Genomic DNA, 53,118 nt, shown 5'->3' with positions numbered 1-53,118 from the left:
CGAACGCAGCCTCGCAGGCTCGGCAGCTGCTACGCCCCCTCATTCATTGCAAGGAAGTCCGCCATGAAAGCGCTCATCGAAGGTTTATTGAAGTTCCAGAAAGAAGCGTTCCCGCAACGTACCGACCTGTTCAAACACCTGGCGACCACCCAGCATCCCGGCACCTTGTTCATCACCTGTTCCGACAGCCGCGTAGTGCCGGAACTGCTGACCCAGCAGGAGCCCGGCGAACTGTTCGTGGTGCGCAATGCCGGCAATATCGTGCCCTCTTACAGCCCGCACCCAGGCGGTGTCTCGGCCACGGTGGAATATGCAGTCGCGGTACTGGGCGTGACGGACGTCGTGATCTGCGGGCATTCTGACTGTGGCGCCATGACCGCCATTGCCCAGTGCAAATGCATGGATCACCTGCCCGCCGTCAGCGGCTGGCTGCAGCACGCCGAGTCGGCCAAGGTGATCAACGAATCCCGCCCTCATGCCAGCGACGCGGCCAAGGTCAGTTCGATGGTGCGGGAAAACGTCATCGCCCAACTGGCGAATATCCAGACCCACCCGAGCGTGCGCCTGGCCCAGGAAAAAGGCCTGTTGAACCTGCATGGCTGGGTCTATGACATCGAAACCGGCTCGGTTGATGCCCTGGATGCCGGCAGTCACAGTTTCGTGTCGCTGGCCGAATACCCGGGCACTTGCGCCGTGCACGGCAAAACCGTCGAAGCCGCCTGAAGGTGTCGACCGCACAAGCTGCGCCAGGTTTGGCGCAGCGTTATAACCGCCAATGCGATACTCACAAGGCTGTCATTTGTCGTCCGACCGACGCTCTGGCGTGTCTTCAGCATTGGGCGCTTCTGGAAGATGCCCTGGCGTGAACACGTGAGTGAGCAATTCGCTGGCATCGATGTTCACGACACCAGGAACCGTACGGGCCAGTGCAACAGCCTGTTCGCACTGTTTATGGGTGTTGACGCGACCGCTCAATGCCACCGTGCCCGCATGGGTTTTGACATGGACATTCAGGCCAAGAGTGGTTTCGGCCAATGCCAGGGCCGACTTCACCCGGGTGGTAATCCACGTGTCGTGAACAACCGTTTCCAGGCCATGGGAGTAATGTTGGAAAGAATGAAGTTTCATGGCGCAATCCTCTCACACGTAATCAGATGCGCTGTCCGTCCCCGTGCAGACACGGACACACAATAAGTATAGTGCGTACCGTTGCCTGCGGCCGGGGGCTGCTCCTAATGAGAGACGAAAACCCTGTGGGAGCGTGCGGTGCGGCGATCCTACAGGTTTTGCGCGTCTCAGCGTTTGACCGACAGATCCGTCTGGGTCATGCGGCTGCGGATCGTGAACACGCCATCTCCCGAGAGAATCGCACTGCGCGCAAACAAGCGACCGCTCTCCCAGTTCGAAAGCCCCAACTCCGGCTTGTTCAGCGCGTACTGTCCGTCGACCCAGCGGGTAATCCCGTTGCCGACAAAAGGCGCGTTGACCGCGTTGTAGAAACGCGCCTGCGCCTGCGCATCTTCACTGATCAGCGACACGGTGAATTGCGGGCTGTAGCGGTTGAACAAGGCAATGGCCTGATCCAGATCGTCGACGATCTTCAGGCTGACTTCCGGGGTTTCTTCCCACTCCCACTCACGACCCAATTGGTCCTCGGGCAGCAGTTCGGCCTGTGCTTCGGTCTGATAGCCTTCGGCGCGGTACACCTCGACGCTCGCGGTGCGCCAATCGCTCGGCAAATGCTGCTCGCTACCCTCGACGATATGCAACTTGCAGCCCTGACCCCGCGCGGTGCCGGCCTGTTGCAGTGCATCGAGAAACAGCGGCACCAGTTCGGCGGCGCGGTCGCGGTGGATCAGGCAAACGTTCAGGGTGTTGCAGACTTTGCGGTCCAGCGAGTTGCGCACCACGGCGGCTAAGCGCTGGGCATCGGCATCTTTGTTCGCGATCAGCCAGGCGCCGCCGGTGCCGTGCAGGCTGACGGCGGTGCCAGCCTGTTGCGCGATGCTGCCCAACTGGCTGACCGCACGCCCCGAACCACGGGCCACGGCCAGCGACAGGCGCCGGTCGGCGAACATCGCCCAGCCAGCCGCGTGGTTGACGCTTTCGACCAGCGACACCGCACCGCTCGGCAACCCGGCATCGACCAGTGCCGGATTCAAGGCATGGGTGACGATGGCCTGGGCGGTGCCCAACGCGTCGCTGCCAATACGCAGCACCGCAGTGTTACCGGTACGCAATACACCAGCGGCGTCGGCGAAGACATTCGGCCGGCCTTCGAACACAAAAGCGACGATGCCCAACGGCGAAACCACCTGCTCGACTTTCCAGCCGTCGTGCTCGACGCAACTCACGACCTGGCCGCGGGTGGCTGGTGCATCGCGCCAGGCCCGCAGGCCAGCAATCATGTCGCCACGCATGCGCTCATCGGCCAGCAACCGCGTGGTGGAACGCCCGCGCGCCTTGGCCCGCTCGATGTCGGCCAGGTTGGCGGCCGCAATCAAGGCCCAGCATTCCGGGGTTTCCAGGCGTTGTGCAAAGCGATCGAAGAACTCGCTGATAGCGTGATCCGAAACACTCGACATCGCGGTGAACGCTGCTTCGGCGCGTTCGATGGCGACCGCTGCCGCCTGTTGATCCGCCACCGGGATCAGCAACAACTCGCCGCTGACCTGCTCCACCAGCAGATGGTCGCCGGGCTGAAAGCGCGCCGCCAGTTCGGGGCTGACGACAGTGACACGATTACCGGCAAAAGGGATCGGCGTGCCAGCGACTAGACGTTCGAGCGCAAGAGACATGAAGCGGTTTCACCATGCAGGGGGCGGTCGGAAAATGTATAGCAAATTTTCCGCAGCGTCATTATCGACGCCCGCCCACACTGCTCTAGAACACCGACCAGCCAATCCGCTGACTCAATAACTCCAGCGCCGCCATGCCAGCGAGCGAGTTGCCCGCGGCGTTCAATTCCGGGGACCAGACGCACACCGTGAATTGCCCCGGCACCACCGCGACGATGCCCCCGCCCACGCCACTCTTGCCCGGCAGACCGACGCGATAGGCAAAGTTGCCCGCTTCGTCGTACAGCCCGCTGGTGGCCATGATCGAGTTGACTTGTTGGGTCTGGCGGGCGCTGAGGATCTGTGCGCCGCTGTGTTTGCAGTAACCGTCGTTGGCCAGGAAACAGAACGCCCGGGCCAGGTCCACGCAACTCATGCGCAGCGCGCAATGGCTGAAGTAGCTACGCAGCACCGCTTCGACATCGTTATGAAAGTTGCCGAACGACTGCATCAGGTAAGCCATGGCCGCGTTGCGCGCGCGGTGCTGGTATTCGGACTCGGCGACCTTGCCGTCCACCATGATGTTCGGGTTGCCGGACAAGCGCCGGACAAAATCACGCATCGACAACGCCGGCGCGGCAAAGCGCGATTGATTGATGTCGCAGATCACCAGCGCACCGGCGTTGATGAAGGGATTGCGCGGGCGCCCGCGCTCGAACTCCAGCTGCACCAGCGAGTTGAACGGCTGGCCTGACGGCTCGTGGCCCAGGCGTTCCCAAATCGCTTCGCCGGAGTGTTCGATGGCCTGCACCAGGCTGAACACCTTGGAAATACTCTGCACCGAGAACGGCGTGTCGGCGTCCCCCGCGCAAAACAACTCGCCGTCATTGCCATACACGGCAATGCCCAATTGATTGGCCGGTACCGTGCCGAGGGCGGGAATGTAGTCAGCCACTTTGCCCTGACCGATCAACGGTCGGACTGCCTCAAGGATCTCGTTCAACAGCGCTTGCATGCCGGGTTCCGAAGTCTCGCCCCATGGGATTGCGGGGACACTGTCGCTAGACGCCGCTGATCGGCGCTGAATCACAGTTTTGTACGCGAATGTATCTGTCGCGACCCGGGATACAGCAACTTGCACCGGGCGACCTTTCAGACATATCGCCAATACAGCTGATTGCAACACTTCTGCCGTCCGCTGACCACCGGTAAACCGGGTCGGCCCTTGCTCAGGAGTGTTGTCAATGAATGCCCGGAGACCAACCCCATGAACACCTCTCTCTCATCAGCCGTCAAAGGCCTGCACCTGAACCTCGACCGCGTCGGCAACTGGATCACGCCCCTCAGCCTGCGGCTGTTTCTGGCCTGGGAGTTTTTCGAATCAGGGCTGGAAAAATGGAACGGCCAGAACTGGTTCGCCGACATCCAGGACCGCTTCCCGTTTCCCTTCAACCACGTTCCCGCCACGCTGAACTGGGAACTGGCGATGTGGGCCGAGCTGATCTGTGCCCTCACCCTGCTGGCAGGCCTCGGGACACGGCTCTCGGCGATTATTCTGGTGGTGGTCACGGTCGTTGCGACCGCTGCCGTCCACTGGCCGGCCGATTGGTCTACATTGAGTGAACTTGCCCAGGGTTATGCCATCAGCAACAAGGGCCACGGCAACTTCAAACTGCCGTTGATCTACCTCGTAGCCCTCATGCCGTTGTTGTTCTCGGGGGCCGGCAAACTCAGCATGGACGCGTTGTTGGTTCGACTCTTCTGGCGGCGCAGTCACCGCTGATACGCCAGCGTCTCGATACCCCCATCCAACTTGTGTAAAGGAGCCATCATGAGCGTAACCAGCCAATGGATCGAAATCAGCAGCCCCGAAGGCACCTTCGGCGCTTACCTGGCCATCCCCCACACCCGTAAAGGGCCGGGGATCGTGCTGATTCAGGAAATCTTCGGGGTCAACGAACACATCCGCTCGGTTGCCGAACAATACGCCGCCGACGGCTATCTGGTGCTGGCACCGGATCTGTTCTGGCGCCACGGCCACCGTATCGAACTGGGCTACGACGAAGCCGGCTGGAAACGCGCCGTCGAGTTAATGATTGCCACCGACACCGCCAAAGCCCAGGCCGACATCAAACTGGCCATCGACACCCTGAAGACGCATACGGGACTGGACGGCAGGATCGCGTCCATCGGTTTCTGCTTCGGTGGCATGCTGTCGTACAACACCGCGGCCAACGGTTTCGTGGATGTGGCGATCGCCTATTACGGCGGCGGCATTCAGAACCAACTGGATCGGGCTGGTGAGATCAAGGTGCCGCTGCTGATGCACTTCGGCGAACAGGACAGCCACATCCCCATCGACGCCGTGAAGCAAATCGCCGAGCGTTTCGAGTTCAACGACGACGTGGATATCGAGGTGTATCCGGGGGCCGAACATGGCTTCAACTGCTCACACCGTGACAGCTACAACCAGCGGGCGGCAGTCGAGGCGCATGGCAATACGTTGCTCTTTCTCAGCCAGAACCTCTAAACCAAGCGACCCGGCGGCCGAATCGCATTCGTGCCGCCGGGAGCGCTGAGCGCTATTTCACGGCTTCAATCGATGTGATCGTAGCGGTCGCGCCCTCAAGCTGAAATTCGAAGTTCACCTGGTCCCCGACCTTCACCGAGGCCAGTTGCTCCGCTGTGGCCCGAAACCCCATGGTCATCGGCGGCCATTGCACTGCTGGTACAGCACCGTGAGCAATGGTCAGCGTATGTTTCGCATTGTCGATGGCTTTGACCGTTCCCGTCGCTTTAGCCGCTGGCGCCTGCGCTGCCTGCTGCTTCGTCGCTGTACCGTCCATGTTCATATCGTCCATCTTCATATCCGGCATCTGCGCTGCGTGGGCAGAAAAAGAAAGCGCGACCAAGGTGCTTGCCGTTGTGATCAGAGTCAGTTTCATTGGATTTTTCCTTGAGTGTGATGGGGTTCAAGCTGGAGCTGACGGCGGCGCATCAAGCGATATGCCGCCGGGATGACAAACAGAGAAAGCAGGGGCGCGGTGATCATTCCGCCGACCATCGGCGCGGCGATGCGGCTCATGACTTCACTGCCGGTGCCGCCGCCCAGCAGGATCGGTAACAGACCGGCAATGATCACCGCCACCGTCATGGCCTTGGGTCGGACGCGCTGTACCGCCCCCTCGCGAATCGCGGCGACCAGCCCGCGCTCCGTGCAATCGCCAGCGTCTTCACGCTCGGCCCAGGCGTTCTTCAGATAGAGCAGCATGATCACGCCAAACTCGGCAGACACGCCGGCCAGCGCAATGAAGCCGACACCCGTGGCCACCGACAGATTGAAGCCGAGCCCATAGAGAAACCACGCCCCACCCGCAAGGGCAAAAGGCAGTGTTGCCATAATCAGCAAGGCTTCGTCGAAGCGCGCGAACGTCAGGTAAAGCAGCACAAAAATGATCAGCAGCGTGGCAGGCACTACCAGCTTGAGTCGCGCGTTGGCCCGTTCGAGGAACTCGAACTGCCCGGAATAGCTGAGGCTCATGCCGGGTTGCAATTTGACCTGCTCATTGACCACCCGACGCAGGTCGGCGACCACTGAGGCAATGTCCCGTCCACGTACGTCGATGTACACCCAGCCGGAGGGTCGGGCGTTCTCGCTCTTGAGCATTGGCGGGCCATCCGTCACCTTGACCTTGGCCACCGTGCCGAGAGTGATCTGGCTTCCCAGCGGCGTGTAGATCGGCAGTTGCTCCAGAGCGCCGAGAGAATCGCGCCACTCGCGGGGATAACGCACATTGATCGGAAAACGCGCGCGCCCCTCGATGGTTTCGCCAACGTTTTCGCCGCCAATGGCACCGGCCACGATCGATTGCACATCGGCAATATTGAGTCCGTAACGAGCGGCAGCCTTACGGTCAATGTCCACATCGATATAACGCCCGCCAGTCAAACGTTCGGCCAGCGCGGAACTGACGCCTGGTACGCCCTTGGCAGCGCGCTCGACACCCTGCGTGGCCATGTCGATTTGTGCCAGATCACTACCGGAAACCTTGATCCCGATCGGGCTTTTGATACCGGTGGCGAGCATATCGATACGGTTGCGGATCGGCGGAATCCAGATATTGGTCAGCCCCGGGACACGGACCACTCGATCCAGTTCTTCCACCAGTTTTTCCTGGGTCATTCCTGGGCGCCATTGTTCATGTGGCTTGAACGCAATGGTGGTTTCGAACATCTCCAACGGTGCCGGGTCGGTGGCGGTTTCGGCACGGCCGGCCTTGCCGAAAACGTGTTCGACTTCCGGCACGGTTTTGATCAGCCGGTCCGTCTGTTGCAGCAACTGCGCCGCTTTCTGTGCAGACAATCCCGGCAGTGCCGAGGGCATGTAAAGCAGATCACCTTCATCCAGCGGCGGCAGGAACTCGCCCCCTAAGCGAGACATTGGCCACAACGCGCTGACAAAGATCAGCAACGCGGCCAACAGGGTGATTTTCGGCCGACGCAGCACTGCGTCCAGCAACGGTTGATAGAGCCTGATCAACCAGCGATTCAGCGGGTTCTGTCGTTCGTCAGGGATCCGCCCGCGAATCCAGTAGCCCATCAACACCGGCACCAGCGTCACCGACAGCCCTGCCGCGGCGGCCATGGCGTAGGTTTTGGTGAACGCCAGTGGCCCGAACAAACGCCCTTCCTGAGCCTCCAGAGTAAACACCGGAATAAACGACAACGTGATGATCAACAGGCAAAAGAACAGCGCCGGCCCCACCTCCACCGCCGCATCGATCATCACTTGCCAGTGACGTTCACCTTTAAGCACCTCCGACGGATGAGCGACGTGCCAGGCCTCGATCTTCTTGTGGGCGTTCTCGATCATCACCACCGCGGCATCGACCATGGCGCCGATGGCAATCGCGATCCCGCCCAGGGACATGATGTTGGCGTTGATCCCTTGATGACGCATGACGATAAACGCAATCAACACCCCAATCGGCAAAGAGATGATTGCCACCAGCGCCGAGCGTAGATGCCAGAGGAAAATCCCGCAGACCAGCGAGACGACGATGAACTCCTCGATCAACTTGTGGGTGAGGTTCTCCACGGCTCGATCGATCAACTTGCTACGGTCATAGGTGGTGACAATCTCCACACCGGGCGGCAAGCTGCGTTTCAATTCATCGAGCTTCGTTTTGACCGCCGCAATGGTTTCGCGGGCATTCTTGCCGCTGCGCAAAATCACCACGCCGCCCACGGTCTCGCCTTCGCCGTCGAGTTCAGTGATACCACGACGCATCTCCGGCCCCAGTTGAATCGTCGCCACATCGCCGAGGGTGACGGGCACGCTGCCCACGCCGAGCTTGAGGGGGATGGCACGGAAGTCATCGAGTGTCTTCAGATAGCCCGAAGCGCGCACGATAAATTCGGTTTCCGCCATCTCCAGCACAGCACCGCCGGTTTCCTGATTGGCCTTGCCGATTGCCTCGGTAACCTGGGCCTGCGTGATCCCCAGGCTGGCCATTCTCAGCGGATCGAGCTGAACCTGATATTGCTTGACCATCCCGCCCACGCTGGCCACTTCGGCAACGTTGGGCAGGGTCTTGAGTTCGAACTTGAGGAACCAGTCCTGCAGGGCCCGCAGTTGCGCGAGGTCATGCCCGCCGCTGCGATCCACCAGGGCGTACTGATAGATCCAGCCAACCCCGGTGGCATCCGGCCCCAAGGCCGGTTTGGCGCTGGCCGGCAGGCGACTCTGGACCTGGCTCAGGTACTCCAGCACCCGCGAGCGCGCCCAATACAAATCGGTTCCATCCTCGAACAACACGTAGACAAAGCTGTCGCCGAAAAAGGAATAGCCGCGAACCGTCTTCGCACCGGGTACCGACAACATGGTGGTTGCCAGCGGATAGGTCACCTGGTTCTCGACAATCTGCGGTGCCTGGCCTGCATAGGGCGTACGGATGATCACTTGAACATCAGAGAGATCCGGCAGTGCATCGATGGCGGTACTTTGAACTGACCAGACGCCCCAGGCCGTGACAAACACGGTCGCCAGCAGCACCAGGAAACGATTGGCCACGGACCAGCGAATCAGCGCGGCAATCATGGCTGGACTCCGGTTTGCTCCAGGGGCTGAACAGTCAGCCCTTTGAGGCTGGCTTCCGAGTCGAGCAAGAACTGGCCCGAACTCACCACCTGCTGCCCCTCCTCCAGACCGTTCAGAATTGCCGTTTGTCCATCGTTTTCCTGGCCTGCCCGCACCTCTACCGGGCGATAGCGCCCGCCGTCTTCGGCAAGCATCACCAACACGCGCCGACCAGTGCGAATCAACGCCTCGCTCGGCACCCACAACACGCTTTGCTCAGTCGACCGGTTCAATCGCACCTGCACCGTGAGGCCGGGGCGCAAGCGGCCGTCAGGATTGGGCAATTCAACCCGCACGCTGACGGTTCGGCTGTCCGCGCTGGTTTGCGGCAGGATCGCACTGACCGTACCGTGAAGGATTGCGTCCGGGAACGTAGCCAGCCTGGCCTCTACCGTCTGACCGACCTGAACTGCCCCGGCTGCCGACTCCGGCACGGCCACCGCCAGCCACACACGATCAAGGCCGTTGACCCTGGCCAGCGTCTCGCCGACGGCCAGGGTCATGCCGGCACGTACGTTCAACTCCTGCAACACGCCGGCAATAGGGGTGCTGATGGTCTGGTTTGCCTGCACCTTGCCGCTGCGCTCAACCTGAGCGATCAACGCCGCCGGCATTCCGGTCAGACGCAGGCGTTGACGGGCCGCCGCCAACAGGCCGGCATCGCCCGTGTGTTTGAGTGCCAGGAACTCTTCCTGGGCCGCGGCCCATTCAGGCAGCAGAATGTCCGCCAATGGCGCGCCGGCCTTGAGTACATCGCCCGGCGCACGGGCATAGACCCGTTCGACAAAACCCGGCGTGCGTGCCTGGATCACCGCGACATCCCGTTCGTTGTAGGTCAGCACGCCTGCCGCTTCGAGGCTGGAAGCCTGAACGCCACGGGTTACGCTAGCCAGACGAACGCCCAGGTTCTGCGTCACGCTCGCGTCGACCTGCACAGCGGCGGTGTCCTGGGCACCGTCGGCGTAGCGTGGCACCAGTTCCATGTCCATGAAAGGCGACTTGCCGGGCTTGTCGAACTTTTGCTGCGGGTACATCGGGTCGTACCAATACAAGGCCTTGCGCTCGTCCTGGGTCATGGCGCCTTGAACGACGGGCTCCGCTTTATGGGCAAGCCAGTAACCGCAGACACCGCCCAGCGCCAGTGCGCCAGCGACCCACAGAACACCTTTGAAACGCTGAATGCTCATTGACCTGCCTCCCCATAAGCGAAATACAGCCGAGCACTGGTCAGCGCTTTCTGTTCGTTGACATCGATCTGTTTCAGGCGGGCGTCGATCAATTCACGCCGGGCGGCGACGACGGCCGACAAGTCAGCTTTACCCGCCCGGTAACTGGCCATGAGCAACTCGACCTTTTCTTTGGCCAGCGGCAACAGGCTCTCCTGATAACGCCGCACAGCGCGGTCGAGCCGTTGATAGTCGGCCAGTTGTTCTTCCAGTTGCTGGGTGTGCTCACGGGTCAGGGCTTCGCGCTCGGCCTCCAGCTGATTCAATTCAGCACGCTTTGCCGCGATCTTCGGGTTCTGCCGGGTGTCGGGGAACAGCGGCAGATCAAAGGTGAATTGCACGCTGACCATGTCGCCAAACTCCCGACCGCGCCGCTGATAATCGACTTCCCAACTCCAGTCGGACCGTTTGTCAGCCTCAGCTTCACGGACTTTGGCCTGCGCCTCACGGGTCGTTGGCGCAAACGCCGCCAATGAGGGGTGATGTTCAAGCTTGTGGACGTAGCCCGACGTGTCGATGGGCCATTGCGGCCAGTTTCCGACCGGTTGTTCATTGGCGGCATGGCCAATCCAGCGCTTGAGTGCCGCGCGGGCTTGCGCGCGCTGAAGCAGTAATTGGTCTTGTTGCTCTTCCAGTTGCGCCGCTTCCTGCTTCGGAGTCACCGCATCGGCAGGCTGAGCCCGACCGCTGGCGATCTGCGCACGAACGGTGTCAGCCAACAACCGATTCTCACGGTAAAACGCCTGGAACAGAGTCTGTTTCAGCTCCACCGAATAACTGCCGATCCAGGCCAGCGCCGTGGCCTGCCGTACATTCAGGCGTTCGACACGCCCTTGCGCAGCGGCCAGTTCAACCGCGGCCTCGGCAACTTCAGTGCGCGCCCGACGCTTGTCACCATTGGGCATTTCCTGCATCACACCGACCGTTTGCATGGTCATGAAATCGTGATCCAGCGTCCCGCGATCGGGACCGCCCACCGGAAAGTTCTGTACCCCCAGCACCAGCTTGGGGTCGGGCAACTCGCCGGCAGGAATGGCAGCACTTCTGGCCGCCTGGAGTTTTTCGGCCTGGGCTGTGAGGGACGGCGCGTTGTCGTCAGCCAGCCGCAGGGCTTCGTCTAGCGTCAATGGGGCAGCAACGCACGGCAAGGCCAGCACGCTTGCCGCCAGGGCAGCCGCTAGCGGCCACCCTGTGCGAAAGCACATGGAGTTCATGTTCACAATTCCTGTGATGATCCACTGCGCGCGTTCAAAGGCGCACAGCAACGCCATCCCGCGACGGCGGAATGGGGCTCAGCGTGGAACAGGAATCAGAAGCGAGGGGGTCGCCATACCCCGGACGGGGTCTGGACAGGCAGTGCGTCTACAAAAACCGTGGCTACGACGGGGTTGAACAAGGTGACTGGAGGTTTGGCGATGCTGACTTGCAGCATGCCACCGGTCTTGCACTCCTGACCGGGCTTACAGGCTTTGCCGTGCTCGGAGGGGGTGCTCATGTCCTGGCAGCAGTCTTTGTCCATGTCGCCCATCATCGCCATGCCCGTGGTTTTCATCGGGCAAGGTTCCGTGGGTGCCTGAATGCCCGCCATTCCACTCAGCGGAAGCGCGAAGCACATCAGGAAAATGAGACAACACCGCAAATAACGTTTCATGGGCCGAAGTCTAGCCAGAGGAATCGTTGCTTACAATGACAGCTGGGTGAAAAACATATCGCACGGTGCAAGCACAGCCTCGCGATACATCGGTAGACTTTTGGCACACAATCAAACACACGCAGGCTGCGACAGCCCACCAGCGCCCGGTGTTCAGATGAGGACTTGATGTGAATAAAAACCTCGCAAGCGCCCAATCCACGCCACTGCGCATCCCACGAACAGTCTGGGCCCTGGGTTTTGTCAGCCTGTTCATGGACCTGTCCTCCGAGCTGGTACACAGCCTGCTGCCGGTGTTTCTGGTCACCACCCTGGGTGCCAGCGCCTTGACCGTCGGGGTGATCGAAGGCATCGCCGAGGCGACTGCGATGCTGGTCAAGATATTCTCCGGCGCCATCAGCGACTTTATCGGCCGGCGTAAAGGCCTGCTGTTGATGGGCTACGGTCTGGCGGCGTTGTCGAAACCGCTCTTCCCTCTCGCGCAGTCGGTAGACCTGGTGTTTACCGCGCGTTTTCTGGATCGCATCGGCAAAGGCATTCGTGGCGCACCGCGCGATGCGCTGGTCGCCGATGTCGCCCCCGCCGAAATCCGTGGCGCCTGCTTTGGCCTGCGCCAGTCGATGGACACCGTGGGAGCGATTCTGGGTCCGGTTCTGGCGATCATGCTGATGCTCTGGCTCGGGCAAATCCATCTGGTGCTGTGGTTTGCGGTGATCCCGGCGGTGATATCGGTGGCGCTGATTGTCGGTGGCGTGAAAGAGCCGACCGCTGTCACCGGCGAACACGCCTTTCGCTCGCCCATCCACTGGAAGGTGCTGCGGGAGTTCTCCCGCGGCTATTGGTGGGTGGTAATCGTCGGCGGGCTCTTCACGCTGGCCCGTTTCAGCGAGGCCTTTCTGGTCTTGAAAGCGCAACAAACAGGCCTGACGGCCACTTGGGTGCCGATGGTGATGGTGGTCATGGCGCTGCTGTATGCGGTGTCCGCCTACCCGGCGGGCTGGTTGTCCGACCGGATCAGCCGCACCAAGTTGCTGTGTGTCGGCATGGGGTTGCTGATCCTGGCGGACCTGCTGTTGGCGCAAGCGGATTCAATCATGACCATGCTGGCGGGCGTGGCCCTGTGGGGCCTGCACATGGGTTTCAGCCAGGGCATTCTCGCGACGCTGATCGCCGACACCGCACCCGAACATCTCAGGGGCACGGCGTTCGGCCTGTTCAATCTGATCAGCGGCGTGTGCCTGTTGATCGCCAGCGTACTGGCCGGCGCACTGTGGGAAACCTCGGGTTCCGCCAGCACCTTCATTGCTGGTGCGGTGCTGGCGGCTGCGGCGCTGGCGTTGCTCCTGTTGCGCAAGTCCTAATGCCGGCAAATTAAGCCGCAGCGCACTCTTTGTAGCAGCTGTCGAGCTTGCGAGGCTGCGTTCGGCTGCGCAGCAGTCGTGAATCCGGCTAACGCGATTCGCCTGACACACCGCAAGCTCTGGTTTGACGACTGCTTCGCAGCCGAACGCAGCCTCGCAAGCTCGACAGCTGCTACAGGTCGCGTTGCGACTTACCGGCATTAGCGCAATCCCTAGTCCGCGATAGCGGCGAACCCGCGTTGCAAATCCTCGGTCAATGCATCGACATCTTCCAGGCCAATGTGCAACCGCAGCACCGGGTTCAATGCGCGATCTGTCGCACTGTTGCGATCCTGGGTGTCGGCGACGGTGATCAGGCTTTCATAGCCGCCCCAGGACGCGCCCAGACCAAACACCTGCAACGCATCGATGAAACGCTCTACGTACGTGGCGTCGGCATCGCGCAGTTCGAACGACAGCAAACCGTTGCTGCCCGTGAAGTCCCGCCGCCACAGTGCATGATGGGGGTGATCGGGCAACGCCGGATGGAACACCCGTTTCACCTGCGGTTGCGCTTGTAGCCAATGAGCGATGTCCAGGGCCTGGCGTTCGTGCACCTCCAGGCGCGGCGCCAGGGTTCGGGCGCCGCGCAGCACCAGCCAGGCGTCGTCGGGGCTGACGGCGATGCCAAAGGTGTCGCTCATGGACGCCAGCGGCTGCCAGACCTCTTGTCGGGTGCATACGCTGCCCATGACCACATCGCTGTGGCCGCACAGGTACTTGGTCAACGCCATGATCGAGATGTCCGCGCCCAGGGTCAGCGGCCGGTACAGGTAGCCCGAGCCCCAGGTGTTATCGACGGCCAACAGGATGCCCCGCGGTTTGCACAGTGCGGCGATGGCCGGCAGGTCACAGAGTTCATACAGCAGCGAGCCGGGCACTTCGGTGTAGACCATTTTGGTGTTGGCTTGCAGTTGCGCTTGCAGCCCGCTGCCGTCAGGCGCGAAGTAATTGACCTGGATGCCGAACGGCTCAAGCAGCTCCCGGGCCAGACGCCGCACGGGCGCATACACCGCGTCAGTGATCAGCACATGATCGCCGGGCCGCAGGTAGGCCAGGAATGTCTGCGCCACCGCCGCCAGTCCGGTGCCGAACAGGCGGGTGCGATAACCGCCTTCCAGTTCCGTCACCAGATCTTCCAGGGCAAAAGCCGTCGGATTACCCCGGGCGCCATAGCTCAGCACCCGTTCGCGATCACGGCGAGCGCGGGCGTCGCGCATTTGCGCCAGGTTGTCGAACAGCACCGTGCTCAAACGAGTGACCGGCACGTTGACACCCCGACTGCCACTGCCCTTTTCGGTACGCGCCGCATGAATCAGACGGGTACGCACCCGCGCTTCACGAGTCGCTTGAGACGGCGCGCGCAGCGGTTTGAGGCTGGCGATTTCGTCTGCGCTCATTTGCGCCAACAGGCCGATTTCCCACGCCAGGTACTGACGCGCCGCGTCTTTGTTGCCGGCGTGGCGATCATGGGTAAAGAACAGAAAATCGATGCATCGGTGATCGGGCGGTGTGTTGGCATCCTCTTGCAGCGCAAACCCCGCCGCGCGCCAAGCGTCGACACCGCCGCTCAACAACCGGGTTTGCGCACGCTGAACATCGGGCAATTCCAGCGCCGCGAAAGCGGCCAGCAGCGGGTCATCGGCCAGCAACACCAGCGGCCGCTGTTCACCGGCCACTTCACTTGCCAGCAACGAACGAATCGACCAGCGCGAGCCGGCGATATGACCTTTGCGGTAGGTCATGCTCGGGCGCAGATCAATCAATGCCACCGCGTCATCCTTCAACGCATCGTCCAGGGCCTGCGCAGTGATCACGGGCAACGCTTCGTGTGCGGATACCTCAAGCGCGGGCAATGCCAGACCGCTGCTCGCCCCACCCTCCAGCACATAAGCCTCATGCCCCAACTGCCGAAGCCAACTGGCAACGATCGGTGCCCGTATGCCATCGCTGTCGATCAGCACCAACCGCGCCTGGCGTACGCCGATATACAGGTCGGTAGACTGAATCAACTGCCCACCCGGCGTGTGTTGAGCACCCGACAGACTGCCGGCGACAAACTCCTCGATAGTGCGCACATCGCACAGAAACAAACTGCGTGCGGCCTCCCCGGCCCACTGCTCGACCTGCGCCGCCGCAACGGTTTTCACCCCGGCCCGTTCGGCCAGTTGTGCCGCGGCGAGTCGCTGTTGCGGCAACGTCTTCGATGACACCTCATCGGCATAGCGGCGGGTACTGCCATGCTCCAGCTGAAGGTCTTCCAGGTACCAGCCCTGCGTACCGTTCTCCAGGGCGTAGACCGGGTTCTTCAACCCCAGATTGATCAGGGTCTGGGCGCCGATGATGCTGCGGGTTCGACCGGCGCAATTGACCACGATCGGCGTGCTGTCGTCCGGCACCAGATCCTGTACGCGATAGCCCAGTTCGCCATTCGGGCAGCAGACAGAACCGGGGATGGTCATCTTGCGGTATTCGTCGAACGGCCGACCGTCCAGCACCACCAGCGGCTCGCCCCGGGCTTGCCATTCGGCTAACTGCCTGGCGGTGACATGCGGCGTATCACTGGCCTCTTCCACCAACTCGCCAAAGGCCTTGGACGGCACATGTACACCCGCGAACAGTTGCAGACCTGCCGCCTGCCAGGCATCGGCACCGCCGTCGAGAATATGCACGCGGCTGTACCCCAGCGCCTGCAAACGCCGAGCAGAACGCAACGCGACGTCCCCGCCGTTCTGGTCATAGATCACCAGCCGCACCTGAGGATTCGGCGCCAGGCGTCGGACCTCCAGCTCCAGGCGACTGTAGGGCAGGTTCACCCCGTGAAACAGGTGAGCCTCGCCATATTGGCCATGCTCACGCACATCAAACAGGGCAATTTCCTGCCCATCGAACAGCCATTGCTGCAGTTGCCCTGGAGTTACGGTCTGGCTCATGAGAGTCCCGTTTGCATAATCGGATTATTGAAGCGCCAGCGAGCGCTCGTTGGCCGCGACTTCCCGGCCTTTGGCATAAGCGCGCCGGACGGCCGGGCGTGCCTTGAGACGTTCACGCCAGCTATTAATGTGCGGATAGTTCGTCAGGTCCTGGCCCTGTCGCAGCGGCTGGATCCACGGAAAGATCGCCATGTCGGCGATGGAATACTCGCCTGCGACAAACGGCACCTCAGACAAGCGTGTTTCCAGCACGCCGTACAAGCGCGTCGCCTCGGCATGGAGCAGGTCCAAAGCAAACGGAATCGGCTCCGGCGCTTTCTCCTTGAACACCTGCAACTGGCTCAGGTACGGGGTGATATGCCCCACTTGCCAGAACAACCATTCCTGAACCTTTTGCCGCTCGGCACTGCCGGTGGGTGGCAAAAAGCGCCCGGTCTTGTCGGCCAGGTAATTGAGAATGGCACCGGACTCGAACAGGCTCAGCGGCTCGCCCAACCCCTGCGGGGCATGGTCGACAATCGCCGGAATCCGGCCATTGGCGCTGATGCGCTGGAACGCCGCCTGCTTCTGCTGCCCCTCGCGAATGTTGATCGGCAGCACGCGGTACTCAAGCTCCAGTTCTTCGAGCAAGATGCCGATCTTCAAGCCATTGCCAGTGGGCCAGTAGTACAGATCGATCATGCATAGGCCTTGATCGACGGCGCCATTTGCGAGGCGTTGTAATTGAGAATGCGCCCGTCGGCCTCGACCCCGTAACGGCCGTTGAGCGATTCCAGCGGCAAGCCATACAGGTGGAAATGCAGGGTCGGCTGCTCGCCTTCGACACGGATGCCATGCAGGTCTTCTCCGAGAAACGAGATCGACGTGCCGGGTTGCACGATCACTTCCTTTGCCAGGTGCAACGTGGTGAACCCAGGCTCGCGGCCCTCGTCATCACGGGTGTAGACGTAGTTGATTTCCTGGCCTTCGATGGCGCTGATGATTGCCCAGGTTTCGTGGTTGTGCGGGATCGTACTTTTACCCGGCAGCAATGAGTTGAGGTACAGCGTCGGTGTGTCGCCATCGTCGTTGAGGCGGTAGCGGAACGCGGTGCTGCCCTGCCCCGGCACGGGTGCCGGGAACGCGTCGAAATTGAACAGATCACGGCGCTCGGCCAGGGTTTCGAGCAAGGCGACGATCTCCGTCAACGCGGCACGGTCGACGCCACGCTGATGGATAACGCGGATTTTCTTGAGGAAATCCTCGATGACGGCGGCACGGTTATCGGTACTCATGAACAGACTCCTCGGTATTAGACAGACAGGCTGTAGCGGCTCAGGTTACTCAACAGATACGGATCGTTGGCGACACGGGGACGGCGTCCCGGATCGCCCAAGGCGTGGCGCAAAAATGCTTGAGTGCGCTCGCTGGTGGGATGCTGGAAAATCTGCGCGGCACTGCCGTGCTCGACGATCACGCCGTTTTCGGTGAAGTAGACGATGTCGCTGATCTCTTCGGCGAAGCGCATTTCGTGGGTCACCAGCACGCAGGTCATGCCCTCTTCGGTCAGCTCGCGAATCACCGTCAGCACCTCGCCAACGGTTTCCGGGTCGAGGGCCGAGGTCACCTCATCGAACAGAATCAATTCCGGACGCATCGCCAACGCACGGGCAATCGCCACCCGCTGTTGCTGACCGCCGGAGAGTTGCCCCGGATAAGCATCGGCCTTGTGCTCCATGCGCACCTTGGCCAGCAAGGTGCGGGCGTCTTTCTCGGCCTCGGCGCGATTGCGCCCCAGGACTTTGCGCGGGGCGATCACCAGGTTCTCCAGCACCGACAAATGCGGGAACAGGTTGTACTGCTGGAACACAAACCCCACACGCTTGCGCAACTCGATGCGCTGGGCTTCCTGGGCCAGGGTGTGAACCTCGGTGGAACCGACGCGAATGCTCCCGCGCTGGGGCTGCAACAGCCCGGTGATACAACGCAGGATGGTCGATTTGCCGGATCCGGACGGGCCGATGATCGACACGGCCTGGCCGCGATGCACCTCGAGGTCGATGCCCTTGAGCACCGGGTTGCTGCCAAATGACAGGTGCAGATCGCGCAGGCTGACCAGGGGCTCGGCGACGGTTTCAGTAGAAGGCATAACGTCGCTCCAGGCGTTGGGTGAGTCGGGAAATCGGGTAGCAGTAAGCAAAGAACAGCACCAGCAGGCTCAGGTAAATCACCACGGTGAAGCCGGTGAGGTTCACCGTGTTGCTGGCGATTTGCGCGGTGTCGATCACGTCATGCACGCCCACCAAAGACGCCAGTGCGGTGCCCATGGTGATCACCGCGTAGAGGTTCATCCACGGCGGCAACATGCGCTTGAAGCACTGCGGCAGGATGATCGAACGGAAAATCTGCCCGCGAGTGAAGGCCAGGGACCGCGCCGCTTCCCATTGGGTGCTGGGAATCGAGCCGACCGCGCCACGGAAGATTTCGGCGACGTTGGCGCTCGCCGGCAACGCCAGGCCGAGGGTGACCTTGACCCAGTCCGGGAACGAGACATAAGTGCTGCCGATGTGGATCTCGAACGGGAACACATAGGTGGTGAAATAGATCAGCACCAGCCACGGCGCGTTGCGAAAAATCTGCACCCAAATCCGCGCCGGCAGGCGCAGCAGCCACAACGGCGACAACGCCAGGGCACCGACCAACAACCCCAGCAACGAGCCCAGCCCGATCGCCACCAGACTGATCAGAATGTTCTGGCCAAACCCGACGACCAAGGCCGGCGACCATTGCAGCAAAGCCTTGAGTACCGGGCTGTGCGGCGCGAAATACACCAGCCAGAGCACGGCCCCCGCCAACAGCAGCAACTTGCCGACATGCCGACGCGGCCAGGCCAACGGCGCGGTGACGGACGATTCAATGGCCATAGCCGGGCATCCTCAGGCGCGCTTCGAGCAGGCGCCCCACACAATTGACGGTAAAACTCAGCAGGCCGAAAAACGTCAGGATCAAAATCATCAGCTCCAACACGTTATCGCTCTGGGTCCAGATCATGATCGCTGCGTAGGTGATATCGCCGACGGCGATGGCCGAGGCGACGGCGGTCATTTTTACCAGGTCGATCAGGTTGTTGATCAGCGACGGCAAGGCAAACCGCAAGGCCAGCGGCAGTTGTACATTCCACAGCAACTGGCGGCTGCTGAACGCCAGCGAACTGGCCGCCTCCATCGTCACCGCCGGCACGGCTTCGATGCCGGCGCGCAAGGCTTCGGCATGGAACGCGCCCTTGTGCAGCGAAATCACGATCACCACCCAGGCAAACGGCGTCAGCGGGTTGGCCGTGCCGACGGCCTGGGTCAGCAGCATGTTCAGCACCAGAAATGCGCAATACAGCTGCACCAGCGTCGGCGTGTTGCGGGTGACTTCGACAAACACCCGCGCAGGTTTTGCCAGCCAGGGTTTGCCCGAGGTCAACATTGCCGCCAAACCGACACCCGCCAGCAGGCTGCCAACGATGGTGAACAGGCACAGCAGCACCGTGGTCAGCGCGCCCTGCTCCAGGGTTCCGCGCTGATAAGCGTCCAGCAGAAATCCGTAGTTCAGGCCGAACCCGGCGGCCCAGTGGACGAATAGTTCCAACAAATGACTCATGGTTCGCCCCGCAATTGCCTGCAGGCTTGAGCGATGCGGCGTCCGGCTTCGACTACGGTGTCGGTCGCCGTGGCAATGGACAGGCGAAACCACGGCGACAAGCCATAAGCGCTGCCCGCCACGCCGGCCACGCCCTCTTCCAGCAAATACGCGACGACGTCGGCATCGCTTTGCAGACGTAGACCGTCCGGGCGATAGCGCCCCAACAACCCGGCGCAGCGCACAAACACGAAGAAACCACCTTGAGGTTCGAGCACTTCAAGACCGTCCACTTCGCGTAAGGCGCTGACCAGTGAATCCCGGCGCTGCTGATAGGCCGCGACCTGCGACCGCAAGAAATCCAGTCCACCTTCGAATGCGGCCAACGCGGCGGCTTGTCCGACCGAGGAAGCGCCCGAGGCGGATTGCGATTGCACCACGGTCATGGCCTGGGTCAGCGCTTGTGGCCCGGCGCCGAAACCGATGCGCCAACCGGTCATGGCGTAGGTCTTGGACACGCCGCCCACCAGCAGGCAGCGCGCCTGCAAATCCGGCGCAACGTTGAGCAGGCTCTGGGCAGGCAAACCGTCGAAACGGATATGCTCGTAGAGCTCATCCAGCAGAATCAGCACGTGGGGATGGCGCCGCAACACCTCGGCCAGGGCGCGCAGCTCGGCCGTGCTGTACACCGCGCCGCTGGGGTTGCCGGGGCCGTTGAGGATCAGCCAGCGAGTCCGTTCGCCAATCCGTTGCTCCAATCGTTCGGCCGTCAGCTTGCAGCCTTGCTCCAATCCACATTCGATAAACACCGGCTCGCCGCCATTGAAGCGCACGCTGTCGGGGAACGACGGCCAGTACGGCGTTGGCACCAGCACCTGATCGCCGTCGTCGAGGGTGGCGGCGAAGGCATTGAAGATGATCTGTTTGGCACCGTTGGCAATCACGATCGATTCCAGCGGATAGTCCAGCTGGTTTTCCTGCTGGAGTTTGCGTTGCACCGCGATGCGCAAGGCCTTCACGCCCGGTGTCGGCGTGTACTTGGTGGCACCGGCGGCGATGGCGGCATAAGCGGCCTGCTTGATGTGCTCCGGGGTGTCGAAATCCGGTTCGCCGGTGGTCAGGTCGAGGATGTCGCGACCGGCCTCGCGCAATGCCGTGGCTTGAGATTTCGCGGCGGCATTGGCCGACAGCGAGACGCGCTGTACGCGTTTGGACAGGCGAAAAGTCATGACCCAATCCCCTCCAACACCTTGCCGGGGTTCAGCAGATTGTTCGGGTCCAGCGCTTGCTTGATCCGGCGCATCAGGTCGAGTTCCACCGGGCTTTTGTAGCGCCCGAGCATGCCCCGTTTGCGCTGGCCGACACCGTGTTCGGCGCTGATGGAGCCGCCGTGAGCGTGGGCGCTGTCGTGCACCAGTTGGCTGAGTGCTGCGTAATGGGCCATGTGTGCCTCGACCGTTGAGTTGTGCGGATGGGCGACGTTGTAATGCAGGTTACCGTCGCCCAGATGGCCGAAGGTGTAATGCCGCACACCGGGGAAATGGCGCTGCAACAGCGCATCGGTATGGGCGACAAATGCCACGACCTGGGAAATCGGCACCGAGATGTCGTGCTTCATGTTGCGACCGGCACGCTTCTGCGCCTCGCTCATGTTCTCGCGCAACAGCCAAAACGCCTGGCTCTGGGCGAGGCTTTCGGCGATCAGCGCATCGGCCAGCAGGTTCTGCTCGAAGGCCTCGCCCAGAACCTGTTCAAACGCTTCGCGGGCATGGCTTTCGCTGTGGTTATCGGACAATTCCAACAGTGCGAACCAAGGCTGGCTGGCACCGGGAAAGGGTTGCGGGCCTTCGGGAAATTGCTCGCGCAGCAACGTCAGGCACTCGGCACTGAGCAGTTCGAACGCGGTGAGGCTGGCACCGAAACCGGCGCGGGCATGGGACAGGAATGTCACTGCCTGGGCCAGCGAGCCGAAGGCCAGCAACGCCGTGGCCTGGGCCTTGGGCAACGGGAACAGTTTCAGGGTGGCGGCGGTGATAATGCCGAGGGTGCCTTCGCTGCCGATGAACAGGTCGCGCAAGTCGTAGCCGGTGTTGTCCTTGCGCAAACCGCGCAGGCCATTCCAGATTTCACCCTGGGCGGTGACCACTTCCAGACCGAGGGTCAATTCGCGGGTATTGCCATAACGCAGCACCGCCGTGCCACCGGCATTGGTGCCCAGATTGCCGCCAATCGTGCAGCTGCCTTCGGCGCCCAGGCTCAGCGGAAACAGGCGCCCGGCATCGCGGGCAACGTCCTGAATAGTGTGCAGAATGCAGCCGGCCTCGACGGTCAGGGTGTCGTTGTCGGTGTCCACCGCCCGCACGCGGTTCATCCGGTCGAGCAGTAGCAACACCGCGCGGCCACTGGCGTCCGGGGTCGCGCCGCCCATCAGCCCGGTGTTGCCGCCCTGCACCACCACCGGCGTATCGCAGGCCACGCACGCACGAACCACCGCCGCGACTTCTTCGGTGCTTGCCGGATGCACGGCGGCAATCACCTGCCCCACGTAACGGCCCTGCTTGTCGGTCAGGTACGGCGCGGCCTCTTCGCTGGTCTGCACATGACGGGCGCCGAGCAGTTGCTGCAAGGCCACGAACAACGGTCGACTCATGACCGCACTGCCAGCGGTGCCGCGTTGCGGTATTGCTCGTGCAGGTCACGCAAGGCTTGCGACGGTGCCATGCCGGTGCGTTCGCCCAGTTCGATCAGCCAGCCGCTGCGGTGCCAGTCGCGCACGATGGCATCCAGTTTCGCTTGGGTATCATGCTCACCCTTGCGTATCCAGATCACCGAATTCGACGGGATCAAATCCCCCGGCAGCGGGATTTCATACCCGGCCCACTCGGCATCGCTCAACAAGGTATGCATGGTCGGGCTGACATGCACCGCCGCCACGCAACCATTGCCGCGCAGCGACAACAGCGATTCGGACTGGCTGCGGAACGCCTTGATTTGCGCACCGTAGGTTTCCTGCAATGGCTTGATGAAGTTGCTGCCCTGGGACACGCACACCGGCTTGTCCTTGAGGTCGCTCCACTGGGTGATGCCCGCACCCTTGCGAATCAACGCGGCGCCGCCGACTTCTTCATAGGGCGTGGGCACGTAATCGAGAATCTCGGCGCGTTCTTCGGTGAACTGCATATTGGCGATCAGGATGTCGACCTTGCCCTGTTGCAGGAACTGCACCCGGTTGGGTGCCAGCACCGAAACAGTCTGGGCCTCGACACCCAGCGCCTTGGCGATGCCCTTGGCCAGTTCGACGTTGTACCCCAGGTGTTCGCCGGTCTTGGGGTCGAGGGTGCCGAACGGCGGACCACTGAGCATCACCCCGACGCTGATTGCGTGGCGTTGTTCGATCTTGTCCAGCGTGGCATCGGCCTGAGCGAGGCTGGCGCCCAGCACGGCGCATCCTGCCAGGCACAGCGTGGCCAGGCTTCTAGCGGAAAAATATCGGTTCATGCACGACTACCTTGAACGACCGCCGAATCCGTCGGCGGTCTATTGAAAACGATGAGGTGAACCGCTCAGGCGCCGTTGGCCTGGAACTGTTTCTGCAATTCCACCAGGGCCGGTGACGCGGGCGTGATGCGGTTGCGGGTCTGGGCGTCGATCAGCCAGCCGCTGCGGTGCAGTTCCTTGACGATGGGGTCGAGCCGGGCCTGGGTATCGCGTTCGCCAGGTCGGGTCCAGATCACCGAAGGGGCCGGGTTGAGTTCCGGACTCAGCGCGCGATAGCCCTGCCATTCGGCGTTGTCGGCGATCAACGGGTTGATCAGCGTGGCGTCATGCACTGCCGCGACGCAGTTGTTGCCACGCAGCGCGAGCAAGGATTCCGACGAGCTCTTGAACGCCTTGATCTCGACGCCCAACTCGGTGAGCGGCTTGATGTAGCTGCTGCCCTGGGAGGTGCAGACGGGCTGACCTTTGAGGTCTTCCCAGCGGGCGATTTTGCTGTCCTTGAGCAGCGCCGCGGTACCGCCGACACGGTAGAACGGCGTCGGCACAAAACCGAGGATCTCACCGCGCTCGGCGGTCCATTCCATGTTGGCGATCAGCAAATCCACTTTGCCCTGCTGCAAAAACTGCACGCGGTTGGCCGGCAATACCGGCTCCAGTTGCACCTCGGCGCCCAACTGCCGGCCCAGTTCCTGAGCGAGGTCGACATTCAAGCCCCGTGGTTTCTGAGTACCCGGATCGATACTGCCGAAGGGGCCGCCGGACAGTACGACCCCCACCGTCAGCACATGGCGTTGCTGGATCTTGTCCAGGGTGGCATCCGCCTGAGCCCCGGCACTGGCGGCCAATGAGATCAAGGCGCCCAGCATTACAGGCAACCAGCGTTTTACAGGTGAGCGCTCAAGCAACATGGATTTCCCCTCATGAATGATCGGCGTTCCCCGACCTGATGAGGCGGCATCCTAGGTACAGTTCTGAAGTAACGGAAATTCAAATATCTAATATCGTTATAACTTGCCGTGTTTTCTCTAAGTAACAATCTTCACGACGCCCGCATTTACTGACACTCTCGACCTGAACACTAAAATATCGCCAAAAACACATAAACAACTGTAATGTTTATGTTTGCAGCCTTGATATAAAAACAGCCCCGGAAATGGCCATGTCGACCTCACCTACCCTCGATCTCGAATTACTGCGCACCTTCATTGCCGTGGTCGATCACCACAGCTTCGCCGAGGCCGGCGCGCAACTGGCCCGCACGCAATCGTCGGTCACCCAGCACATGCAACGCCTGGAACAACAAGTGGGGGTGAATCTGTTCGAGAAGCGCGGGCGTCAGAAGCAACTGACCGAAGCCGGTTTGCAGCTGTTGCGTCATGCGCGGCAGATGCTCTCGCTCAACGACGATGCGTTGAATTCCCTGCGCGAAAGCAACTTGAGCGGTGTGCTGCGGATCGGCTCACCCCATGACATCGCCGACACCATCCTGCCGCCGATCCTCAGCCACATCGCCCGCTCGGCCCCGCGCTTGCGCCTGGAGATCGATGTCGGCCGCAGCCCGTTTCTGATGGATGACCTGCACCGGGGCAAGGTCGACATGGTGATTTCCACCCGCGAAGACCCGAGCCTCGAAGGCTTCGCCTTGCGTACCTCACCGGTGTGGTGGATCTGCTCGGCACAGTACATTCATACGCCGGAAGAACCCTTGCCGCTGATTCTGGTGGATGAACCAAGTATCTATCGTCGCTACGCCCTGGAGGCGCTGGAGCGCGCGAATATTCCATGGCGCCAGGCGTATCTGGCGTCGAACCTGATCGGCATCAAGGCCGCGACGCGTGCCGGGCTGGGTGTCACGCCCAGAAGCATGGAAATGCTCGGCCCGGACATGCGCGTGCTCGGCGAAAACGATGGCCTGCCACGGCTGCCGGACGTGACCTACCACTTGTGGATCCGGCCCAACACCGTGAACCCGCTGGTGCGTCGGGCCTATGAGTTGATCAGGAGCAGCCGGGGACTTTGACGCGGCCGCTCATAAGAACAAAAGAGCATTAATAAATACAAAATCAGTATTTATCGTTATAAACATATCCGCGTACTCTCAGCCCATCCCGTCATTCATCACCACAGTGAAGTGCCCCATGAATCCGACTGACAACCTCATCGACTTCGCCAGCTACCGCAAACGCAAACAGGCTCAGCAACGGGCACGGGCCATGTGGGAAATGTATGCACGCAACGCCGGCCTGCAGGGCTTTCAGTGGATCCAGGCCGCCCAGTCGACCGAGACCCGTCACGCATGAACGCGCAGCAACCCTCGCGCTTTCTGGTGAGCGCAGGCGAACCCGTGACGGACTTGAATAACCTCGAACCACTGGAAGAAGATCCGATCTGCGAGCGGGTCGCACAGAACCTGCAACGCCTGCGGGGCAAGCGTCATCTGTCCCTCGATGCCCTGGCCCGGCAATGCGGTGTGAGTCGGGCGATGCTGGCGCAGATCGAATCCGGACGCAGCGTGCCGTCGATCAAAGTGCTGTGCAAAATTGCCAAAGGCTTGAAGGTTTCGGTGGCAGCGTTTCTCGAGCACCGGGCTTTCGAAGGTGTGGCCGTGCTGTCGGCGAACCAGAGCAAACGCCTGGTCAGCGCCAGTGGCGCCTTCGTCAGCCGCGCGCTGTTTCCGTTCGACGTGGCACGCCAATCGGAATTTTACGAACTGCGTTTGAGCCCGTTGGGCGAAGACCACTCCGAGGGGCATGGCCCGGGAGTGCAGGAGAACCTGGTGGTGTCACAGGGCGTACTGGAAATCAGCGTCAACGATGAACGCTACCTGCTGTCCACCGGCGACTCGATCCTGTTCTACGCCGACCAGCCCCACCGCTATCGCAACCCTGCCGACAGTGAGGCAGTGGCTTATCTGGTGGTGACCTACCCGGAACGCCTGGACTAAAGAAGCCCGCTTCCACAGGGAATCCTCGGTGTCTGCCGGAATGAAAAAGCCCCCGCAACCCTAAGGTCGCGGGGGCTTTTTAATGTCTGCTGCCAGGGATCAGCAGGTGCAGCACATCATTGGCATGCCGTTGCAGCTCATCATCATCGGCATGCTGCAATCGTTCATCATTTTCATCATCAGGGCGCAGCAGCTTTTCATCATGTCCATGTTCATGCCGGCCATCGGCATGATTTTGCACATCATGCCGTCGGCCATCATGGTGCATTCCATCACGCACTTCATCGACGGCATCGGCATGCCCATCATCGGCATCATCATGTTCATCATCGGCATGGCCATGCTCACCTGGGACATGCACATCATGCTCATGTTGCCGCAGTGCATCATCATCGGCATGCCGCAGTTCATCATCATCTGCATCATTTCAGCGCTGTTCTTGAACATCGCCATGTCCATGCCAGCGGCTGGCATCATTTTGCACATCATGCCGTCGCCCATCATTTCGCAGCTCATGGTCGCCATCATCATCGGCATGCCCATCATAGGCATCATCGGCATGTTGGCGTTCATCATCGGCATTGGCATCTGCATGGCGTTCATCATGGTGTAACTCCCTAAGCGATTCGATAGTTGGACGAAGCTGATGGAGACGGATTCTAAGGACTGGCGTAGGGACGACAAGATGATGGCCGAGCAGCAGAATCTGATGTTTAAACCGCTTTAGTGCCGTGGCGGGGGCGCCGCTGTCTGCTATAGCGCCCCTATGGTATTGATCGCATACAAAATCAAAGCGAAGACATGGTTTTATCGGTTATGGATATTCGACCCAGCGCTATATAAAGAACCGAAAGAAATAATCGATCTAAACAGCGCTGAGTTTTTTACCCGTGCCAGGAGCTAGCAAGGCTTATGGATTCGCAACCAGGCCTGCTGGCGCTGTTGCACTGACTCAGCCGACTCGCCGACCAGCTCTTCATAAACAGATGGCGCGGTAGCCCCCTCGGTGTTGATGACGAGCACTCTCGAGTTCTTGTTCAGGCCGACCTTTTCGGCATGGGCAGGAACACCCACGAGATTGATCAAACCAGCGAGCCCGGCGACGCCGGATTCTCCTCCGACAACAGGAACATCATTACCCGAGCCCGCAGCGAGCAGCCGCATTGCACCTACCGCATCGCTGTCATTGATGAGCATGAAATGGTCAACGCTCTCACTCAGGAATTTCCATGCAAGCGGTGACGTTTCGCCACAGGCCAAACCTGCCATGACGGAATCCACGGAGCCAGTCGCATGGGCAGCCCGCCCCTTCAGCGCGCTTTGATAAAGGCAATCGGCCTGGACCGGCTCAACCATCACCACGATCGGGCGATCGGCGCCATAGCGCTCCCAGAAGTAACTGACCAAACCTGCTGCCAGGCCCCCTACTCCGCCTTGCACAAAGAGGTGCGTGAACGGATGCCCTGCGTGCCGCGACGTTTCTGACACCTCGATGATTTCGGCGGCGATCGTGCCGTAGCCTTGCATAACATCGCGCGGGATGACTTCGTAGCCTTCGTACGAGGTATCGGAGACAACGTGCCACTGGTTCTCTCTGGCCAACGTCGCGGCACGTTCAACCGACTCGTCGTAGTTGCCAGTAATGCGGACAATCTCTGCACCATACGCGGCAATGGCTTGCTCGCGCTCAACACTCACGTTGGCGTGAAGGACGATAACGCACCGGCAGCCAACGCTTTGTGCCGCAGCCGCCAGTGCACGTCCATGGTTACCGTCGGTTGCACTGATCGCCGTAAAGGAACCGAGCTGGTCCCGGTACTCACCCGCGAGCAACGCCTGAGGATTAAAGTTCTTTTGCGGGAACAATCGCAAAATCAACCGCACCAGGGCAATCGGCGCCCCCAGCGCCTTGAAGCTACCCAGCGGTGAGCGAACCGACTCATCTTTCACGCAGATTTGCCCGACATTAAGCTGCTTCGCCAAATCAACAAGATCCCACAGCGGCGTCGCTGTAGCGCTGAGCTGATTCCATGTCGAAAGCCAGCGACGACTCTCGTCAGCCTGCTTGATGCACATGATGTGTTGAAGTGACTCTGGATACGCTTCGCGTGTGGCGTGCGGGTTGGAAAAAAGCATAAAACCTCCAATGTCAGGCAAAGAGATACCACCGCCGGGTCTTGAAACCCAGGCGCCGTGTGTTGCAGCGGGAAAGCTATCGGGTTGTAGCGAGTCGTCGAGCAACCACGTCCAGCAGCACCTGAGCGCCCTTGATCAGTTGATCATCATCGGTGTGCTCCCGAGGGTTATGGCTGATGCCGCCCTTGCTTGGCACAAAGATCATCGCGGATGGCGCAACGCGCGCGATCATCTGAGCATCGTGCCCCGCCCCGGAAGTCATGCGTCGGTGGGTGAAGCCGAAACGCTTGGCGCTGTCTTCGATGACCTGCGCCAATTCGGGATCGAACACGACCGGCTGAAATCTCACCAGCTGCTCGGTAGAAACCCGTACGCCCTCACGCTCTGCGATGTTGGTGAGGAATCGGGACAAGCGTGTCTCAGCCGCTTGCAAACGGGCCTCGTCGGGATCACGCAGGTCGACCGTAAACGTCGATTTGCGAGGAATGACGTTAATCACATTGGGTTCAAATTGCATGCAGCCAACGGTCGCCAAGGTAGTACCACCTGAATCAGTGGCGATCTCACGCAAGTGATTCACCACCGCGCTTGCGCAATAACCGGCATCGTGACGCAAATGAGTGGGTGTAGTGCCCGCGTGGTTTGCGTTGCCCTGAATCGTCACCTGCTGCCACGAAATCCCCTGGAGATTTTCGACCACGCCGATCAGCGTTGACTCGGCTTCCAGGATCGGCCCCTGCTCGATATGCAGCTCCACATATTCGTGCGGTATCAGCGCGCCTGGTTCCAAATCCCCGGCGTAACCAATACGAGAGAGCTCATCGCCAAGACGGGTTCCGTCCGTCCCCAGGGTATTGAGCGCTTCGTCGACACTCATGCCACCGGCAAAAACCAGCGAGCCCATCATGTCCGGCTGATAACGCACACCCTCTTCATTGGTGAACGCGCCGACCGTGATTGAGCGCTCAGGCGTTACGCCAGCAGCACGGAAAGCACGCATGACGGCGAGCCCCGCGAGAACCCCATAACACCCGTCCAAAGCGCCGGCGTTTGTCACGGTGTCGATGTGCGAGCCCATCATGAAAGGCGCCTCCGTGCCGTCATCGGTGCTTGACCGGAGGGTTCCAAACACATTGCCGATGCGATCGACTTTGACGTCCAGGCTCAACTCATTCATCCAGCAGACAAGCTGATCACGGCCCTCCCTCTCGGCATCAGTCAGTGCAATTCGGGTACGCCCTCCGTCCTTGAGGTCGACACCGATTTGGCCCAGGGTCGCGAGTTGCTCCAGGAGCTTTGGCCCGTCCAGGTTCAATCCGAGATTGGCGCTTGCAACACTCATCAAACTTCTCCGTGAGGCGGGATACCCTTGGCGGGCTTTCGTAAATATTAATTCAATGAGATGCTCCAAAAATTGACAATTTCGTAGCGTATACGCACTTCTATTGCAAATTTTGGCGATTTATCGAAATAAAATTACCGGGATGCAGAAATGACGCTCGACGAGTTCGACATCAAGTTGCTGATTGAAATACAGCAAGATGCAACGCTCTCTCAGATTGAGCTGGGCAAGCGGGTTTCGTTGTCTTCCGCGGCAGTCAACCGCCGTCTGAAACGCCTGCATGACGAGGGCGTTATCAAGAAGACCATCGCGGTGATCGAGCCAGCGGCCATGGGGCATCCGCTGACGATCATTGCTGAGGTCGAGGTCGAGAGCGAGCGGATAGATTTACTGGATGCCATGAAGCAAAGCTTTGCCGCGTGCCCTCAAGTGCAGCAGTGCTACTACGTCGCGGGCGAGTGGGACTTTGTGCTGATCCTCGCGGTCAGGAGCATGCAGCAGTACACCGACCTGACCCGCGAGCTGTTCTTTGAGAACAACAACGTCAAACGATTCAAAACCCTTGTTTCGATGAGCACCGTGAAGCAGGGTTTGAATATCCCATTGGGCGTTGAATAACCTACGGTGCAGTGGAAGCGTCAGCGACCAAGGCTATCTGCCAATCCCCTGGCCTGCTGAGTCGCGGCCTCACGCGCGCTGAGGTCAACGTCTTCCCCCAGGATGGTTTTCTCCACAATCACCGAATGCACATCCGTCACGCCGATAAATTTCAGCCAGGCTTCGACGTAGGGCTTCTGGAAGTCGAAGCGCTCTGCCGGGGTGATCGACTGCGCCGAAAAATCCAGGCCGCGGGCGTACATCACCACGGCGGTTTTGTTGTGCAGCATGCCTTCCAGACCGCGCTCGGGGTCGAAGCTGAACAGGATGTCTTTCTGCGACACCAGGTCGATGAAGTGCTTGAGCTTGTACGGGATGCTGAAATTCCACAGTGGTACAGACATCACCAGCACATCCGCGCTGTGCAGGTGCGCGGCCAGATCTTTCAAGGTGTTCCAGGCGTCTTGTTGTACCGGAGTCAAGGGCGTGCCATTGAGCCCGGCGTATTTGGCCTCCATGGCCTGATCATTGAACTCCGGCAACGCCATGTTCCAAAGGTCGAGGGTGATGATTTCGGTGTCCGGGGTGTTTTCCTGGTAGCGCGCAATGAAGCTGCGGGCGACTTCAAGGGAGGCCGAGCGCTGTTTGCGCGGGGAACATTCGATATGCAGAAGAGTAATCATGGCACGCCTCGGGTAGTGGGAGATGGGGGCGGCGAACATTGCAACATAGTCTTATTTAGAATATAAATCGCAAATAAATCAGCTATTAATCACATATCAAACTATGTTCGATGCTCTGCTGCTCAAGACATTTGTCACGGTCGTCGATGAAGAAGGCTTCAGCCGTGCAGCCGAGAAGCTGCACCTGACCCAATCCGCGGTCAGTGGGCACGTGCGGCGACTGGAAGAACAGATTGGTAAACCCCTGCTGAGGCGTACCACCCGTTCCCAGCAACTGACGCCCGATGGCGAACGCCTGGTGGCTTTTGCGCGCACGATCCTCGCGCTGAACCGTGATGCCTGGGCAGAACTGACACGCACGCCGTTTCACGGGCGACTGCGGATCGGGGTATCCGAAGACTTTGTCGAATCGCGATTAATGCGGATTTTTCAGGATTTCGCGGCGCAGTACCCGGGGATGGAGATCGACGTGCAAGTGGGCATTCCGGGCACGTTGCTGGCCTTGATGAAGCAAGGGCATCTGGAACTGGTCATCGGTTCTCTGTGCGAAACCAGCGACGCGGGGCTGCTGCTGTGGCAAGAACCGCTGGTGTGGGCCTGGTCGGCGCAACCCGTCACCCAGTTGCCGACGCCGTTGCCGCTGGCCCTGTTCCCCGAGCCATGCCCTTATCGCGAAGTGGCCCTGACGCAGCTGGCTCGGGCGGGGATCGCCCAACGAACGGCGATGTTGTGCAGCAGCACGGCCGGATTGCGAGCAGCGGCGCTTGCTGGCTTCGCAGTAGCGCCCATGCCAGTCAGTCAGTTGGGTCAAGGACTGGCGGTTCTTGGCGCAGAACAAGGGTTGCCGGACTTGCCGGATGCGCAGTTTCGGTTGTTTAGCGCTCCTGAAGCGGATCAGGCGATTGTGGCAGCGGTCACTCAACTCATTGTGGAGTATTGCTCCACGCGCAGAACTTAAGAATCATACTTTGTTGACCCAGTTACTCACTGCTCAGGGAGAGCGCCATGTCTGTAGAAATCCAGCTTTTGGAAAATGCGACTGAAGCAGAGCGACTAGGCATTTTGACCCCACTGCTGGCCCATAACCTGGCCAACGGTGGGGACGACGCCTATGAAGCTTTTGCTCTGTTGCTACGAGACGCTGACAGTAACGAAGTTATTGGTGGGCTGTACGGCAAGGTCTCTTATCGATGGCTACTCATCGATCTTGTCAGCGTTCCCGAGTCAATGCGTGGTCAGGGTATCGGAGAACGGCTAATGCGCATGGCTGAAGAAGTTGCGCAGAAAAAACACTGCATTGGTATCTGGCTGGAGACCTTCAGCTTTCAGGCTCCCGGTTTTTATCAAAAACTTGGTTACTCCGAATTCGGACGCCTGGCAGACTATCCACCGGGACATACCCGGCTCTATTACCAGAAGTCGTTGTGCTGACCGCGTTTTGGATCTTGGGCCGATAGCTGTGCTTCGTAGCGGGCAGCTATCGGCCAGAAGTGGACAGTCAGCTATCACTCTGTGCACCGCTCGCCGTCTCAAAGCCAAGGGCGATTGTGGTCGGCTTCACCGGCCACCTCTCTCACATCGCTCGTGTACACCAATTCGACCTGAAGGATCGTGCACAGCGGAATGCTCCTGAGTTGACCTATTTTCGGCACAGGTTGATTGGCATGGGCGAAGCCGATGCGGATTCGCTCCATAGTTAGATTTTAGAGCTATTCTCAACGGAATTTTCATGCCGTGCGCTGTTGCTAAACAGGGAGGGGTGGCCGATGCCGACGATAGAAACAATCAAGAAAGAGATTAAAGATAACTTTGGCGATCATGAGGATCTTAATGATATTTGCAAGATTGCTAAATTCTTAAATAGCCCTAATGAATTTCTAGCAATGCTAAACCTACTTAACGAGGATTTACGCAAGCGCGCTTCGACATTAGTTGAGATGTCGGAGGACACAATCAACACAATAGATTTAAATCTAAGAATTGATGAGGTTGTGGCGAATTATTATGCCAAGCATGCAGAGTACACGGGAGAGCTGAAGAAAAAGTCCAAGCGGGTTCTTGAGGAGACATTTACGACTTTGGAGAGCTTGAATTCTTTCAGCATTCCTGGAAGCCGAAAAGTACAAATTTTGACTGGATTCGCTAGTAAGGAGGTTTTTGCAAAGGTAACTAAAAACAGACTCCACTGGCGGGATCCAGGTGTGTTTGAGGTTCATGGTGAATATTCCCATAGAATTCAGTGGTATTGCATAGTTAAATCTAACGTTGCGACTAATCCAGCATCGATTTTTTCTCTTCTTGCTCAAACCTCGCACATAGATAAGGAGAGGTTCCCTAATGTCACCCTATGGGATGCTATTGTTGATAGGAACGGAGGAGATGCAACGGACGTCGTTCCATTTGATGCCGAGAAAGATACAATCACATTAGAGGATAGTGCTTGGGATGGGAATGCTCTTGATAAAAAACTGAAGAATTCTTTGGGCCCAATAAAGTGCGACTTTCGAAGCCCTGAAATTTTACACAATTTTATATTGCAGGCTTCTAAATTTGCCCCAACTGCGTCTTATGTTGAGCCGTTAGCCTCAATAATAAAAGCGAAGATGGAGGTTCATAGGGAGGCGATTAGAATTGATAAGAGTAATTGGAAAAAATACAAAGGGAAGGATGAGGTCGCAAAAGAGAATTTGCGACGTCAGGCTGCTATTACTGCATTACTTAAGAGGAAGCTAAAGAAGGACGAAGTCCCTGAAAATGAGTGGGATGAAAAGATAGCTCAGGCCCTGAGCAGACATTACTTTCATAATATGGAGTGAGTATAGTTTGTTTGTAGTGGTCAACTTATTCCGTACACCTCGATAGGTGATTTCGACACCATCGCCCGTTCGTAAACGGTCGGTGGCCGATATCACCAGTTTCGAGTGCTGCCGCTCGTTGTTTTAAAAACCAACGATTTACATGCCCACTCTAAGTAGTTTATGCGGGGGCACCTTGAGCAAGGTAAGCCCTGACCAAGCTTCCGCAATCAGCGTTGAAAGTCTGCTCATCGAATTCTGTGCCCTGAACGATAGAGGGCGCCACTGATTCTAACCATACTGACGTCCGATTTCGGCCATATACAGACACCCAGCGAGCAAACCTCAAAGAGGCCGAACAATGAGGTCGTCGACTATTTAAGCGGCGGTGTCCTAGAACTTTTCTCTATTTATAGGTCTATGTGGACAGGCACATCCTCGGTAAGCGCGACCTCGCAGGCTTCCCGCAGTCAGATGGCCACACGTCCATTGTCAATCAGAGGTTGTCTTCGCTCATGAAATTCCATGACCCACGGATGGTGCTCTTCGGCCTGTTCGCGCTCGCGGCAGTGGGCTCCGCATCAGCAACACAAATGAAGACCTCAACCCCTGTTTTCGCAACTGAAGTGGCAGCCGTTCAGGCTCCGGTCGAGGCCGCCAGCAACCCTTGGCCAACCTTGGCCAGTATGGCTGGCAAACAGCCAGGCCCCTTGCTGGCCCATGACGACCGATACTGGCATGACGGCCGTTGGCACGATCGTAGAGACGATTGGCGCCGAGACGAATGGCGTAGAGAACAGTGGCGCAGAGAGCAAGCCCGTCGAGAAGCTGAACGCCATCGTTATTGGGAGCGCCACGATGATCGGCCCATGCGGCACCGCTACGAGGACGATCACCGCTACTATCGTCGCTAGCCTGGGAATAGAGGTCGATGATGCCTTGGGAATGGCGGAACAGACGGAAGTCTGACAATTGATGTGACGCGACGGTCGAAGCTGGACCGTCGCCGACCCGCCAGAAGACACTCAGAAACTCATCCGTGTACCAGATAGGCTCCCAACGGAACCCGATGCCGTAGCTTCTTGCATTTGCCGGGTGGGGGCTGATGCCCGGGCGGGCGATCAGGAAACCAGATTCGGCATTTACCCGGAGGCGGCCAATGACCGCGGGGAATCTCAACTTCATCGTACGTGGGCGCTGGCTCGACGGAAGCCGATTGCAATTTTCCTTCGGGCATTGCGCGAGCGAAGTTGCCAGCATCGCGCCCAGTATCCGGAGCGGCTTGTTCAGCGGCGGCCATTTCTGCTTCGCGGAGCCTTTGAGCCTCCTCCTCGAGCCCCTTCTGTACTGCAACCTGGTCCTCTTTGGCGTTGGGTGAGGTGCTCGAAGCGTTGGCCTGCTGCGCCGCCTGGATCAATTGGAAGTTGCGGTTGCGTAACGCTACGTTGCTGCCAACCCTCATGTTCGAGCGCACCGCCAACGTTTCAGCCTGCTGGTACTGCCCCTGCTGAAGACGCAACACACCGAGATAATGCAGTGTCGCTGGATTGTTCGGCTGGATATGCAGGGCACGCTCCAGCGTGGCAGCGGCTTGGTCCAACTGGCCATTTCCATACTGCCGCGAGGCGGTTTCGATCAGGGTGGTTGATGCGCTGTTACTTTGCGAAGTCGCCCTTCGCTCGGCAGCAACCGAACAAAGCGACGCGACGGCGCAGAACGCCAGGATGAGACCCGGTAGAAAATTTTTAGCTGGCATCAGGGGCGGACTCGGCTGATCTCGGACGGCACTGTCATAAAACAGGCCACCAGCGCTGCTCGGTATCTGCGATACAGGGCCCCCATTGACCTGGCCTGTACCCTGAAGTTCCCGCAGCTACAGCCACTGCGGACGGCGTGGAATCCGCAGGTCAGCGCAACCAGTATCATTTTTTCCTGAAATTTTAAGCTGGTATCATTCAAGCACTGACAAACCGAGCAAAAAATATGAATCGTCGTAAAAAAATAAATCAGCTGTTAAAGGCTAACGCCAAAAAGGCCAGTGCCAAATTGGCACCGAAAAGCAAGACTAAATACATTAGTAAAGCTGACCGATTGAAGCTGGCAGCTGAAGCCAGTCAGGACTCAATCATTTCCGCTGAGAGCTGATTTACGTAACCCTCGCGGCTGATAGCTTCCAACCCAGAGCGCTCATTCCTGCCCAACCGATCTGACAGATTGCGCGGGCGCCAAAACTGCTACAGCGGTTTTTTTGTTGAGCTGCAGCAGTTCCCGTACCACGAGTTTACAAACTTGCTTCTTTGTAGGATGCCTGAAGAAACTCTGCTATCAGCGATGTGACTTGCTGTTGAATCACCCCACGTGAGCGACCGCTGTCGCCATCCCGGCAAATGATGCCATCGCCTGGTACATCTTCTTCGAGCATTACCTCCGCGCCAGGTTTGCACATCGACAAGAAGCTGAAATGGCTTGCGTCGCTGATTTCGACGTAACGGCTTGACGCCGCAGGCAAGCGTTTGGCCAGGTTGGCAGACTCCAGTTCAGCAGGAAGGTCGTGCGACGGTACGCCGGCAGCGATCACCAGCGTTGGTACCGGCAGCGCCGCCAGGCTTTCATCGGTCATACCCCGCGAAAGGCCAATGTCCAATGTAACCACAGCAGTGACGCGTTTATCGCGCAAATCGGCGGCCAACGTGGCCTTTGATTCTGAGGTACTTGCAGGGTTCATGATTCCATAGACGGCGCAACTTGCTAACTGCGGGTGAGCATTGCAGTCACGGGCGAAGCGGTCTGGATCGAAACGAGCACCGGCGATCTCCAGGGCGGTCCAGCCGCCGAGTGAATGGCCCACTACTGCAATACGGTCATTGGCGACCAAACCGAATTTTTCAGGTTGAGTCGTGACCCCATCAATGGCTCGGCGCACATCAACGGGCCGCTGCCATAACTGTGCCGCTGCTTGAGGGCTACGGTCATGAGTGGTGGAGCCAGGGTGATTGATTGCGGCGACGATGTAACCCCTATGGGCCAGAGCACTGGCAAGCCAGATCTGGTTGCTCCAGTTCCCCCTGTATCCGTGGGAGAGCACCAGCAATGGATGCTTGCCAGCAGCTGGCGGCGCGTTACGAACGGCAGAAGCACCGACAAACACCGCATCATCGCCGATCAATTGCGTGGCGGCGGTAGTTGCACTGGGATACCAAACGACCATCTCCAGTGAGCGGTCACTGTGCGGGTCCGGCAGCGTGGAAGATTGGAAGCCGACAGGGTTCTCGTCAGCGAGTGCGATAGAAGTCAGGCAGGTGAACAGCAGGACGCCGAAAGCTATTTTCAATGTCGTTTCTTCCTTGATTAGACAAATGCATGGCAGCCTGAACCCGCCGTCAGGCGAATCCACCTTCGTACGGAGTCGAAGCTAACGTGGCTGCATAGTGAGCACGGACATTAAAGCCCATATTGGAACCGACGGGCATAAATTTCATTGTTAACTCTTTTCGCGGTCTTTAGTGAGAAGGTTGAACGTCCGCTTTCTCGACATAGACCCCTACCGTTAAAATGTGGGGTTCATGGATCGCTTAATGGGCATAAACTCGACGATACCTGTTGAATACGAGCGGAGCAACGATCATGGAATACGACGGCAAACTGATTGAAGAAGCCGTGCTTGCCCTGTTGGCAACCTTCAGTTTTGACAACGGCAATGCCTGGAAAGGATTCGACTTCGAGACCATGAACCGATTGCATGAACAAGGTTTCATCAGTAATCCGGTGAGCAAGAACAAATCGATCTGGTTGACGACGGAGGGGCTGGAGCGCGGTCGACAGATAGCCGACCGGTTGTTTAGGGTGAGAACTCAAGTGGGGCACGTATCCGACTCGGGTACCTGACCTCATACTACGGCAACCCTCGGTGCACCTCGCGAAGATCACAAACCCGAAGTTAAAAACACAACATAGCCCCCCTAAGGAAACTCACCAAAACCATCTCAACGCAACTGAAGTTTCCAAACCGCCGCAAGCCCATACGCAGCCTTATCAGGCAACACCGTCGCCCCACTACGACGAACCATCCCAACATAATCGGCAAGTCCTTCGACGAGCACAGCCCATTCCGGGCGCGGGTCTTTGACGTAGTCCCAACCCAATCCCAGCCACGGGCATCGCCCACCGATCCAGGCCTGCACGGCCGGGGTCGCTTGCATGGCGTAGTCAGGAAGCGCGGGCGCATCCGGTCGGGGTTGGCGCGCTTTTACAGTCGGCACGTGCAGCTGCAGAGCACCATTCGCCTCGACGGTCACTTGCATCGCGCCGAGTAGCGCAATGTCAAAGGGCACCGGTTGGTCATGGATAACATAGAAATACGCCATGCGACGGATGCTGTCGTAGTCGGCAACGGCGCGATACAGGTAGGCACAGATCACACCCAGCATGGGATCCGCGTGCTTTTGGTTCCGCAGGTCTGCGGCGAGTCGGTCGATGCTGTCGGCTTGGAGCCGGCCGGCGGCGAAGTCGTCGATTGCGCCGAGCATCCCTTGATAGTTCTCGGGGGCATTGCGCATGCCGTAGGCCTGGAAAACGTCGCCGGCGGTGCTGGGTGCCACGACGGCGTACAGGTCATCGTACGGAACGACCGGTGTAAATGTGCCATCGGCCAACTCGACCAACACCGGCATCCCCTGCGGATCGCCCTTGATGCGGAAGGTCTCGAACCCCGGCGTTGGGTCTAGTCGCTCGATCGGTTCCCGGGACAAAAGCCTCGCTGGATTGCCCCAGACGATGACGTTCGCCCGGCCAGGATCGTTGACCTGCTCCAGCCTGCGCCGAACCTCTCCAGCCGCAGTCTTGCGCACATCAGCAGCCGCATCGGCCTCCAGCCGCTGAACCAGTGCCTGTGCCTTTTGCGTTTTTTCAGGCGTGCGAGTGGTCTGGTGCCGCAGTTCGAACAAATCCTGGAGTAGATCCTTACTGTCCTCGGGGATGGTGATGAAGTGGTCGGCTGGCACCGCCAGATCGCGCCCCTTGAAGCCAAAACCGGTGCCGAGGATTTGCTCGCGAAAGTCCGTGTCGGTATGCACCCGCTCAAGAATTTGCTCGGCAGCCCCCGGTGCACCAGCCGCTTCGACGGCGCCCAGGGTGGTGGCATTTCCCGTACGTGGCCAGGGCTGTAATTCGGCGGCGCCTTGTAGTGGAATTGCGGTGTTATAGAGCACGGCCGGTTCCGGGTCGACCAGACACTGCGGGTTGAGCTTCAGGCGATACTCTTTCGCGCGCTCGGTGGTGCGCGACCGCACGCATTTGCCCAGTGTCTCCGTGGTGATCACACCATCGATGATGGCGGCCGGCTCGATGCCCCAGAGCGCGTCGGCGATCACGCCAGAAAACACACACTTGCCGGGAGCGCCGGACATCGGATCAGACACCATATAGCCGAGTTGTCCGTCCTGGCAGGAGGCCAGGCGATCAAACCTGGGGCTATCAACTTGTGTGCCCTGCACGACGATCCCGCGCACGGCATCGAGGCGCATCAGGTCGATATTCTTCGGCGCTTCGCGGCAGGCATCAGTAATCAGCGTGATGCGCTGCACGCCATGCAGTAACAGTTCGGTGTAGAACAAGTCGGCCAGCACACGGTACTTCAAGCGCAGGGAATCGCTGAACAGCCACGAGATCGAGCCGATATTCGCATCGGTGAGGCCATGACCGCAAAACGCCAGGATCAACTGCTCGACCACCTCGGCGCCGCTCGGAAACAGTTCATCGACCGCTTGCTGCACCCGTTCACGGGTGACTGGAATGTCGCCAGCGAGACCGTCGTCGACGATTCTTACGTTGCCGGAGCCGAAGCCCGAGCGGAGCGCCCAGTCGCCGATTGAACGGGCGGCGAGCACGGCTCCGTCCAGGTACGCGAAGCGCAACGTCTGGTTTGAGGTCGGAGTCAGCGTGCTGACCCCGATCGCCAGACAGGCCCGCCTAGTCATGCGGGCGCGCCGCCTTTCGCGCCGTGAGGACAGAGACGAGATCAAGTCGGGGGAAACGATCAGCAGGAGTCAGACGCTCAGCCAGCATCATCGCGCCTGCAAACAACATGATCGGGATGTGCCACGCCCCGCCAAGCAGTGGCAGCAACATCCACGCCCAGCACGACGCAATGCACCAGAGCCCATGCGTCATGCCGAAGATCAGGCAATCCCTGTCGGCAGCCCAACCGAACAGACCGATCCGCCGCATCCGGTGACCGCGATTGAGCGCCGCGCGGTGCCACGGACTGGCACTCCACAGCATCGCAATCAGCAGTGCCCCGGCAAGGGCAGCCTCTGCGACGCTGAGCTGCAACAACAGCGCGAGGACAGTCAGGATCGGTCCGGCGGCCATCCATAGCGCACCGTAACCGAGCAAGAACCCGACTGACGCGCGCAGGCGTCTGCGTGGCAGGCTGGAGCGCCAGACATGCATGAGTGGCATCGCCAGCAGCGGTGGCATCATCGCGACAAGCATCAGCGCCCAGTCAGCCAGCAGGCGGTTCAGTGGATTCAGGGCGAACTCGGCCTCCAGCGCGGTGGGCCAGAGCGTGACGATAGACAGCCCCGCCAGCGAGCTGCAGAAGGTCGGATACGCAGCGTGCCCGACGTTGTAAATGCTCAGGGCCAGGCCGAGCCCAGCCGTTGCGAACAGCAACGGCCAAGGCGCCTGGGTGAAGCTGCGCAGTACCGAACCTGGCTGCATGAGAGCGTACTCAGCTCACGACGCCACTTCGCTTGAGAACGCTGATTCGGTCCACGGTCACAGGCTTGGCTTCCGATATCTGCTCGCCCGGAACGAGGGTCACACGCAGATGATTCGGATCGAAGTCGCCAGCATCCGTCAGCCGTTGGGCCAGGTCGGTAATGTCGATCGTGTAGCCAAGCCCGTTACCGCCATGGCCGCCGTCTGGCCGCGAGGCGACGTTCAGGCCGAACAGCGTCAGGCTGCCGGCATGGCACTCAGGGTGGAGTTGCGGATCGACGCCTTCCGGCAGATTGACGTACACCTCCAGCAGAGGCGAAGGCGCGGAGCCGCGCACCGATTCAAGCGCAAGGTAAAGGCGGGTCACCTCCTTGCCCGGCTCCATCGCGCCCATCGCGGCGATGCCGGCGGTGGTGGCTTGCTGGTCGAGGTCGACCTGCGTGCGCACCGGCGCCCCGCCAACCCTGACCGCCGCCGCATTGGCACCGATTGGCTCGATGCTTTGTTGATCCGGCGCACCCATTTTGACCCGTGCCACAGCCTCTGCTCCAGGTGTTACACCGGTGCCGATGCTCAAGTCCGCATAGCTACGGTGCAATTTGCCATCCTTCAGTGTGTCGCGGCCGGAGAACTTCATTCCAGCAACGCCGCCGCCAGGCACCGGCATGATGAAGGTACGGTCAGCCGGGCCGTTGAGCCAGCGCGGGTCGCGAACCATCGTCTTGCCCGGCGTGCTCATCCACGCTTCCCAGAGCCGGTCGATGTTGCAATGGTGCAACCAGAAGATCGGGTCCAGGCCCGCGAGATACGGATTGGCCATGAATCCCTGGTCACCGCCGATGAGACGATGGACCGTATTGTGCGGGTTGTTCTCCAGATCGCCGGTCCAGCGAGCGAACTGAACGAAATCGCCGGTGACTCCGCCGCCGAATCCGATGCTGCCATCATTGCCGACCTGGAAATCGTTCTCCTCCATCGCAGCGAGGCTGAACGCATCCCGTGGGCCTGGCCGCAGCCTGGTAAGTCCTTGTCGACGGGGATATTTGCTGAGCGGGTTCGGGCTGCCGTCGGGCAAGGTTTCCACCAGGAAAGCATCCGGAACACGCCGCGCATCAGGGTTGCTGCTATTGAGGTAGTTCCAGTACGGCAGCGCCCAATCGTCACCGGTCAGTTCCTTCACTTTTGCGGCGACGATCGCCTCGAATGCATACACATAACCGCGGTGCCAGGAAAGGAAATACCAGCTGCCGTGCTGGCACTGACTGCCGTAGGTATAGTTGGTCAGATCCTTGGGAACCGGGTCGTCTTCACCCAGGACGTTCTCGTCAATCCACAATTGCCGATCGAACCCGTGGATGGCGCCCAGGAATTTCCAACTGTTGCGATCGGTTATCGGCAGCTTGTCCAGCTCACGCATTGCCAGCGCATAGTTGAGCAGAACCTTGTTCCATCCGGAACCGAGTGTCGCGACATCTTGTCGAGCCGTACTCATGAACGCACCCTCCCTTGCAACATTTCGCTGGGGTGGCGACTGTGTCGTCACACCGATTGCAATCCTTTGCAGTTCGCGACTTCATGTTAAGGGCTGAACTGCGCTCACGAGGCCCGCTGATTTACGGTGACGCGCGCCTCTGCGAGATTCAGTATAGAAGCCCGGCAGAATTGTCATCGCGAATTCACATGATATTTGCCGCAAGCGATGAAAGGCAGTCACCACCCGCTAAGCATCCTGCAATTTCTCACGCAGGAACTCGATAAACCGTTGGGTTTTCGCCGGTAACAGCCGCGTCTCGGTGAGGGCGTAAACCGAGATGGGCGAAGCCTGCCACTGCGGCAAGACTCTGCGCAGCGTGCCATCGGCGAGGTCTTGCAAAACGATGCCTTCGGCCAGTAACGCGACCCCCTGATCCAGCGTCGCCAGACGTCGAATCATTCCCACGCTGTTGAGCTCGAATCGACCGCCCACCTCAACGTCCACCTCCCCTTCACTGCTGGAGAGCATCCAGCGTTCGGCACGGGTTCCGCGCAGACGCAGGCATTGGTGGTGCGTCAGGTCCGAGGGCTGAACAGGGTCACCGTACTGTTCGAGATAACGGGGTGAGGCGTAAAGACCGCGGCGCAAACTGGCGAGCTTGCGGGCGATCAGGTTCGAACTCGCGGGCTCGCCCATGCGGATGACCACATCAATCGGCTCACTCACCAGATCGACCTGACGCGGGGTCAGATCGAACTCGAAGCTGATGCCGGGATACAGCCGGGCAAACTCCGCTATCAGCGGCGCCAGGTAGATATTGGCGAAATCCACCGGCAGCGAGGCCCGCAGCACACCGCTGGGCCGGGCCAGCATTTCGCCGAGCTGCTCGTGCGCGAGCCGGGCTTCTTCGACGATGCGTTTGCAGCGATCGAAGTACAACTGCCCTGCTTCGGTCAGCTCGATCTTGCGCGTGGTGCGATGCAAAAGCCTGAGCCCGATTTCCTTCTCCAGGCCACTTATCCGGCGCGACAGCGTCGAGTTCGGCATGCCCATCGCCTCGGCTGCACGGCGGAAACTGCGCGCCTTCACAACCTCGACAAACAGCGCCATGTCGTTGAGAAACTCCAAAGCTATTGCTCCACCAGTGGATCAGTCATTTCAATTTTACCCGGTTTATCCCGTATTCGGATTGATCAATGATAGCCCCATGCCGCAACCCTACTGCCAGGAGAATCATCATGACGTATGAAAAATTCAGTGCCGACAATGCCGCCCTGCTGTTGATCGATCACCAGGTGGGAACGATGGGCTGGGTGAAATCCATCCCGTTCGAAGAACTGAAACGCAACGCGCTGATGCTCGCCAAAGCGGCCAGCATTCTGAAACTTCCGGTGGTGCTGACCTCCAGCATGGAAGAATACGCGCAGGGGCCGCTGCTGAGTGAACTGGAGCAGATCCTGCCTGCCGAGTTCGCTTCCCGCGTCAAACGCCTGGGCATCGTCAACGCCATGGACGATGAAAACTTCGCTGCCGCCGTCAAAGCCACCGGCCGTAAAAAGCTGATCATTGCCGGTGTCACCAATGACGTGTGCACGGTTTATCCGGCGCTGAGTCTGGTGCGCGAAGGGTATGACGTTCAGGTGGTGGCCGACGGTGGCGGTTCACCGAGTGTGATGGCCGATGACATCGCCCTGCGGCGGATGGATAAGGGCGGCGTGACGCTGACCACCACCAACCAACTGATCGCAGAACTCGCCGGGAGTTGGGCTACGCCGCAAGGTGGTCAGTTGGTGCAGGTACTGATGGAAGCGCTGCAAGGCTAAAGTCGGAGGAACCTATGGAGCGGGCAAACCCGCTCCCGCATGGATGAATGGCTACATCTCAACCTGCGTACCCAGCTCGATCACACGATTGAGCGGCAAATTGAAGTATTTGAGGTTGCTGTTAGCGTTCTTCAGCAAGAACGCGAACAGAGTCTCGCGCCAACGGGCCATGCCGATACGCTTGGTCGGGATAACCGTCTCGCGGCTGAGGAAATACGTGGTGCGCATCGGGCTGAAATCCAGCTCTTTCAAATGGCACAGGCTCAACGCCAGAGGCACATCGGGCTCTTCTATAAAACCAAAGTGCAGACTGACCCGGAAGAACCCTTCGCCATAGGACTCGGCCTCGAATCGCTGATCCGCAGGCACACGCGGGCGGTCTTCAGAGATCACGGTGAGAAACACCACCTGCTCGTGTAGCACCTGGTTATGCAACAGGTTGTGCAACAGGGCATGGGGGACAGCATCGGATCTGGCCGTCAGAAATACCGCGGTACCTTGCACCCGATGGGGGGGTTGCGCGCCGATGCTGCTGATGAACAACGGCAGCGGCAGAGCGGTTTCGTCCAGTCGCTCGACAATGATCTTTCGGCCGCGTTTCCAGGTGGTCATCAAAATTAACAGGGCAATACCGGCAATCACCGGGAACGCACCGCCCTGGAAGATCTTCGTCGCGTTGGCGGCGAAATACAGGCTGTCGACCATGAGAAAACCCAACAGCATCGGAATCGCCAGCCAACGCGGTGTTTTCCACAGCAGCAAAACCACGGCCGAAGACAGAATGGTCGTAATCAACATGGTCCCCGTCACTGCCACGCCATACGCCGCTGCCAGCGCACTGGACGACTCAAAGCCGATGACCAGCAACACGACGCCGACCATCAGCGCCCAGTTCACAATGCCGATGTAAATCTGCCCCTGCTCCTGACTGGAGGTGTGCTGGATAAACATACGCGGCACGTAACCCAACTGAATGGCCTGGCGGGTCAGTGAGAACGCCCCGGAAATCACCGCCTGGGAGGCGATGATGGTGGCCAGTGTCGACAGCGCGACCATCGGCAGCAGCGCCCAGTCGGGTGCCAATAGATAGAACGGGTTGCGTACCGCTTCCGGGCTCCCGAGGATCAACGCGCCCTGGCCAAAGTAGTTGAGTACCAGGCCGGGCAGCACGAGGATGAACCAGGCACGGGCAATCGGTTTGCGACCAAAATGGCCCATGTCGGCATACAGCGCTTCAGCACCGGTCAACGCCAACACCACGGCGCCCAGAATGGCGACGCCAATGCCCGGATGAACCACGAAAAAATTCACGGCCCACGCAGGATTGAGCGCCTGCAGGACTTCCGGCCGTTGCAGGATGCCGTAAATGCCGAGGGCGCCTAACACCCCGAACCACAGCACCATGACCGGGCCGAACAGGATGCCGATACGCGCCGTGCCATGTTTCTGGATCAGGAAAAGGGCTACCAGCACGATAACGGACAGCGGCACGACCCAATGCCCGATACCTTCGAACGCAAGCTGCAGCCCTTCAACCGCAGAGAGCACCGAGATGGCCGGGGTGATCATGCTGTCCCCGTAAAACAGTGCCGCGCCAAACAGCCCGAGCAACACCAGGACCCTGCTCATTTCCGGATACGGCGCCGAGGCCCGCCGTGCCAGTGCCGTCAAGGCCATGATGCCGCCCTCGCCCTGGTTGTCGGCGCGCAGGATAAACAGCACGTACTTGATCGAGACGACCCAGATCAGCGACCAGAAAATCAACGACAGAACACCCAGCACACCGTCGTGATTGGCCTGGACGCCATAGTGACCGGCGAACACTTCCTTGAGGGTGTACAGCGGGCTGGTGCCAATGTCCCCATAAACCACGCCGACCGCGGCAACGAGCAAGCCCACTGCTGATGTTTTGCCGTGGGAGTCTTCATGGGAGGGGATCGCTGTTTCGCTCACGGGTAGCTTCTCTGAAATGGAAGGAAAGAAATGGCATGCCACCTTCGAGCAAGAGGGTTTGCGAGGTCAGCCGGTAAATGTTTGGACTCAGCCATGAAACCCCACAGTTTGATAATGAGATTAGTCCATGGGGTGTCATGCCGTTCGTTAAGGCGACCTGGCGAGTTTTGCAGGCCTGTCGACGATCAAAAAAACGCGGCAAGTATCGTCGCGAGGGAAAATACCTACCGTAAAGAAACCGTAAAAATGTACGGGCATCAGCGGGCGAATTTCGATCAAATTTCTTGTGTGCGACCAAAAATAGTCCTTAATTGGAGCCAAGGTTCTTTCCGGGACCTGACCACATCTCTATATCCTGTATTTTCAACCCGAATCACCTGAATCGAGTGCCAAGGCACCACCAGCATGGAGCTAGCGAATGAGCCAAGGACCTATCTATGAGGACGACACCGCTATTGGACCTACCTGTATGTCCTCAGAAGGTAGCGAGCAAACCTCCCCATCCCTTCACGACCTGGGATTGAGTGATGTCCTTGAGGCACTGCCCGAGGCGATCTACACAACCGATGCAAAGGGTCTGATCACCTTTTACAACCATGCAGCGGTGGCGCTGTGGGGAGTGAGCCCGACGCTTGGGGAAAGCACCTTCTGCGGCTCCTGGAAGCTCTATTGGCCTGACGGCACGCCGCTGCCCCACGATGAATGCCCCATGGCCATGGCATTAAAGGAACAACGTCCTGTCCGAGGGCTTGAAGCCATCGCCGAGCGTCCGGATGGCACACGCGTTCGTTTTCTGGCGTGCCCCTCGCCGATCTTCGATGCAGCAGGCGGCCTGATAGGCGCCGTTAACATGCTGATCGATCTGACCGACCAGACCATCGCCGATGAAGCCGCGCTGATCCATGACGCACTGGTCGAATCGTCCGCCGATGCAATCATCGCCAAAGACCTGAACGGCACGATTACCAACTGGAACGCTGGCGCCCAGCGACTCTTCGGTTACACAGCCGAAGAAGCCGTCGGCCAACCCATCGACATACTCACGCCCCTGAATCGGCAGGATGAGGAACCCGGCATTTTGGCGCGCATTCGTCGAGGCGAGCGCATCGAACACTATGAAACCCTCCGGCGGCGCAAAGACGGCAGCCTTGTCGAGATCTCTCTCGCCGTCTCCCCCATCAGAAATCGGCAAGGCCGTATCGTCGGAGCGGCCAAAATCGCTCGCGATATCACCGAGCGCCGACAGGCGGAAGAACAAAAGAGCCTGCTCATCAGAGAGATGGATCACCGGGTGAAAAACCTGTTCACCCTGGCGAACAGCGTGGTCTCACTGAGCGCCCGTTCAGCAACGACCTCAGGTGAACTCGCCTCCGCCGTTTGCGCAAGGCTGAACGCATTGGCGCGAGCCCATACCCTGACCATACCGCACGGTTTGAGTAACGAGCAGCCAACGACATTGCATGCCCTCATTCAAACCATTCTCGCGCCTTATGCCGGTGGCGATGACAACAGCCAGTCACGCGCTTTCGTGACCGGCCCCGACATAACGATTGACGGTGCGTCAGTCACCAGCTTCGCCCTGCTGTTGCATGAGTTTGCAACCAACGCCGCGAAATATGGGGCGCTCTCTTTGCCTGAAGGGCTTTTGGATATTTCCTGCAGCGAGAGTGAGGAGGTGTTCACCGTTGTCTGGAGCGAAAGGAATGGGCCGCTCATTGACCGGGAACCCGACAGCACCGGTTTCGGCACACTTCTCGCAAAAGCGACTGTGCATGGCCAGCTTCACGGCGAAATCCGCCGAGACTGGAAGCGCGAGGGGCTGACCATCACCGTGGCGTTTCCCACCCGTTACATTCGCGGTCAATAACGGACGGGCCAGGTGGTGCGAAGCGATTCGCACCTACTTTGCCGTTCCGCCACCAGGCTTATAGAACAGAAACTTCGAGGTCTCGCCTGTCTTGATGTACTCCTTCGCCCAGTCGGGTTTCACCGTTCTGTCGTGGAAATACAAGGCACCCTGGGTGCGGTCCGTGAGTTGCTTGTTGAGTGCCTTGCGCGCGATCTCCTTGGCGATGGCATATTCGTCGTCTTCCTTTACCTGATCCGCACGCCCGTCGCACCACCAGGAAAACTGGCAGGCATGCTTTTCGGAACCTTGCTTGACCACGGCGCACACCGTATCCGGAAAACCTTCGTGGCCCAGCCGGTTCATGACCACGCTGGCGACGCCTTCCATGTCGGCAGCAGCTACCCCTTTGGCTTCCCAGTAAATACTGCGTGCAAGGCACGTAATGGCATCGTCCAGCGGCGCGGCACCAGCCGGATCGACCGCCTGCACCTCGGAGGGGGTAATGACCTCGGATTTGGGCACCGGAACTTCGCTGCCCTTCTCTGCTGCTTTCTGCTCCAGGACCTGCGCCTTCTCTTCGGCCACTTCCTTTTTTTGCTCCTGGTCAGTCGCCCACACCTGACCGCACAGAAGGACGATTGCGAAACAGGTGGCTACCCCTTTAAATCGCATGTTCCGACCCTTCTGATTGAAACCGGCGTGAGCAACGAAACGATCGCAGACCTGGATTGATTGTAGTAGCCGGAATTCATACCAACAGGCAGGCAATAAACTGCATTTGGGGCGCGAAAAGGCATTGCATAAAGAGGGGTGACATCGCGCATCATGAGCGCAGTCCGTTCAAGGGAGATTTTCATGCGCAGCCTGTCATCCGTTTTGCATCTTGGCGTGTTGTCATGCGGGTTGGTGTTCAGCGTCATCGCGTCGGCGGCCGATGAACAACAGCTGGTCGAGTCGATCAACGTTTACCGCAGCCAGGTACAACGCTGTGCCGGTCAGGCGTCGTCGGAGTTGCCACCGCTGGCCAGCGATCCGCGTCTGGTGCTGTCCGCCAACAGCATCGGTGACCTGCAGCAGGCACTGGCCCGCGCGGCTTATCCGATGGTTAACGTGCAGGCGATCAGTTTGTCCGGTCCGCGTGATGCGCCCGCCGCGATGAAGGCGATTCAGGAGAGCTTCTGCCGGGTGGTGCTGGACCCGCAATTTGTCGACGTCGGCGTTAGCCGGGAGGGCCGAGAGTGGCGCATCGTGCTGGCGCGTCCCCTGTTGTCCGGGCGGCTGGGCGACTGGCAGGCGGAGGGCCAGAAACTGCTCGAAGCGATGAACAGCGCCCGCACGCAAGCGCGCCAGTGTGGCGCCCAATCCTTCGCCGCCACCACGCCGCTGGCCTGGAACGCCACGCTCGGATCAGCCGCCGAGGGCCACAGCCGGGCCATGGCCAACCATAATTTTTTCGATCACAAGGACCGCGACGGCCGCACGCCGGGTGATCGGGCTGAACTGGCGGGTTACGCCGGTCAGCAGGTCGGTGAAAACATCGCCGCCGGGCAAGACACCGTGCGTAAGGTAGTGGATGGCTGGCTGGCCAGCCCGGGCCATTGCGCCAACCTGATGAACCCGCAGTTTCGCGAACTGGGTGCAGCCTACGCGGTGGACCCGAAGAGTGATGCGGGAATCTATTGGACGGCGATGTTCGGTACGCCGTGAAGGCCGCTGCTTGATTGTACCGGGCGCTGCGCTAGTGCCCGACAAGACAATCAATGAAGTTGCCGTTGCCGCTGTAGCTCGGTCTTCAACCAGAGACTGGCCGGTTGTATGCCTGCCGGACAGCGCACTTCATAGGCTCGGCCACTCGTGCTGCTTTGAGTGGCCGCCAGCTCAATGAAGTCTTCGGCGCTGTTCACCCTGTCCTGTTCTTCAAGGTACTCCAGCTTCTTCTCCAGATGCGCCCGGGCCTGAGGGCCTTGGTATTCGCTCCCGTTACGCACAAACCGGCATTCACTGTGCTCGACAAAGTCCAGCAAGCTGTTTATTTCCTGAGTGGCTTGAGGTGGGATTTGTGCCTGTGCATTGAACACCACGGCGGTCAGGCCGATGCCCGACGCCATCAGCCATTGAGTGAGGGGTGCAACAAGATGCCCAGTCAGCCTTCGCATGGTTATTCCTCAGGAGATCAGAGCGGTGATGGCCGCTCTGAAACTGGGCATGGACAGGTCAATCGTCGTCTCGGTCGTCATGGTCGCGGTGCCGACGGCGATCATCACGACGATCGTAATCCCGGTCATACCCTCGATCATCACGGTAATAATAGCCACGGTCATGGTCGCGACGGTATTCACGGTGATCCCGATCGTACCTGTCTCCCTCTTCCCAGTAAGGAAAGCAACCTCCCAGCAGGAGAGTACTTGCAATGGCCAGGGTCATTATCGCGGTGCGCTTCATTATTTTAACGTCCTAAAAGGTCAGAACTACGGGGATGAGGTGACGCTAGCGGCGAATCGATCGCAGTGCGTTCAAACCCATAGTTACGACCTTCCAGCCGATCAATGATTCCGTTATCGCCGGGCCTTAAAGCGTTCTCTGGCTGTTACCGATGGTTTTGGCTTTTTCGATGGCCCACTCCATCGCCGCTTCCATGTCCAGCAGATGCGGCGAGGGGTGTTTGTCCTCGACGATGGCCGAGCCGTCCGGCCAATAGACCCCCATGAACATCTTCAGCGAACCATCTCTCAATATCTCGGCTTTAACCTCAATCGTGCATCCGTTCGACAGCGTTTCCGAGTGGGTTATATGGCGCTCAGTCATAACTGCATTCCTCCCGTCGTTGCTATCAGCGTAACCCATGCAGCGCCGGGCGCGATGACGCTCAGGCGTCTGCCTGCACCACCTCGATCCCCAGTTTTTGATAATCCTCGAGATTGCCCGAGGCCACGTGACGCTCGGTGATCAGCGTATGCACACGGGCACAAGGCGCAACCACAAAGGGCTCCACCGCCCCCAGTTTGTCTGCGGTGGTCACGGCAATCACGTGGGAGGCGCTGGCGAGCATCGCCTGTTTCACCGGCACCTCATCGAAATGCAGCGAGCTGAGGCCGACTTCCGGATGAATGGCACAGACCCCGGTGAACACCAGGTCGGCCTTGATGCCCTCGATCAGCCGCAAAGTTTCATGGCCGCTGGAGGACATAGTCGCGGGATTGAGCTGACCACCGGCGACAATCACCGTGATGCCTTTATATTCGGCCAAGGTGATCGCGATCATCGGCGACGCAGTGACAGCCGTGATGACAATGTCAGCGGGCAGCGAGCGTGCGATCTGCAGCGTGGTGCTCCCGGAATCGAACATCACGATCTGGCCGTCTTTGACCCGGCGCGCGGCGAGCTGCGCCAGCCGGGTTTTCACCTCGTCGGTTTCGCTGACCCGGGTGAAGTAATCCTTGCCCGTGTCCTTGGGCCGCGGCAGCGCCCCGCCATGCACCCGCTGCACCAGCCCGGCGCTGGCCAGCTCCGACAGGTCACGGCGAATGGTGTCTTCGGATACGGCGAAATGCAGGCTCAGCTCGGAAGCCATGACCTTGCCGTCACGTTCGAGGATCAGCAGGATTTTTTGGCGGCGAAGTTGGGGGAGTTCAGCGGAGGAATGCTCGACGTGCATGGTTATGCCTGTTTTTGCGTGTTTATGCGAGATTAGCCAATCACCTCAATCAACACAAGGCGCTCCCACATTGATTGCGTTTAACTGATAGCAATCACAAGGCACTCACAATGAAATCACGCAACCATTGATGCCCAGGGTCGCGGTGGCAGCGCTCGGCCCAGAGCATCGACATCTCGTAACCCGGAACTTCAAGCGGTGGCTCGACCACTTCCAGCCCACGCCCATCGCGAACCAGCCGCGACGGCAGCATCGCGACCATGTCGGTGCTCTCCACCACCGACCGGACAAACAGGAAATGCGGCACCGACAGCACCACGCGGCGCGTCACGCCCACCTTGGCAAGCGCCTTGTCGGTGACACCCTGGAAGCCCCCGCCATCCGGCGACACGATCACCTGGTCGAGCTCACAGAATTGCGCAAGGGTCGGCCGCTTTTTCAACCGCGGATGGCCGGCACGTCCCACCAACACATACCGTTCGGTAAACAACGTTCGACGCCGTAAGCCAAGGGGAGAGTCCTCGCTGGTATGAAACGCCAGATCGATTGCGCCCTGCTCCGCTTGCCTGGCCAGCTGTGACGGCACCAGGTCAAACAGCGCCAAACGCGTGCCGGGTGCTGCCGAGCGCAGCCCGGCCAACGCGGGCAAGATGATGGTCGACTCGCCATAATCAGACGCCATGACGTTCCACGTCTGCCGCGCCTCGGCCGGGTTGAAAGGGCTGGCGGGCGACACCGCGCGCTCCAGGGCTTCCAGGGCCAGACGCAACGGCTCGCGCAACTCATCGGCGCGGGCCGTGGGCCGCATGCCCCGTGGCCCTGGCAGTAACAGCGGATCGCTGAAGATGTCCCTCAATTTGGCGAGATGAACACTCACCGACGGTTGAGACAAATTCAGGCGTTGCGCCGCACGGGTTACGTTGTGCTCCGAGAGCAAGACATCAAGGGTCAGCAGCAGGTTGATGTCCAGACGTCGCAGATTATTCATGGCAATACCTGGCATATTGGTTATTCATTTCCAATATACCTGGCAAAGTCCGATTCTGCTGGCTTCTGATACCGGAGACTCAGCGATGAATGTTCTGCTCGTTTATGCCCATCCCGAACCCAAATCATTGAACGGTTCGCTCAAGGACTTTGCCGTCAAACGCCTGGAGGCTGCCGGCCACCGGGTGCAGGTCTCCGATTTGTACGCGATGGACTGGAAAGCCTCGCTGGATGCCGATGACAGTCCCGGCCGGCCAGCCCACGCACGGTTCGATCCTTCGCTGGATTCCAAGCGCGCCTTTGAAGAAGGCCGGCAACGACAGGACATCGCCCTCGAACAGGAGAAACTGCTCTGGGCGGATACCGTCATTCTGCAGTTTCCGCTGTGGTGGTTCTCGATGCCGGCGATCCTCAAAGGCTGGGTGGAACGCGTCTACGCCTATGGTTTTGCCTATGGCGTGGGGGAACACTCCGATGCGCGCTGGGGCGACCGCTACGGGGAAGGCACGCTGGCGGGCAAACGGGCGATGCTGATCGTCACTGCGGGCGGATGGGAATCGCATTACAGCCCACGGGGCATCAATGGGCCCATCGACGATGTGCTATTCCCCATTCACCATGGCGTACTGTTTTACCCCGGCTTCGACGTGCTGCCACCGTTCGTGATCTATCGGACCGGCCGAATGGATGAGGCGAGATTTGCAACGACCTGTGAGGCGCTCGGCCAACGGTTCGATGATCTCGGGAAGACTGCTCCGATTGCTTTCCGACCGCAGAATTCAGGGGCGTATGACATTCCGCAACTCACGTTACGCGATGAGATTGCTGCGGATCAGTCGGGCTTTGCAGCTCACATCAAACAGGCGACACACTCGTTGTAGCAGCTGCCGAGTCTGCGAGGCTGCGTCCGCCGTAGCAGCTGTCGAGCTT

At 59.6% G+C, this 53,118-nt stretch carries 52 protein-coding genes and 1 pseudogene; 18 read left to right on the top strand and 35 right to left on the bottom strand.

What is annotated here, in order from left to right; translation table 11 throughout:
* The first annotated feature begins 63 nt into the window (after positions 1 to 63).
* Positions 64 to 723: a carbonic anhydrase gene (locus PMI21_RS00390; RefSeq protein ID WP_007942131.1), complete on the top strand. Its 660-nt coding sequence runs from the start codon at positions 64 to 66 to the stop codon at positions 721 to 723.
* A gap of 72 nt (positions 724 to 795) precedes the next feature.
* Here PMI21_RS00390 and PMI21_RS00395 read toward each other — a convergent pair whose 3' ends face one another.
* The 3 genes from PMI21_RS00395 to glsB all read right to left on the bottom strand — a co-directional run bounded on the left by PMI21_RS00395 (position 796) and on the right by glsB (position 3,792).
* On the bottom strand, positions 796 to 1,128 hold the full coding sequence (locus tag PMI21_RS00395; protein WP_007942130.1) for a BON domain-containing protein: 333 nt from the start codon (positions 1,126 to 1,128) through the stop codon (positions 796 to 798).
* Between the two features lie 167 nt (positions 1,129 to 1,295).
* Positions 1,296 to 2,798, bottom strand: coding sequence for an aldehyde dehydrogenase family protein (locus PMI21_RS00400; RefSeq protein WP_007942129.1), 1,503 nt, complete (start codon positions 2,796 to 2,798; stop codon positions 1,296 to 1,298).
* Between the two features lie 85 nt (positions 2,799 to 2,883).
* Entirely contained in the window at positions 2,884 to 3,792 is a 909-nt protein-coding gene (gene glsB / locus PMI21_RS00405) for a glutaminase B (protein WP_007942128.1), read from the bottom strand.
* Positions 3,793 to 4,044: 252 nt separating this feature from the next.
* Between glsB and PMI21_RS00410 the strand changes: the two genes are divergently transcribed.
* Both PMI21_RS00410 and PMI21_RS00415 read left to right on the top strand, forming a co-directional pair.
* The gene (locus PMI21_RS00410; protein ID WP_007942127.1) at positions 4,045 to 4,560 is read left to right on the top strand and encodes an HvfX family Cu-binding RiPP maturation protein; all 516 of its coding nucleotides are present in this window, start codon (positions 4,045 to 4,047) and stop codon (positions 4,558 to 4,560) included.
* 48 nt (positions 4,561 to 4,608) lie between these two features.
* Entirely contained in the window at positions 4,609 to 5,307 is a 699-nt protein-coding gene (locus PMI21_RS00415) for a dienelactone hydrolase family protein (RefSeq protein ID WP_007942126.1), read from the top strand.
* A 52-nt stretch (positions 5,308 to 5,359) separates the two neighbouring features.
* Here PMI21_RS00415 and PMI21_RS00420 read toward each other — a convergent pair whose 3' ends face one another.
* The 5 genes and pseudogenes from PMI21_RS00420 to PMI21_RS0128400 form a co-directional block, all read right to left on the bottom strand.
* The gene (locus PMI21_RS00420; protein WP_007942125.1) at positions 5,360 to 5,722 is read right to left on the bottom strand and encodes a copper-binding protein; all 363 of its coding nucleotides are present in this window, start codon (positions 5,720 to 5,722) and stop codon (positions 5,360 to 5,362) included.
* Positions 5,719 to 8,877 (bottom strand): efflux RND transporter permease subunit, encoded by a 3,159-nt coding sequence (locus tag PMI21_RS00425; protein ID WP_007942124.1) that lies wholly within the window; start codon positions 8,875 to 8,877, stop codon positions 5,719 to 5,721. Before PMI21_RS00425 ends, PMI21_RS00420 begins: the two co-directional genes overlap by 4 nt.
* A 17-nt stretch (positions 8,878 to 8,894) precedes the next feature.
* Positions 8,895 to 10,103: pseudogene (locus tag PMI21_RS00430) on the bottom strand (efflux RND transporter periplasmic adaptor subunit); the annotation flags it as partial.
* Positions 10,100 to 11,356: a TolC family protein gene (locus PMI21_RS00435; protein WP_007942121.1), complete on the bottom strand. Its 1,257-nt coding sequence runs from the start codon at positions 11,354 to 11,356 to the stop codon at positions 10,100 to 10,102. The pseudogene PMI21_RS00430 and the gene PMI21_RS00435, both read right to left, overlap by 4 nt.
* Positions 11,357 to 11,451: 95 nt before the next feature.
* On the bottom strand, positions 11,452 to 11,793 hold the full coding sequence (locus tag PMI21_RS0128400) for a hypothetical protein (protein WP_033064288.1): 342 nt from the start codon (positions 11,791 to 11,793) through the stop codon (positions 11,452 to 11,454).
* Between the two features lie 170 nt (positions 11,794 to 11,963).
* Here PMI21_RS0128400 and PMI21_RS00440 point away from each other — a divergent pair, with 170 nt between their 5' ends.
* Positions 11,964 to 13,154: an MFS transporter gene (locus PMI21_RS00440; RefSeq protein WP_007942119.1), complete on the top strand. Its 1,191-nt coding sequence runs from the start codon at positions 11,964 to 11,966 to the stop codon at positions 13,152 to 13,154.
* A 212-nt stretch (positions 13,155 to 13,366) separates the two neighbouring features.
* Here PMI21_RS00440 and metC read toward each other — a convergent pair whose 3' ends face one another.
* From metC to PMI21_RS00490, 10 genes are all read right to left on the bottom strand, one after another.
* Positions 13,367 to 16,126, bottom strand: coding sequence for a cystathionine beta-lyase (gene metC / locus PMI21_RS00445; protein ID WP_007942118.1), 2,760 nt, complete (start codon positions 16,124 to 16,126; stop codon positions 13,367 to 13,369).
* A 24-nt stretch (positions 16,127 to 16,150) separates the two neighbouring features.
* Positions 16,151 to 16,807, bottom strand: a complete 657-nt coding sequence (locus tag PMI21_RS00450; protein ID WP_007942117.1) for a glutathione S-transferase N-terminal domain-containing protein — start codon at positions 16,805 to 16,807, stop codon at positions 16,151 to 16,153.
* A complete protein-coding gene (locus tag PMI21_RS00455) occupies positions 16,804 to 17,400 on the bottom strand; it encodes a hypothetical protein (protein ID WP_007942113.1) in 597 nt (198 codons plus the stop codon). The genes PMI21_RS00450 and PMI21_RS00455 overlap by 4 nt, the downstream gene beginning before the upstream one ends.
* A 17-nt stretch (positions 17,401 to 17,417) precedes the next feature.
* Positions 17,418 to 18,254, bottom strand: coding sequence for an amino acid ABC transporter ATP-binding protein (locus PMI21_RS00460; protein ID WP_007942112.1), 837 nt, complete (start codon positions 18,252 to 18,254; stop codon positions 17,418 to 17,420).
* Positions 18,241 to 19,029 (bottom strand): amino acid ABC transporter permease, encoded by a 789-nt coding sequence (locus PMI21_RS00465; protein WP_007942111.1) that lies wholly within the window; start codon positions 19,027 to 19,029, stop codon positions 18,241 to 18,243. The genes PMI21_RS00460 and PMI21_RS00465 overlap by 14 nt, the downstream gene beginning before the upstream one ends.
* Entirely contained in the window at positions 19,019 to 19,753 is a 735-nt protein-coding gene (locus tag PMI21_RS00470) for an amino acid ABC transporter permease (RefSeq protein ID WP_007942110.1), read from the bottom strand. The genes PMI21_RS00465 and PMI21_RS00470 overlap by 11 nt, the downstream gene beginning before the upstream one ends.
* Positions 19,750 to 20,961 (bottom strand): aminotransferase class I/II-fold pyridoxal phosphate-dependent enzyme, encoded by a 1,212-nt coding sequence (locus PMI21_RS00475; RefSeq protein ID WP_007942109.1) that lies wholly within the window; start codon positions 20,959 to 20,961, stop codon positions 19,750 to 19,752. The genes PMI21_RS00470 and PMI21_RS00475 overlap by 4 nt, the downstream gene beginning before the upstream one ends.
* Positions 20,958 to 22,382, bottom strand: a complete 1,425-nt coding sequence (locus PMI21_RS00480) for an FAD-binding oxidoreductase (RefSeq protein ID WP_007942108.1) — start codon at positions 22,380 to 22,382, stop codon at positions 20,958 to 20,960. The genes PMI21_RS00475 and PMI21_RS00480 overlap by 4 nt, the downstream gene beginning before the upstream one ends.
* Positions 22,379 to 23,230 (bottom strand): transporter substrate-binding domain-containing protein, encoded by an 852-nt coding sequence (locus tag PMI21_RS00485; RefSeq protein WP_033064287.1) that lies wholly within the window; start codon positions 23,228 to 23,230, stop codon positions 22,379 to 22,381. Before PMI21_RS00485 ends, PMI21_RS00480 begins: the two co-directional genes overlap by 4 nt.
* Positions 23,231 to 23,295: 65 nt before the next feature.
* Entirely contained in the window at positions 23,296 to 24,138 is an 843-nt protein-coding gene (locus PMI21_RS00490; protein WP_007942106.1) for a transporter substrate-binding domain-containing protein, read from the bottom strand.
* Positions 24,139 to 24,389: 251 nt separating this feature from the next.
* Here PMI21_RS00490 and PMI21_RS00495 point away from each other — a divergent pair, with 251 nt between their 5' ends.
* The 3 genes from PMI21_RS00495 (at position 24,390) to PMI21_RS00500 (ending at position 26,174) form a co-directional block, all read left to right on the top strand.
* A complete protein-coding gene (locus PMI21_RS00495; RefSeq protein WP_007942105.1) occupies positions 24,390 to 25,250 on the top strand; it encodes a LysR substrate-binding domain-containing protein in 861 nt (286 codons plus the stop codon).
* 118 nt (positions 25,251 to 25,368) lie between these two features.
* Positions 25,369 to 25,530 (top strand): hypothetical protein, encoded by a 162-nt coding sequence (locus PMI21_RS29775; protein WP_007942104.1) that lies wholly within the window; start codon positions 25,369 to 25,371, stop codon positions 25,528 to 25,530.
* Complete coding sequence (locus PMI21_RS00500; protein WP_007942103.1) at positions 25,527 to 26,174, top strand: helix-turn-helix domain-containing protein; 648 nt, start codon at positions 25,527 to 25,529, stop codon at positions 26,172 to 26,174. Before PMI21_RS29775 ends, PMI21_RS00500 begins: the two co-directional genes overlap by 4 nt.
* 99 nt (positions 26,175 to 26,273) lie before the next feature.
* On the opposite strand, the gene PMI21_RS29995 is transcribed toward PMI21_RS00500, so the two are convergent.
* The 3 genes from PMI21_RS29995 to PMI21_RS00515 form a co-directional block, all read right to left on the bottom strand.
* Complete coding sequence (locus PMI21_RS29995; protein WP_081499580.1) at positions 26,274 to 26,780, bottom strand: hypothetical protein; 507 nt, start codon at positions 26,778 to 26,780, stop codon at positions 26,274 to 26,276.
* 294 nt (positions 26,781 to 27,074) lie between these two features.
* The gene (locus PMI21_RS00510; protein ID WP_007942101.1) at positions 27,075 to 28,310 is read right to left on the bottom strand and encodes a diaminopropionate ammonia-lyase; all 1,236 of its coding nucleotides are present in this window, start codon (positions 28,308 to 28,310) and stop codon (positions 27,075 to 27,077) included.
* A 76-nt stretch (positions 28,311 to 28,386) separates the two neighbouring features.
* Positions 28,387 to 29,652, bottom strand: a complete 1,266-nt coding sequence (locus PMI21_RS00515) for a Zn-dependent hydrolase (protein WP_007942100.1) — start codon at positions 29,650 to 29,652, stop codon at positions 28,387 to 28,389.
* A 150-nt stretch (positions 29,653 to 29,802) separates the two neighbouring features.
* On the opposite strand from PMI21_RS00515, the gene PMI21_RS00520 reads away from it, so the two are divergent.
* Positions 29,803 to 30,270: an Lrp/AsnC family transcriptional regulator gene (locus PMI21_RS00520; protein WP_007942099.1), complete on the top strand. Its 468-nt coding sequence runs from the start codon at positions 29,803 to 29,805 to the stop codon at positions 30,268 to 30,270.
* A 20-nt stretch (positions 30,271 to 30,290) separates the two neighbouring features.
* Here PMI21_RS00520 and PMI21_RS00525 read toward each other — a convergent pair whose 3' ends face one another.
* Positions 30,291 to 30,932 (bottom strand): FMN-dependent NADH-azoreductase, encoded by a 642-nt coding sequence (locus PMI21_RS00525; protein WP_007942098.1) that lies wholly within the window; start codon positions 30,930 to 30,932, stop codon positions 30,291 to 30,293.
* A gap of 103 nt (positions 30,933 to 31,035) precedes the next feature.
* Here PMI21_RS00525 and PMI21_RS00530 point away from each other — a divergent pair, with 103 nt between their 5' ends.
* From PMI21_RS00530 to PMI21_RS29990, 4 genes are all read left to right on the top strand, one after another.
* Positions 31,036 to 31,890, top strand: a complete 855-nt coding sequence (locus PMI21_RS00530; protein ID WP_007942097.1) for a LysR substrate-binding domain-containing protein — start codon at positions 31,036 to 31,038, stop codon at positions 31,888 to 31,890.
* Between the two features lie 47 nt (positions 31,891 to 31,937).
* Complete coding sequence (locus PMI21_RS00535) at positions 31,938 to 32,363, top strand: GNAT family N-acetyltransferase (RefSeq protein ID WP_007942095.1); 426 nt, start codon at positions 31,938 to 31,940, stop codon at positions 32,361 to 32,363.
* Between the two features lie 335 nt (positions 32,364 to 32,698).
* Positions 32,699 to 33,748 carry a LirA/MavJ family T4SS effector gene (locus PMI21_RS00540; RefSeq protein WP_007942094.1) on the top strand — a complete coding sequence of 350 codons (1,050 nt, stop codon included), beginning with the start codon at positions 32,699 to 32,701 and terminating at the stop codon, positions 33,746 to 33,748.
* 494 nt (positions 33,749 to 34,242) lie between these two features.
* Positions 34,243 to 34,641 carry a hypothetical protein gene (locus tag PMI21_RS29990; protein ID WP_238541255.1) on the top strand — a complete coding sequence of 133 codons (399 nt, stop codon included), beginning with the start codon at positions 34,243 to 34,245 and terminating at the stop codon, positions 34,639 to 34,641.
* Positions 34,642 to 34,760: 119 nt separating this feature from the next.
* On the opposite strand, the gene PMI21_RS0128395 is transcribed toward PMI21_RS29990, so the two are convergent.
* Complete coding sequence (locus PMI21_RS0128395) at positions 34,761 to 35,483, bottom strand: tetratricopeptide repeat protein (RefSeq protein WP_033064285.1); 723 nt, start codon at positions 35,481 to 35,483, stop codon at positions 34,761 to 34,763.
* A gap of 227 nt (positions 35,484 to 35,710) precedes the next feature.
* On the opposite strand from PMI21_RS0128395, the gene PMI21_RS29290 reads away from it, so the two are divergent.
* Positions 35,711 to 35,872 (top strand): DUF2986 domain-containing protein, encoded by a 162-nt coding sequence (locus PMI21_RS29290; protein WP_007942091.1) that lies wholly within the window; start codon positions 35,711 to 35,713, stop codon positions 35,870 to 35,872.
* 136 nt (positions 35,873 to 36,008) lie between these two features.
* Here the strand turns inward: PMI21_RS29290 and PMI21_RS00550 are convergent, their stop codons facing one another.
* Positions 36,009 to 37,058 carry an alpha/beta hydrolase family protein gene (locus PMI21_RS00550; protein ID WP_007942090.1) on the bottom strand — a complete coding sequence of 350 codons (1,050 nt, stop codon included), beginning with the start codon at positions 37,056 to 37,058 and terminating at the stop codon, positions 36,009 to 36,011.
* 293 nt (positions 37,059 to 37,351) lie between these two features.
* Here PMI21_RS00550 and PMI21_RS00555 point away from each other — a divergent pair, with 293 nt between their 5' ends.
* On the top strand, positions 37,352 to 37,612 hold the full coding sequence (locus tag PMI21_RS00555) for a DUF6429 family protein (protein WP_007942089.1): 261 nt from the start codon (positions 37,352 to 37,354) through the stop codon (positions 37,610 to 37,612).
* 98 nt (positions 37,613 to 37,710) lie between these two features.
* On the opposite strand, the gene PMI21_RS00560 is transcribed toward PMI21_RS00555, so the two are convergent.
* The 4 genes from PMI21_RS00560 to PMI21_RS00575 all read right to left on the bottom strand — a co-directional run bounded on the left by PMI21_RS00560 (position 37,711) and on the right by PMI21_RS00575 (position 43,049).
* Positions 37,711 to 39,612, bottom strand: a complete 1,902-nt coding sequence (locus PMI21_RS00560; RefSeq protein WP_238541254.1) for a hypothetical protein — start codon at positions 39,610 to 39,612, stop codon at positions 37,711 to 37,713.
* A gap of 82 nt (positions 39,613 to 39,694) precedes the next feature.
* Entirely contained in the window at positions 39,695 to 40,447 is a 753-nt protein-coding gene (locus PMI21_RS00565) for a copper chaperone (protein ID WP_007942086.1), read from the bottom strand.
* A gap of 10 nt (positions 40,448 to 40,457) precedes the next feature.
* Entirely contained in the window at positions 40,458 to 41,939 is a 1,482-nt protein-coding gene (locus tag PMI21_RS00570) for a tyrosinase family protein (protein ID WP_007942085.1), read from the bottom strand.
* A gap of 228 nt (positions 41,940 to 42,167) precedes the next feature.
* A complete protein-coding gene (locus tag PMI21_RS00575) occupies positions 42,168 to 43,049 on the bottom strand; it encodes a LysR family transcriptional regulator (protein ID WP_007942083.1) in 882 nt (293 codons plus the stop codon).
* A 110-nt stretch (positions 43,050 to 43,159) separates the two neighbouring features.
* On the opposite strand from PMI21_RS00575, the gene PMI21_RS00580 reads away from it, so the two are divergent.
* Complete coding sequence (locus tag PMI21_RS00580; RefSeq protein ID WP_007904567.1) at positions 43,160 to 43,744, top strand: isochorismatase family protein; 585 nt, start codon at positions 43,160 to 43,162, stop codon at positions 43,742 to 43,744.
* Between the two features lie 51 nt (positions 43,745 to 43,795).
* Here PMI21_RS00580 and PMI21_RS00585 read toward each other — a convergent pair whose 3' ends face one another.
* Positions 43,796 to 45,697, bottom strand: a complete 1,902-nt coding sequence (locus tag PMI21_RS00585; protein ID WP_007942082.1) for a potassium transporter Kup — start codon at positions 45,695 to 45,697, stop codon at positions 43,796 to 43,798.
* Between the two features lie 418 nt (positions 45,698 to 46,115).
* Between PMI21_RS00585 and PMI21_RS00590 the strand changes: the two genes are divergently transcribed.
* A complete protein-coding gene (locus PMI21_RS00590; RefSeq protein WP_007942080.1) occupies positions 46,116 to 47,564 on the top strand; it encodes a PAS domain S-box protein in 1,449 nt (482 codons plus the stop codon).
* A gap of 33 nt (positions 47,565 to 47,597) precedes the next feature.
* Here PMI21_RS00590 and PMI21_RS00595 read toward each other — a convergent pair whose 3' ends face one another.
* Positions 47,598 to 48,218 (bottom strand): cell wall hydrolase, encoded by a 621-nt coding sequence (locus PMI21_RS00595; RefSeq protein WP_007942079.1) that lies wholly within the window; start codon positions 48,216 to 48,218, stop codon positions 47,598 to 47,600.
* A gap of 183 nt (positions 48,219 to 48,401) precedes the next feature.
* Between PMI21_RS00595 and PMI21_RS00600 the strand changes: the two genes are divergently transcribed.
* Complete coding sequence (locus tag PMI21_RS00600) at positions 48,402 to 49,253, top strand: CAP domain-containing protein (RefSeq protein WP_007942078.1); 852 nt, start codon at positions 48,402 to 48,404, stop codon at positions 49,251 to 49,253.
* 50 nt (positions 49,254 to 49,303) lie between these two features.
* On the opposite strand, the gene PMI21_RS00605 is transcribed toward PMI21_RS00600, so the two are convergent.
* From PMI21_RS00605 to PMI21_RS00620, 5 genes are all read right to left on the bottom strand, one after another.
* Entirely contained in the window at positions 49,304 to 49,702 is a 399-nt protein-coding gene (locus PMI21_RS00605; protein WP_007942077.1) for a DUF5329 domain-containing protein, read from the bottom strand.
* Positions 49,703 to 49,760: 58 nt separating this feature from the next.
* Positions 49,761 to 49,988, bottom strand: coding sequence for a hypothetical protein (locus tag PMI21_RS30275; protein WP_007942076.1), 228 nt, complete (start codon positions 49,986 to 49,988; stop codon positions 49,761 to 49,763).
* A gap of 126 nt (positions 49,989 to 50,114) precedes the next feature.
* A complete protein-coding gene (locus PMI21_RS00610; protein ID WP_007942075.1) occupies positions 50,115 to 50,351 on the bottom strand; it encodes a hypothetical protein in 237 nt (78 codons plus the stop codon).
* Positions 50,352 to 50,412: 61 nt separating this feature from the next.
* The gene (locus PMI21_RS00615; protein ID WP_007942074.1) at positions 50,413 to 51,201 is read right to left on the bottom strand and encodes a DeoR/GlpR family DNA-binding transcription regulator; all 789 of its coding nucleotides are present in this window, start codon (positions 51,199 to 51,201) and stop codon (positions 50,413 to 50,415) included.
* 94 nt (positions 51,202 to 51,295) lie between these two features.
* Positions 51,296 to 52,189: a LysR family transcriptional regulator gene (locus PMI21_RS00620; RefSeq protein ID WP_007942073.1), complete on the bottom strand. Its 894-nt coding sequence runs from the start codon at positions 52,187 to 52,189 to the stop codon at positions 51,296 to 51,298.
* A gap of 85 nt (positions 52,190 to 52,274) precedes the next feature.
* On the opposite strand from PMI21_RS00620, the gene PMI21_RS00625 reads away from it, so the two are divergent.
* Positions 52,275 to 53,069 carry an NAD(P)H-dependent oxidoreductase gene (locus tag PMI21_RS00625; RefSeq protein WP_007942071.1) on the top strand — a complete coding sequence of 265 codons (795 nt, stop codon included), beginning with the start codon at positions 52,275 to 52,277 and terminating at the stop codon, positions 53,067 to 53,069.
* Positions 53,070 to 53,118 lie beyond the last annotated feature (49 nt).

This window comes from Pseudomonas sp. GM18, assembly GCF_000282195.1.
Taxonomy (GTDB): domain Bacteria; phylum Pseudomonadota; class Gammaproteobacteria; order Pseudomonadales; family Pseudomonadaceae; genus Aquipseudomonas.
Note: the sequence above shows the minus strand (reverse complement) of the source record. Positions and strands in the feature narration are given on the sequence as shown.

What these genes read in the sequence shown, in the direction of transcription:
- PMI21_RS29990 (WP_238541255.1), top strand. Translation starts at nt 34,243, where the DNA reads ATGAAATTCCATGACCCACGGATGGTGCTCTTCGGCCTGTTCGCGCTC.
- PMI21_RS00435 (WP_007942121.1), bottom strand. Translation starts at nt 11,356, where the DNA reads ATGAACTCCATGTGCTTTCGCACAGGGTGGCCGCTAGCGGCTGCCCTG.
- PMI21_RS00555 (WP_007942089.1), top strand. Translation starts at nt 37,352, where the DNA reads ATGGAATACGACGGCAAACTGATTGAAGAAGCCGTGCTTGCCCTGTTG.
- PMI21_RS00530 (WP_007942097.1), top strand. Translation starts at nt 31,036, where the DNA reads ATGTTCGATGCTCTGCTGCTCAAGACATTTGTCACGGTCGTCGATGAA.
- PMI21_RS00595 (WP_007942079.1), bottom strand. Translation starts at nt 48,218, where the DNA reads ATGCGATTTAAAGGGGTAGCCACCTGTTTCGCAATCGTCCTTCTGTGC.
- PMI21_RS00400 (WP_007942129.1), bottom strand. Translation starts at nt 2,798, where the DNA reads ATGTCTCTTGCGCTCGAACGTCTAGTCGCTGGCACGCCGATCCCTTTT.
- PMI21_RS00460 (WP_007942112.1), bottom strand. Translation starts at nt 18,254, where the DNA reads ATGCCTTCTACTGAAACCGTCGCCGAGCCCCTGGTCAGCCTGCGCGAT.
- PMI21_RS00500 (WP_007942103.1), top strand. Translation starts at nt 25,527, where the DNA reads ATGAACGCGCAGCAACCCTCGCGCTTTCTGGTGAGCGCAGGCGAACCC.
- PMI21_RS00410 (WP_007942127.1), top strand. Translation starts at nt 4,045, where the DNA reads ATGAACACCTCTCTCTCATCAGCCGTCAAAGGCCTGCACCTGAACCTC.
- PMI21_RS00590 (WP_007942080.1), top strand. Translation starts at nt 46,116, where the DNA reads ATGAGCCAAGGACCTATCTATGAGGACGACACCGCTATTGGACCTACC.
- PMI21_RS00605 (WP_007942077.1), bottom strand. Translation starts at nt 49,702, where the DNA reads ATGCGAAGGCTGACTGGGCATCTTGTTGCACCCCTCACTCAATGGCTG.
- PMI21_RS30275 (WP_007942076.1), bottom strand. Translation starts at nt 49,988, where the DNA reads ATGAAGCGCACCGCGATAATGACCCTGGCCATTGCAAGTACTCTCCTG.
- PMI21_RS29775 (WP_007942104.1), top strand. Translation starts at nt 25,369, where the DNA reads ATGAATCCGACTGACAACCTCATCGACTTCGCCAGCTACCGCAAACGC.
- PMI21_RS00620 (WP_007942073.1), bottom strand. Translation starts at nt 52,189, where the DNA reads ATGAATAATCTGCGACGTCTGGACATCAACCTGCTGCTGACCCTTGAT.
- PMI21_RS00610 (WP_007942075.1), bottom strand. Translation starts at nt 50,351, where the DNA reads ATGACTGAGCGCCATATAACCCACTCGGAAACGCTGTCGAACGGATGC.
- PMI21_RS00455 (WP_007942113.1), bottom strand. Translation starts at nt 17,400, where the DNA reads ATGAGTACCGATAACCGTGCCGCCGTCATCGAGGATTTCCTCAAGAAA.
- PMI21_RS00415 (WP_007942126.1), top strand. Translation starts at nt 4,609, where the DNA reads ATGAGCGTAACCAGCCAATGGATCGAAATCAGCAGCCCCGAAGGCACC.
- PMI21_RS00535 (WP_007942095.1), top strand. Translation starts at nt 31,938, where the DNA reads ATGTCTGTAGAAATCCAGCTTTTGGAAAATGCGACTGAAGCAGAGCGA.
- PMI21_RS00510 (WP_007942101.1), bottom strand. Translation starts at nt 28,310, where the DNA reads ATGCTTTTTTCCAACCCGCACGCCACACGCGAAGCGTATCCAGAGTCA.
- PMI21_RS00450 (WP_007942117.1), bottom strand. Translation starts at nt 16,807, where the DNA reads ATGATCGATCTGTACTACTGGCCCACTGGCAATGGCTTGAAGATCGGC.
- PMI21_RS00470 (WP_007942110.1), bottom strand. Translation starts at nt 19,753, where the DNA reads ATGAGTCATTTGTTGGAACTATTCGTCCACTGGGCCGCCGGGTTCGGC.
- PMI21_RS0128400 (WP_033064288.1), bottom strand. Translation starts at nt 11,793, where the DNA reads ATGAAACGTTATTTGCGGTGTTGTCTCATTTTCCTGATGTGCTTCGCG.
- PMI21_RS00420 (WP_007942125.1), bottom strand. Translation starts at nt 5,722, where the DNA reads ATGAAACTGACTCTGATCACAACGGCAAGCACCTTGGTCGCGCTTTCT.
- PMI21_RS0128395 (WP_033064285.1), bottom strand. Translation starts at nt 35,483, where the DNA reads ATGCCAGCTAAAAATTTTCTACCGGGTCTCATCCTGGCGTTCTGCGCC.
- PMI21_RS29995 (WP_081499580.1), bottom strand. Translation starts at nt 26,780, where the DNA reads ATGATGAACGCCATGCAGATGCCAATGCCGATGATGAACGCCAACATG.
- PMI21_RS00390 (WP_007942131.1), top strand. Translation starts at nt 64, where the DNA reads ATGAAAGCGCTCATCGAAGGTTTATTGAAGTTCCAGAAAGAAGCGTTC.
- PMI21_RS00475 (WP_007942109.1), bottom strand. Translation starts at nt 20,961, where the DNA reads ATGACTTTTCGCCTGTCCAAACGCGTACAGCGCGTCTCGCTGTCGGCC.
- PMI21_RS29290 (WP_007942091.1), top strand. Translation starts at nt 35,711, where the DNA reads ATGAATCGTCGTAAAAAAATAAATCAGCTGTTAAAGGCTAACGCCAAA.
- PMI21_RS00570 (WP_007942085.1), bottom strand. Translation starts at nt 41,939, where the DNA reads ATGAGTACGGCTCGACAAGATGTCGCGACACTCGGTTCCGGATGGAAC.
- PMI21_RS00580 (WP_007904567.1), top strand. Translation starts at nt 43,160, where the DNA reads ATGACGTATGAAAAATTCAGTGCCGACAATGCCGCCCTGCTGTTGATC.
- PMI21_RS00490 (WP_007942106.1), bottom strand. Translation starts at nt 24,138, where the DNA reads ATGTTGCTTGAGCGCTCACCTGTAAAACGCTGGTTGCCTGTAATGCTG.
- PMI21_RS00600 (WP_007942078.1), top strand. Translation starts at nt 48,402, where the DNA reads ATGCGCAGCCTGTCATCCGTTTTGCATCTTGGCGTGTTGTCATGCGGG.
- PMI21_RS00495 (WP_007942105.1), top strand. Translation starts at nt 24,390, where the DNA reads ATGTCGACCTCACCTACCCTCGATCTCGAATTACTGCGCACCTTCATT.
- PMI21_RS00425 (WP_007942124.1), bottom strand. Translation starts at nt 8,877, where the DNA reads ATGATTGCCGCGCTGATTCGCTGGTCCGTGGCCAATCGTTTCCTGGTG.
- PMI21_RS00540 (WP_007942094.1), top strand. Translation starts at nt 32,699, where the DNA reads ATGCCGACGATAGAAACAATCAAGAAAGAGATTAAAGATAACTTTGGC.
- PMI21_RS00395 (WP_007942130.1), bottom strand. Translation starts at nt 1,128, where the DNA reads ATGAAACTTCATTCTTTCCAACATTACTCCCATGGCCTGGAAACGGTT.
- PMI21_RS00485 (WP_033064287.1), bottom strand. Translation starts at nt 23,230, where the DNA reads ATGAACCGATATTTTTCCGCTAGAAGCCTGGCCACGCTGTGCCTGGCA.
- PMI21_RS00465 (WP_007942111.1), bottom strand. Translation starts at nt 19,029, where the DNA reads ATGGCCATTGAATCGTCCGTCACCGCGCCGTTGGCCTGGCCGCGTCGG.
- PMI21_RS00625 (WP_007942071.1), top strand. Translation starts at nt 52,275, where the DNA reads ATGAATGTTCTGCTCGTTTATGCCCATCCCGAACCCAAATCATTGAAC.
- PMI21_RS00615 (WP_007942074.1), bottom strand. Translation starts at nt 51,201, where the DNA reads ATGCACGTCGAGCATTCCTCCGCTGAACTCCCCCAACTTCGCCGCCAA.
- PMI21_RS00515 (WP_007942100.1), bottom strand. Translation starts at nt 29,652, where the DNA reads ATGAGTGTTGCAAGCGCCAATCTCGGATTGAACCTGGACGGGCCAAAG.
- PMI21_RS00565 (WP_007942086.1), bottom strand. Translation starts at nt 40,447, where the DNA reads ATGCAGCCAGGTTCGGTACTGCGCAGCTTCACCCAGGCGCCTTGGCCG.
- glsB (WP_007942128.1), bottom strand. Translation starts at nt 3,792, where the DNA reads ATGCAAGCGCTGTTGAACGAGATCCTTGAGGCAGTCCGACCGTTGATC.
- PMI21_RS00520 (WP_007942099.1), top strand. Translation starts at nt 29,803, where the DNA reads ATGACGCTCGACGAGTTCGACATCAAGTTGCTGATTGAAATACAGCAA.
- metC (WP_007942118.1), bottom strand. Translation starts at nt 16,126, where the DNA reads ATGAGCCAGACCGTAACTCCAGGGCAACTGCAGCAATGGCTGTTCGAT.
- PMI21_RS00525 (WP_007942098.1), bottom strand. Translation starts at nt 30,932, where the DNA reads ATGATTACTCTTCTGCATATCGAATGTTCCCCGCGCAAACAGCGCTCG.
- PMI21_RS00480 (WP_007942108.1), bottom strand. Translation starts at nt 22,382, where the DNA reads ATGAGTCGACCGTTGTTCGTGGCCTTGCAGCAACTGCTCGGCGCCCGT.